Annotated in this window: 53 protein-coding genes; 25 read left to right on the top strand and 28 right to left on the bottom strand. The window is 67.7% G+C overall.

Features of this window, described 5'->3' with window-relative positions; translation table 11 throughout:
• Positions 1 to 36: 36 nt before the first annotated feature.
• From NP4_RS25385 to NP4_RS25370, 4 genes are read right to left on the bottom strand one after another with little or no spacing between them, the layout of a single operon-like run.
• Positions 37 to 1,029: an oxidoreductase gene (locus tag NP4_RS25385; protein ID WP_245998415.1), complete on the bottom strand. Its 993-nt coding sequence runs from the start codon at positions 1,027 to 1,029 to the stop codon at positions 37 to 39.
• 38 nt (positions 1,030 to 1,067) lie between these two features.
• A complete protein-coding gene (locus NP4_RS25380) occupies positions 1,068 to 2,975 on the bottom strand; it encodes a hypothetical protein (RefSeq protein WP_068002696.1) in 1,908 nt (635 codons plus the stop codon).
• Positions 2,976 to 2,990: 15 nt separating this feature from the next.
• Positions 2,991 to 3,776, bottom strand: a complete 786-nt coding sequence (locus NP4_RS25375) for an enoyl-CoA hydratase/isomerase family protein (RefSeq protein ID WP_068002693.1) — start codon at positions 3,774 to 3,776, stop codon at positions 2,991 to 2,993.
• Between the two features lie 60 nt (positions 3,777 to 3,836).
• Complete coding sequence (locus NP4_RS25370) at positions 3,837 to 4,907, bottom strand: DNA polymerase IV (protein WP_068002690.1); 1,071 nt, start codon at positions 4,905 to 4,907, stop codon at positions 3,837 to 3,839.
• A 58-nt stretch (positions 4,908 to 4,965) separates the two neighbouring features.
• Between NP4_RS25370 and NP4_RS25365 the strand changes: the two genes are divergently transcribed.
• On the top strand, positions 4,966 to 5,547 hold the full coding sequence (locus NP4_RS25365; RefSeq protein WP_068002902.1) for a TetR/AcrR family transcriptional regulator: 582 nt from the start codon (positions 4,966 to 4,968) through the stop codon (positions 5,545 to 5,547).
• Positions 5,544 to 5,984, top strand: coding sequence for a PaaI family thioesterase (locus NP4_RS25360; RefSeq protein WP_068002685.1), 441 nt, complete (start codon positions 5,544 to 5,546; stop codon positions 5,982 to 5,984). The genes NP4_RS25365 and NP4_RS25360 overlap by 4 nt, the downstream gene beginning before the upstream one ends.
• On the opposite strand, the gene NP4_RS25355 is transcribed toward NP4_RS25360, so the two are convergent.
• The gene (locus NP4_RS25355) at positions 5,933 to 7,549 is read right to left on the bottom strand and encodes an FAD-dependent monooxygenase (protein ID WP_068002683.1); all 1,617 of its coding nucleotides are present in this window, start codon (positions 7,547 to 7,549) and stop codon (positions 5,933 to 5,935) included. The genes NP4_RS25360 and NP4_RS25355 overlap by 52 nt on opposite strands.
• Before the next feature lie 116 nt (positions 7,550 to 7,665).
• Entirely contained in the window at positions 7,666 to 10,005 is a 2,340-nt protein-coding gene (lon, locus tag NP4_RS25350; RefSeq protein ID WP_068002681.1) for an endopeptidase La, read from the bottom strand.
• Between the two features lie 162 nt (positions 10,006 to 10,167).
• Here lon and NP4_RS25345 point away from each other — a divergent pair, with 162 nt between their 5' ends.
• Both NP4_RS25345 and NP4_RS25340 read left to right on the top strand, forming a co-directional pair.
• Positions 10,168 to 10,701 carry a DUF3558 domain-containing protein gene (locus NP4_RS25345; RefSeq protein ID WP_169813807.1) on the top strand — a complete coding sequence of 178 codons (534 nt, stop codon included), beginning with the start codon at positions 10,168 to 10,170 and terminating at the stop codon, positions 10,699 to 10,701.
• An 81-nt stretch (positions 10,702 to 10,782) separates the two neighbouring features.
• Positions 10,783 to 11,787, top strand: coding sequence for a zinc-binding dehydrogenase (locus NP4_RS25340; protein ID WP_068002675.1), 1,005 nt, complete (start codon positions 10,783 to 10,785; stop codon positions 11,785 to 11,787).
• A gap of 4 nt (positions 11,788 to 11,791) precedes the next feature.
• Here NP4_RS25340 and NP4_RS25335 read toward each other — a convergent pair whose 3' ends face one another.
• Positions 11,792 to 12,856, bottom strand: coding sequence for a metallophosphoesterase (locus NP4_RS25335; RefSeq protein ID WP_068002673.1), 1,065 nt, complete (start codon positions 12,854 to 12,856; stop codon positions 11,792 to 11,794).
• Positions 12,857 to 13,062: 206 nt separating this feature from the next.
• Between NP4_RS25335 and NP4_RS25330 the strand changes: the two genes are divergently transcribed.
• The 6 genes from NP4_RS25330 (at position 13,063) to NP4_RS25305 (ending at position 18,768) form a co-directional block, all read left to right on the top strand.
• The gene (locus tag NP4_RS25330) at positions 13,063 to 14,418 is read left to right on the top strand and encodes a DUF445 domain-containing protein (RefSeq protein ID WP_068002669.1); all 1,356 of its coding nucleotides are present in this window, start codon (positions 13,063 to 13,065) and stop codon (positions 14,416 to 14,418) included.
• Positions 14,419 to 14,470: 52 nt separating this feature from the next.
• Positions 14,471 to 15,262, top strand: a complete 792-nt coding sequence (locus NP4_RS25325; protein WP_068002666.1) for a TIGR03084 family metal-binding protein — start codon at positions 14,471 to 14,473, stop codon at positions 15,260 to 15,262.
• 415 nt (positions 15,263 to 15,677) lie between these two features.
• On the top strand, positions 15,678 to 16,316 hold the full coding sequence (locus tag NP4_RS25320) for a hypothetical protein (protein ID WP_114755843.1): 639 nt from the start codon (positions 15,678 to 15,680) through the stop codon (positions 16,314 to 16,316).
• Positions 16,317 to 16,326: 10 nt separating this feature from the next.
• The gene (lhgD, locus tag NP4_RS25315) at positions 16,327 to 17,511 is read left to right on the top strand and encodes an L-2-hydroxyglutarate dehydrogenase (RefSeq protein WP_068002659.1); all 1,185 of its coding nucleotides are present in this window, start codon (positions 16,327 to 16,329) and stop codon (positions 17,509 to 17,511) included.
• Positions 17,512 to 17,641: 130 nt separating this feature from the next.
• Complete coding sequence (locus NP4_RS25310; RefSeq protein WP_068002656.1) at positions 17,642 to 18,157, top strand: SRPBCC family protein; 516 nt, start codon at positions 17,642 to 17,644, stop codon at positions 18,155 to 18,157.
• A gap of 11 nt (positions 18,158 to 18,168) precedes the next feature.
• The gene (locus NP4_RS25305; RefSeq protein WP_068002653.1) at positions 18,169 to 18,768 is read left to right on the top strand and encodes a ribonuclease H family protein; all 600 of its coding nucleotides are present in this window, start codon (positions 18,169 to 18,171) and stop codon (positions 18,766 to 18,768) included.
• Positions 18,769 to 18,845: 77 nt separating this feature from the next.
• Here NP4_RS25305 and NP4_RS25300 read toward each other — a convergent pair whose 3' ends face one another.
• The 9 genes from NP4_RS25300 to NP4_RS25260 form a co-directional block, all read right to left on the bottom strand.
• On the bottom strand, positions 18,846 to 19,595 hold the full coding sequence (locus NP4_RS25300) for a hypothetical protein (RefSeq protein WP_147288065.1): 750 nt from the start codon (positions 19,593 to 19,595) through the stop codon (positions 18,846 to 18,848).
• A 134-nt stretch (positions 19,596 to 19,729) separates the two neighbouring features.
• Positions 19,730 to 20,899, bottom strand: a complete 1,170-nt coding sequence (locus tag NP4_RS25295; RefSeq protein ID WP_068002648.1) for an MlaD family protein — start codon at positions 20,897 to 20,899, stop codon at positions 19,730 to 19,732.
• The gene (locus NP4_RS25290; RefSeq protein WP_068002645.1) at positions 20,896 to 21,987 is read right to left on the bottom strand and encodes an MCE family protein; all 1,092 of its coding nucleotides are present in this window, start codon (positions 21,985 to 21,987) and stop codon (positions 20,896 to 20,898) included. Before NP4_RS25290 ends, NP4_RS25295 begins: the two co-directional genes overlap by 4 nt.
• On the bottom strand, positions 21,984 to 23,087 hold the full coding sequence (locus NP4_RS25285) for an MCE family protein (RefSeq protein ID WP_068002642.1): 1,104 nt from the start codon (positions 23,085 to 23,087) through the stop codon (positions 21,984 to 21,986). Before NP4_RS25285 ends, NP4_RS25290 begins: the two co-directional genes overlap by 4 nt.
• Positions 23,084 to 24,079, bottom strand: coding sequence for an MCE family protein (locus tag NP4_RS25280; RefSeq protein ID WP_068002899.1), 996 nt, complete (start codon positions 24,077 to 24,079; stop codon positions 23,084 to 23,086). The genes NP4_RS25285 and NP4_RS25280 overlap by 4 nt, the downstream gene beginning before the upstream one ends.
• On the bottom strand, positions 24,076 to 25,104 hold the full coding sequence (locus tag NP4_RS25275; RefSeq protein WP_068002639.1) for an MCE family protein: 1,029 nt from the start codon (positions 25,102 to 25,104) through the stop codon (positions 24,076 to 24,078). The genes NP4_RS25280 and NP4_RS25275 overlap by 4 nt, the downstream gene beginning before the upstream one ends.
• On the bottom strand, positions 25,101 to 26,591 hold the full coding sequence (locus NP4_RS25270) for an MlaD family protein (protein ID WP_068002636.1): 1,491 nt from the start codon (positions 26,589 to 26,591) through the stop codon (positions 25,101 to 25,103). The genes NP4_RS25275 and NP4_RS25270 overlap by 4 nt, the downstream gene beginning before the upstream one ends.
• Positions 26,592 to 26,601: 10 nt before the next feature.
• The gene (locus NP4_RS25265) at positions 26,602 to 27,465 is read right to left on the bottom strand and encodes an MlaE family ABC transporter permease (protein ID WP_062502917.1); all 864 of its coding nucleotides are present in this window, start codon (positions 27,463 to 27,465) and stop codon (positions 26,602 to 26,604) included.
• Positions 27,466 to 27,469: 4 nt separating this feature from the next.
• Positions 27,470 to 28,288 carry an MlaE family ABC transporter permease gene (locus tag NP4_RS25260; protein WP_068002634.1) on the bottom strand — a complete coding sequence of 273 codons (819 nt, stop codon included), beginning with the start codon at positions 28,286 to 28,288 and terminating at the stop codon, positions 27,470 to 27,472.
• A gap of 548 nt (positions 28,289 to 28,836) precedes the next feature.
• On the opposite strand from NP4_RS25260, the gene NP4_RS25255 reads away from it, so the two are divergent.
• The gene (locus NP4_RS25255) at positions 28,837 to 29,508 is read left to right on the top strand and encodes a S1 family peptidase (protein ID WP_068002630.1); all 672 of its coding nucleotides are present in this window, start codon (positions 28,837 to 28,839) and stop codon (positions 29,506 to 29,508) included.
• A gap of 43 nt (positions 29,509 to 29,551) precedes the next feature.
• Here the strand turns inward: NP4_RS25255 and NP4_RS25250 are convergent, their stop codons facing one another.
• Positions 29,552 to 31,087, bottom strand: coding sequence for an MFS transporter (locus NP4_RS25250; RefSeq protein WP_068002627.1), 1,536 nt, complete (start codon positions 31,085 to 31,087; stop codon positions 29,552 to 29,554).
• Positions 31,088 to 31,208: 121 nt separating this feature from the next.
• Here NP4_RS25250 and NP4_RS25245 point away from each other — a divergent pair, with 121 nt between their 5' ends.
• From NP4_RS25245 to NP4_RS25210, 8 genes are all read left to right on the top strand, one after another.
• Positions 31,209 to 31,724, top strand: coding sequence for a DUF6764 family protein (locus NP4_RS25245; protein WP_068002622.1), 516 nt, complete (start codon positions 31,209 to 31,211; stop codon positions 31,722 to 31,724).
• Between the two features lie 23 nt (positions 31,725 to 31,747).
• A complete protein-coding gene (locus NP4_RS25240; RefSeq protein WP_068002619.1) occupies positions 31,748 to 32,941 on the top strand; it encodes a serine hydrolase domain-containing protein in 1,194 nt (397 codons plus the stop codon).
• A gap of 39 nt (positions 32,942 to 32,980) precedes the next feature.
• A complete protein-coding gene (locus NP4_RS25235; RefSeq protein ID WP_068002616.1) occupies positions 32,981 to 34,360 on the top strand; it encodes a cytochrome P450 in 1,380 nt (459 codons plus the stop codon).
• A gap of 381 nt (positions 34,361 to 34,741) precedes the next feature.
• The gene (locus tag NP4_RS25230; RefSeq protein ID WP_307597781.1) at positions 34,742 to 35,608 is read left to right on the top strand and encodes a L,D-transpeptidase; all 867 of its coding nucleotides are present in this window, start codon (positions 34,742 to 34,744) and stop codon (positions 35,606 to 35,608) included.
• A 167-nt stretch (positions 35,609 to 35,775) separates the two neighbouring features.
• Entirely contained in the window at positions 35,776 to 36,705 is a 930-nt protein-coding gene (locus tag NP4_RS25225) for a carbohydrate ABC transporter permease (RefSeq protein WP_068002894.1), read from the top strand.
• A complete protein-coding gene (locus tag NP4_RS25220; protein ID WP_068002613.1) occupies positions 36,702 to 37,568 on the top strand; it encodes a carbohydrate ABC transporter permease in 867 nt (288 codons plus the stop codon). The genes NP4_RS25225 and NP4_RS25220 overlap by 4 nt, the downstream gene beginning before the upstream one ends.
• A gap of 19 nt (positions 37,569 to 37,587) precedes the next feature.
• The gene (locus NP4_RS25215; protein WP_068002610.1) at positions 37,588 to 38,916 is read left to right on the top strand and encodes an ABC transporter substrate-binding protein; all 1,329 of its coding nucleotides are present in this window, start codon (positions 37,588 to 37,590) and stop codon (positions 38,914 to 38,916) included.
• Positions 38,917 to 38,940: 24 nt separating this feature from the next.
• The gene (locus NP4_RS25210) at positions 38,941 to 40,020 is read left to right on the top strand and encodes an ABC transporter ATP-binding protein (RefSeq protein WP_068002609.1); all 1,080 of its coding nucleotides are present in this window, start codon (positions 38,941 to 38,943) and stop codon (positions 40,018 to 40,020) included.
• 4 nt (positions 40,021 to 40,024) lie between these two features.
• On the opposite strand, the gene NP4_RS25205 is transcribed toward NP4_RS25210, so the two are convergent.
• From NP4_RS25205 to NP4_RS25195, 3 genes are read right to left on the bottom strand one after another with little or no spacing between them, the layout of a single operon-like run.
• Entirely contained in the window at positions 40,025 to 41,995 is a 1,971-nt protein-coding gene (locus NP4_RS25205) for a M13 family metallopeptidase (protein WP_068002890.1), read from the bottom strand.
• Between the two features lie 8 nt (positions 41,996 to 42,003).
• Positions 42,004 to 42,396, bottom strand: a complete 393-nt coding sequence (locus tag NP4_RS25200; protein WP_068002606.1) for a DUF397 domain-containing protein — start codon at positions 42,394 to 42,396, stop codon at positions 42,004 to 42,006.
• A 9-nt stretch (positions 42,397 to 42,405) separates the two neighbouring features.
• Positions 42,406 to 43,257, bottom strand: coding sequence for a helix-turn-helix domain-containing protein (locus tag NP4_RS25195; protein WP_068002603.1), 852 nt, complete (start codon positions 43,255 to 43,257; stop codon positions 42,406 to 42,408).
• Positions 43,258 to 43,395: 138 nt separating this feature from the next.
• Here NP4_RS25195 and NP4_RS25190 point away from each other — a divergent pair, with 138 nt between their 5' ends.
• Complete coding sequence (locus NP4_RS25190; RefSeq protein ID WP_068002599.1) at positions 43,396 to 43,845, top strand: hypothetical protein; 450 nt, start codon at positions 43,396 to 43,398, stop codon at positions 43,843 to 43,845.
• Here the strand turns inward: NP4_RS25190 and NP4_RS25185 are convergent.
• The gene (locus NP4_RS25185; protein WP_068002597.1) at positions 43,842 to 44,384 is read right to left on the bottom strand and encodes a DUF4190 domain-containing protein; all 543 of its coding nucleotides are present in this window, start codon (positions 44,382 to 44,384) and stop codon (positions 43,842 to 43,844) included. The genes NP4_RS25190 and NP4_RS25185 overlap by 4 nt on opposite strands.
• Positions 44,385 to 44,438: 54 nt before the next feature.
• Positions 44,439 to 45,227 (bottom strand): pirin family protein, encoded by a 789-nt coding sequence (locus tag NP4_RS25180; protein WP_114755882.1) that lies wholly within the window; start codon positions 45,225 to 45,227, stop codon positions 44,439 to 44,441.
• Between the two features lie 266 nt (positions 45,228 to 45,493).
• On the opposite strand from NP4_RS25180, the gene NP4_RS25175 reads away from it, so the two are divergent.
• Together NP4_RS25175 and NP4_RS25170 are read left to right on the top strand one after the other, a co-directional pair.
• Positions 45,494 to 45,964: an NUDIX hydrolase gene (locus NP4_RS25175; RefSeq protein WP_068002592.1), complete on the top strand. Its 471-nt coding sequence runs from the start codon at positions 45,494 to 45,496 to the stop codon at positions 45,962 to 45,964.
• A 1-nt stretch (position 45,965) separates the two neighbouring features.
• The gene (locus tag NP4_RS25170; protein WP_068002589.1) at positions 45,966 to 47,294 is read left to right on the top strand and encodes an MFS transporter; all 1,329 of its coding nucleotides are present in this window, start codon (positions 45,966 to 45,968) and stop codon (positions 47,292 to 47,294) included.
• Here NP4_RS25170 and NP4_RS25165 read toward each other — a convergent pair.
• The 5 genes from NP4_RS25165 to NP4_RS25145 form a co-directional block, all read right to left on the bottom strand.
• A complete protein-coding gene (locus tag NP4_RS25165; RefSeq protein WP_068002586.1) occupies positions 47,284 to 47,565 on the bottom strand; it encodes a hypothetical protein in 282 nt (93 codons plus the stop codon). The genes NP4_RS25170 and NP4_RS25165 overlap by 11 nt on opposite strands.
• A gap of 88 nt (positions 47,566 to 47,653) precedes the next feature.
• Positions 47,654 to 48,766 (bottom strand): sulfate/molybdate ABC transporter ATP-binding protein, encoded by a 1,113-nt coding sequence (locus tag NP4_RS25160; RefSeq protein WP_068002886.1) that lies wholly within the window; start codon positions 48,764 to 48,766, stop codon positions 47,654 to 47,656.
• Positions 48,763 to 49,608 carry an ABC transporter permease gene (locus NP4_RS25155; RefSeq protein ID WP_373863866.1) on the bottom strand — a complete coding sequence of 282 codons (846 nt, stop codon included), beginning with the start codon at positions 49,606 to 49,608 and terminating at the stop codon, positions 48,763 to 48,765. Before NP4_RS25155 ends, NP4_RS25160 begins: the two co-directional genes overlap by 4 nt.
• Before the next feature lie 13 nt (positions 49,609 to 49,621).
• Positions 49,622 to 50,383 (bottom strand): molybdate ABC transporter substrate-binding protein, encoded by a 762-nt coding sequence (modA, locus tag NP4_RS25150; protein WP_068002580.1) that lies wholly within the window; start codon positions 50,381 to 50,383, stop codon positions 49,622 to 49,624.
• On the bottom strand, positions 50,380 to 50,778 hold the full coding sequence (locus tag NP4_RS25145; RefSeq protein ID WP_068002883.1) for a TOBE domain-containing protein: 399 nt from the start codon (positions 50,776 to 50,778) through the stop codon (positions 50,380 to 50,382). The genes modA and NP4_RS25145 overlap by 4 nt, the downstream gene beginning before the upstream one ends.
• Positions 50,779 to 50,917: 139 nt before the next feature.
• Between NP4_RS25145 and NP4_RS25140 the strand changes: the two genes are divergently transcribed.
• Entirely contained in the window at positions 50,918 to 51,658 is a 741-nt protein-coding gene (locus NP4_RS25140; protein ID WP_068002577.1) for a hypothetical protein, read from the top strand.
• A gap of 3 nt (positions 51,659 to 51,661) precedes the next feature.
• On the opposite strand, the gene NP4_RS25135 is transcribed toward NP4_RS25140, so the two are convergent.
• A complete protein-coding gene (locus NP4_RS25135) occupies positions 51,662 to 53,122 on the bottom strand; it encodes a CCA tRNA nucleotidyltransferase (RefSeq protein WP_068002574.1) in 1,461 nt (486 codons plus the stop codon).
• 235 nt (positions 53,123 to 53,357) lie between these two features.
• Here NP4_RS25135 and NP4_RS25130 point away from each other — a divergent pair, with 235 nt between their 5' ends.
• A complete protein-coding gene (locus NP4_RS25130) occupies positions 53,358 to 53,915 on the top strand; it encodes an NUDIX hydrolase (RefSeq protein WP_068002571.1) in 558 nt (185 codons plus the stop codon).
• Complete coding sequence (locus NP4_RS25125) at positions 53,912 to 56,452, top strand: DUF6049 family protein (protein WP_068002568.1); 2,541 nt, start codon at positions 53,912 to 53,914, stop codon at positions 56,450 to 56,452. Before NP4_RS25130 ends, NP4_RS25125 begins: the two co-directional genes overlap by 4 nt.
• Positions 56,453 to 57,506 lie beyond the last annotated feature (1,054 nt).

The following is a 57,506-nucleotide window of genomic DNA, read 5'->3' as shown; positions in this document are numbered from 1 at the left end:
ACCCTAGCATGTTTTGAATCGATCAGTCCAAAACCGTCAGAACTCGCCCGCCACGCCCAGGACCGTGCGGCCGGAGTGGCGTCCGTCGCGAATGGCGTGCAGGACCTCTTCCACGCGGGTGATAGGCGCGTAGTTCTCGAGCGTCGACAGGTGCTGGGGTTTGAGGTCCTTGCCCAGCCGGGCCCACAGGTCGCGTCGCCGATCGATGGGGAACTGGGCCGAGTCGATGCCGAGCAGGGCGACCCCGCGCAGGATGAACGGCATGACGGTGGTGGGCAGCTCCGCGCCGCCGGTGAGACCGCTGATCGCGGCCGCGCCGCCGTATTTGATCGTGCTGAGGATGTGGGCCAGCGATTTACCGCCGACGCTGTCGACCACGCCCGCCCACTGGGCCTTGCCGAGCGCGCGCGGCTTGGCGTCGGGATCCTCGGGCAGCCGCCCGATCACCGATTTCGCGCCGAGGGCCGACAGCAGTTCGCCCGCGTCGGTCTTACCGGTCGAGGCGACCACCTCGAAGCCGAGGCCCGCCAGAATATCCACGGCCACACTGCCGACCCCGCCGGTCGCGCCGGTCACCAGGACCGGGCCGGAATCGGGGGTCACACCGTGGTCGAGCAGGGCCTGCACGCTCATGGCCGCGGTGTATCCGGCCGTGCCGAGCGCGGCGGCCTCACGCATGGTCAACCCGTCCAGCGGCACCACCCATTCGGCGGGCACCCGGGCGTATTCGGCGAAACCGCCGTTGTGCGCGACGCCGATGTCGTAGCCGTGCGCGATCACCTGATCGCCGGGCGCGAATCGCGGATCCGACGATTCGCTGACCTCGCCGACGATATCGATGCCCGGAATGATCGGATACTGCCGCACCACGCCGCCGCCACGGGTGATCGCCAACCCGTCCTTGAAGTTGGCACTGGAAAAGTGCACCTTGATCGTCACCGTGCCCGCACCGAGGAAATCGAAGTCGACCTCCTCGCGCGCCAACGTCACGCCATTGTCCGTCTCGTGCGCCACCATCGCCCAGAACATGAGTCCGAGCATAGGTCGGCCGGGGGCGGGTGTCCCGGTCAGCGATCGTAGTGGGCGATTCCGACCGGGCCGACGCCCAGGCAGAGGTCCAATCCCGGGGTGTGCGAACCGATTCGCAGGGCCGCGCCGTTACCCACGACCCGGACGTAGACGGTGTGCAGCCCCGCGCGGACCGGGACCACGACCGTGCGCCCGTGCTCGAGCGCGACCGTGATCCGGCCGTCGCGATCGGCGAGGTAGTTGAGCTGAGTGGTCCAGCCGTTGTCGAGCAGGGGCCCGTCGAGCGGAATATCCACGGGCTGCTCGGTGGCGATGTGATGACCGCACTCCGGTGCGGGCCCGGGCACGATGGCCCGATTCCACCACACCTCGGCATCGACCAACGTCCCGGAATCGGTGAACATACGCAGCCTGGGCGTCGAATCGGCGAAGGCTCCCCGCGGCGCGACGGCGGCCAGCACATGGCTCGCGAGATTGCGCGGATAGGTCAGCGGACTCAGGACGTCCCAGGGCACCTCCTGGTCGAGTACGGGATCGCCGGACCGGATGGCCGCGGTGGCATTGGTCAGATAGGTCCGAGTGGGGCTGACCGACCAGGAGCGAGTGAACGCGACCGTCGACCACACACTGCTCGCGACGAACGCCGCCGCCAGGACGAGCGCCAGCGACCCGCGGATCCGGCCCACCTCGCGAGCATGCGGTGCCACCCGCCCGGCCTCGATCCGCGCACGCTCGGACAGCGCGAACGAGGTCGATGCGCGGTCGGGGACACCCCCGTCGGGAATGCCGCTGCGCCGCAGGGGTACTCGCTCGCGTGCACGCGATACCGCGGTCGGTGCGTGGCCGTCCGGGAGATCCCGTGCGCGCAGTAGTAACGCACCCGCGGCGGACAGGACGACCGCCACGTCGGCGAGGTAGCGCAGGGACTGCATCAGTTCGGCCGCGGTGTTCGGGCCGCTGCGGATCAGTAGCACGGGGATCTGTGCGAGCAGGACGTATGTCACCGCGGCCAGCCATACCGGCAGTACTCGACGGCGGGACCGGATCGTCAGGGCCGCAACCGTTCCCAGCGCGAGCCAGGACAGCACGACCGCCCAGGTCGGCGGCGTCGCCCAGGGGGTGGAGGGTAGCCAGCGGGCCCAGCTCCAGGGTCCGCCGAGCAGGGTGGGAACGATGCCGAGGGAGGTGGCGCTGTGCAGCAGGCCGCGTATACCGGCGGCGTCGCTGCGATCGGGGGAGACCTCGGCGATGGCGAAATACAGTGCGAGCCAGGCCGATAGGACCAGGGCCGAACCTGTCCACAGCAGCAGGCCGCGGCGGGCCACCGTGCGGATCACCCGCTCGCCGCCGTCGAGGTACCGCACGAGCGCCGCCGCGCCGAACGCGACGAACGGCACGACGGCGGCCTTCTCGAAGAACAGCAGTGCCAGGGCCAGCACCACGAGCGCGGAGATCGCATACCGCCGCCGACCGGTGCGGATCAGCAGAACCGCGTCCGCGATCACCCAGGCCAGCGCGAACTGCAGCGGCAGCGCGTTCAATGCCGCGGCCCACCACGCGAAGGCGGGAATCGTCAACGGGCAGAACAGGTAGAAGATCAGCGGACCGAGCGCCGCCCAGCGAAAACCGGTGAGCACCAATGCCATTCGCGCCACGGCCACCGAGGCCGCCGCCTGCAGCGCCAGCATCGAGATCACCGGTCCGGCCCAGGCCAGCGGGGCCGCGGCCGTCACAACCCAGGCCGTCGCGAAGGCCAGCGGCATGACGTGCCCGTCGTGGTTGTAGAGCAGTAGATCCGACGACAGCAGCGGATGGCTACCGGCGCGCCCGACCAATATCAGGTCGTCCCAATAGAAGTAGCCGCGCGCGGCCACCCAGCCGCGCAGCAGCAGCGCCACCGCGATCAGGCAGGTCGCGACGGTCGCGACCGGACGCGCGCGCACCATCCGACGAGCGGGCGATCAGTGGAAGCTGGGCGCGCGCTTGGCCAGGAAGGCGGAAATGCCCTCGCGGCCGTCCTCGGAATCGGCGAGACCGGTGATGAACGCGGCCTCGCGGGCGAGCTGTTCCTCGAGGGTGTGATCCGACGACACCAGCAGCAGCTTCTTGACATTCGCATTGGCGTGCCGGGGCCCGGCGGCGAAGCGGGCGGCCAGGCCGTCGATCGTGGCGGCCAGTTCGGCATCAGGGACCACGCGGTGCAGCAGCCCCCATTCCAGGGCGTCGGCGGCCGAGAGCGTGCGATTGGTCAGCATGAGTTCCTGCGCGCGGCGCAGGCCGATCAGGCGCGGCAGATAGTAGGACGCGCCGCCGTCGGGGCTGAGCCCGGCGCGGGTGTAGGCCATGGTGAACGAGGCGGATTCGGCCGCGACCACCAGATCGGCCGCGATCGCGAGGCTGAAGCCCGCGCCCGCGGCGATCCCGTTCACCGCGACCAGCAGCAGCGCGTCCATCCGCGCGAACGACGACAGCGCGCTGTGCAGATCGTCGGCCAGATGTTTGACGTACTCCCCGGCCCCGTTCGGCGCGGCGGCCATCCCCTTGAGATCGCCGCCCGCGGAGAAGAACTTTCCGGCGCCGGTGAGGGTGACCACCTTGAGCGACGGATCGTCGGCGCACAGTCCGGCGATCTCGGCCAGCTCCCGGCCCATGGTCGCGTCGAGCCCATTGGCGGCCGTCGGACGGTCGAGGGTGAGCCGGGCCACCGCGCCCGTCCGCTCGAACCGGATCGTCTCGTAGTCGGTCATGCCGTTCCTTGCCTTCCCGTCGAGTCTGCCCCCAGCATGTCAAATACCCGATTCGGGCGATCATCGCGGGACCAGTTCCAGGCGTACGCCGAGCAGCCGGACCGGACGATCGAGCTCGAAGCGGTCCAGGATCTGCAGGGCGGTGCGCACGATCTCCTCGACATCGGTGGTCGGCGCGGGAAGTTTGCGCTGTTTGGTGCGGGTGTAAAAAGTCTTGGTGCGCACGGTGACCCCGACGCGCAGGGTGGTCCGGCCCGCCGCGATCATCTCCTCGGCCACCTCGGCCGCCAGCCGGGCGACCTGGCGTTCGATCTCGGCGCGATCGGTGAGGTCCTCTGGGAAGGTCTCGGATTTGCTGCGCCCCACCGGAATCCGGGGTTCGGTGACCACATCGGTATCGGCGATACCGTGTCCGAGGATCCACAGATACGGTCCGGTATTGGGCCCGAATTCCGCGGCCAGCGCCGCGCGGTCGGCCGCGGCGAGCTGGGCCACCGTCTCGATGCCCAGATCGGCCAGCCGTTTGGCGATACGCGCGCCGACGCCCCACAGCGCACTGGTCGGCCGGTGGTCCATCAGTTCGGACCAGTTGTCGGCGGTGAGGCGGAACAGGCCGCTGCCGTCGCCCGCGGGCGCGCCGCCCTCGCCCTTGCCCTTGCCGACGGATTTGGCGAAGCCGGTGGCCAGTTTGGCGCGAAGTTTGTTGTCACCGATGCCGATCGAGCAGGTGAGCTCCAATTCGGCGATGGCCGCGCGGATCTCGCGGGCCAGACCTTCCGGATCGTCGGTGTCGGCGGCGAGGAAGGCCTCGTCCCAGCCGAGCACCTCCACCCGCACCGGGAATCCGCGCAGCAGCTCCATGACCTCTTCGGACGCCTCCTCGTAGGTCGCCATGTCCAGGGGCAGGAAGACCGCCTCCGGACATTTGCGGGCCGCGGTGCGCAGCGGCATCCCGGCCCGCACGCCGAAACCGCGGGCCGGATAGGACGCGCAGGTCACCACCTTGCGCGGCTCGTCCGGATCGCCGTTGCCGCCGACGATGACCGGACGGCCCCGCAGTTCCGGGTGTCGGCGGAATTCCACCGCCGCCTGGAACTGGTCGAGATCCACGTGCAACAGCCACCGGGGCACCCTCTCGTCTTACCGCACGCCGGTGACATTCGAGTGGAACCAGAATAATATTCTGGTTGTGAAGATTCGGGATCGGTTGCTACTCGCCGCCGAACGGCAGTTCGCCGAGTTCGGGGCGGTGGAGACCACGCTCGGGCAGATCCGCGACGCGGCCGGGGCCAGCGTGGGCGCGCTCTACCACCACTTCCCGGACAAGGCCGAGCTGTACCGGCAGGTGTGGGCGAACGCGCTGGCGGATTATCAGCGGGGGTTGTGGCAGGTCGTGGGCGAGGCCGCCGACGCGCGCTCTGGCGTCACCGGCGGCGTGCTCGAACATCTGCGCTGGGTCGCCGAGAACCAGTACCGGGCCAAGGTGCTCACTTCGGCGCGACCGCCGGGTATTCGGGAAAGCGAGGCCAATCGCGAAGCGCTGCGCAATATCTGGCGCTGGTGGCGCACCCACGCCAGCTACGGCGTCGTGCGCGATCTCGAATTCGACCTGGTGTACGCGCTGTGGTTCGGACCCGCGCAGGAGTACACGCGGCAGTGGCTGAGCGGTGAGATGGTCACCGCTCCAACGGATATCGCGCACGTCCTGGCCGATGCGGCCTGGCGCGCTCTGCGTGCACCCCGTACCGACGACCCGGAGGCAGACCTGTGACCGCCACCATCGATCTGAACCTCGCCCGCGAAATCCTCGCGGCCCAGCCCTTCAGCGTCCTGATCGGCGCCCAGATCGCCGCCTACGGCGACGGCGCGGCCACCCTGGTGATCCCGATCCGGCCCGAACTGGGCCAGCAGTTCGGCTATGTGCACGGCGGCGTGCTGGCCTACGCCGCCGACAACGCGCTCACCTACGCGGCCGGATCGATCCTCGGACCGAATGTGCTCACCGGCGGATTCTCCATCACCTATCTGCGCCCGGCCGCCGGTGCGCGGCTGCGCGCCGAGGCCCATGTCACCGGTGCGACGCGCCGACAAGCGGTGTGCCAGTGCGAGATCTATGCCGAGGACGAGGACGGGTCGGCGGTACTGGTCGCCGTCGCTCAGGGCACCACGCGGGCGGTCGAGCGCGAATTGCCCTCGAACGCGGGCTGATTCGCCGCGCCGAGCAGCTCACGCAGCACGTCGGTGAGTATGGCCGGGGACAGACCCGCATCCGATCGAGCGGCCACATGCGCATCCGGGCGGACCAGCAGCGCACCGCGTTGCGGCAGTCCGGTGCATTCGGCCCACTCGACGCCGGGCAGGGCGTGCAGCGCGAGATCGATACCGGTCGCCCGCTGCGCCCGCGCCGCCGCGTCGCGCCACTGCCCGGCGGATCCGGCGACGAGCAGCGCGAAGCCCGGGCCGCACAGATCCAATGTCGAGGTCGTCTCGTCGGCGTCGATCCACAGGTGCGGCAATCGAGTTCCGATCTGACCGGTCAGCTCTGTGACATGATCCGGCACGCCGGTGGCGTCGTAGCGGTAGCGACCCATGACCGCGCCGGTGGACAGCTGCCGGGCTACCTCCTCGGCATTGTTGCCGGTGAGCACGCCGTAACGAGTGCGTAAGTCCTTGTCGCCCAGGCGGGACTGTTCGACGGCGACCTCGGCGCGCGGGCGTCGCTCGGTGCGATAGGAGTCCAGCAGTGCCGGATCGGCCGTACCCGCGAGGACCGCGGCCAGCTTCCACACCAGGTTGTGCGCGTCGGAGACCCCGGTATTGCCGCCGTAGCCGCCCCAAGGCGCGTGCCGGTGCGCGGCGTCACCGGCCAGGAACACCCGGCCGCGGTGATAGTCGTCGGCCACGAATGTGCCGGTGTCCCAGGCACTTCGGGCCAGTATCCGCACCTCGACCTCCGGCAGGCCGACCATGGCGCGCACCAGTTCCACGCAGCGCTCGTCCGGATAGTCGCCGGGCGATTCGGCGGCCGGGTCGTATTCGATGTGGAACGACCATTCGTCGGTGTTGTTCTTGGTCAGCACCAGCCCGCGCACCCGATCGTTGTCGACCGCGCACTGGCTGAAACCGCGGCCGTCGAGCAGTTCGGTCAGATCGACCCGCGCGAAGACGTTGACATAGTGGTGGTTGGGCGGCAGCTCCCTGCCACCGATGCCGAGCGCGCGGCGAATCGGGCTGTTCGCGCCGTCGGCGGCGATCACATAGTCCGCACGCAGTCGCGACAGCGCCTCACCCTCGCGCAGGGTTGCGGTCACGCCGTCGGAATCGACTGCCAGATCGACACATTCGACGCCGAGCCGCAGCTGCCCGCCGTGCTCGCGAATCCGTTCGGTCAACAGCGGTTCGAGGACGACCTGGGGCAGGAAGGCGAATCGTGAGGGTGAGGCGTCGGGGGTGAGATGTCCGGCCACGAAGCCCGAACCGGTCAGATCGAGTGGTTCGGCCGTACGCACCGAAGCGCCCTGCCAGGCGCCGCCGAAGGCGCCCGCCTTCAGCACGGTCGCGGCGGCCCGCTGGATCTCCGATTCCAGACCGAGCTGCCGGTAGATCTCCATGGTGCGGGTGTGGATTCCGCGGGAACGCGGCAGCGGCGAGGGGCTCACGCGCCGCTCGACGAGAACATAAGGTACGCCGTGATATTCGAGCAGCAGCGCGGCGGACAGCCCGACCATACCGCCGCCGACCACCAGGACCGGAATGCGTTCGACAGATGTCATGGACTCAGATTCCCGGCTGCCGCTTGCGCGCCGCTTTCATCGAGCATGCGCGCAATGTCGCATGCGAAACGGCCGCACCCCGCCGGAAAGGCCGGGGTGCGGCCGCATTCGGTCGCTCAGGACGCCAATACCGCGCTACCGTAGGCGGGTTCGGCGACCGGCTCGATGGCGTAGGCCAGGATCTCGGCCACATCGCCGACCGGACGCACATCCAGCGCGGCGAGCACATCGGCCGGGACGTCGTCCAGATCCGGCTCGTTGCGGGCCGGGATGAACACCGTCTTCAGGCCCGCTCGCTGGGCGGCCAGTAGCTTCTGCTTGACGCCGCCGATGGGCAGCACCCGGCCGTTCAGCGTGACCTCACCGGTCATGCCGACATCCGAGCGCACCTGCCGATCCAGCGCCAGCGACACCAGGGCGGTGACCATGGTGACGCCCGCCGACGGACCGTCCTTGGGGACGGCTCCCGCGGGGAAGTGGATGTGGATATTGCGATCCAGCACCTTCGGCTCGATGCCGATCTCCTCCAGATGCGAGCGCACGTAGGTGAGCGCGATCTGGGCGGACTCCTTCATCACATCGCCCAGCTGACCGGTCAGGGTCAGTGAGCGTTCGCCCTCGGCGGCATTGGCCTCGATGTAGAGGACGTCGCCGCCCGCACCGGTCACCGCGAGTCCGGTCGCCACACCGGGAACCGCGGTGCGCTCCACCGAATCCGGGGTGAACCGGGGCCTGCCCAGGTAGTCCTTCAAATTCGACAGCTCGACCGTGATCTCGGTATCCGCGCCGTCCTCCGACAGCCGGGTCGCGGCCTTGCGCAGCGCCTTCGCGATGAGCCGTTCCATCTGACGCACGCCCGCCTCGCGGGTGTAGTTCGCCGCGACCTCGCGCAGCGCCTCCTCGGTGATGCGCACCTCGTCGGCGGTCAGCGCGTTGCGTTCGAGCTGGCGCGGGACCAGGAAGTCGCGGGCGATGGCCACCTTGTCGTCCTCGGTGTAACCGTCGACCGTGATCAACTCCATGCGGTCCAGCAGCGGGCCGGGAATCGTCTCCATGACGTTCGCGGTCGCGATGAACAGCACATCGGACAGATCCAGATCCAGATCCAGATAGTGGTCGCGGAAGGTGTGGTTCTGCGCCGGATCCAGGACCTCGAGCAGTGCGGCCGCGGGGTCGCCGCGGAAGTCCGAGCCGACCTTGTCGATCTCGTCCAGCAGCACGACGGGATTCATCGAACCCGCCTCCTTGACCGCGCGCACGATGCGACCGGGCAGCGCGCCGACATAGGTGCGCCGGTGGCCGCGGATCTCCGCCTCGTCGCGCACGCCGCCCAGGGCGACGCGAACGAACTTGCGGCCCAACGCCCGCGCCACGCTCTCACCGAGCGAGGTCTTGCCGACACCGGGCGGACCGACCAGCACCAGTACCGCGCCGGAACCGCGGCCGCCGACCACCTCGAGTCCACGCGACGCGCGCCGGGCGCGCACCGCCAGATACTCGACCATGCGGTCCTTGACCTCGTCCAGGCCGTGGTGGTCGGCGTCGAGTACCGCGCGGGCGGCCGAAACATCGGTGGAGTCGGTGGTTTTCACCGTCCACGGCAGATCCAGCACGGTATCGAGCCAGGTGCGGATCCAGCCCGCCTCCGGGCTCTGATCACTGCCGCGCTCGAGCCGGTCGACCTCGCGCAGCGCGGCCTCGCGGACATTGTCGGGCAGGTCGGCGTTCTCGACGCGGGTGCGGTAGTCCTCCGCGCCGTCGGGCTCGTTCTCGCCCAGTTCCTTGCGAATCGCGTTGAGCTGCTGGCGCAGCAGGAATTCGCGCTGGGACTTCTCCATCCCCTCGCGGACGTCCTCGCTGATCTTCTCGGTGACCTCCATCTCGGCGATGTGGTCGCGCACCCAGGCGATCAGTTTGGTCAAACGCGCTGCGACATCCGGGGTTTCGAGGAGTTCACGCTTCTGCTCGTCGGTCAGATAGGGCGCGTAGCCCGCCACATCCGCCAGCGCCGACGGATCCTTCATCTGCTCGACCATATCGATGACCTGCCACGCCTCGCGACGCTGCAGCACCGAGACGACCAACTTCTTGTATTCGGCCGCAAGCTCTTTGGTGCGCCCGTCCGGTTCGGGGGTCTCGACCGGCTCGGCCTCGACCCACAGCGCCGCGCCCGGACCGGTCACGCCGTGGCCGATCTTCGCACGCCGCTCGGCGCGCAGCACGGCCGCCTTCGCGCCGCCGCGCATCCGCCCGACCTGTTCGATCGTCGCGACCACGCCGTAGGCGGCGTAGCCCTCGGTCAGCCGGGGCGCGAGCAGTACGGTCTCCAGATTCGCCGCCCGCGCCGCATCGATCGCGGCCTGGGCCGCCTCGTCGAGTTCGATCGGCACAACCATGCCCGGCAACACGATCGGCTCGGTCAGGAAAAGCACCGGTAGACGTTGTGGAGTACTCATAGTGTCCAGCCCCTTCCAAGGTTGAGCGTTACCTACTCAACCCCAACCCCCACCCGAATGTTCCGAACGGATGTTCACCGGCAGCGAACGCCACCCCACCCGGGCGCTGTTAAGATCGCCGCGCGACCAACGCCCTGGTCACGAGGGGGAACGGGGGGACGAATGAGACGATTGCTGTGCTGCCTCGCGCTGGTGGTGGCCGGGGTGAGCGGATGCGGGGAGCCAGACCCCGACCCACGACACGAAACCACCGGCCCGACATCGTCCGCGCCGAGCGTGGCCCCGATTCGGCTGGATCCTTGCGATGCCGTCTCGCGGGACGGCCTGGCGGAGATGGGACTCGAGTTACAGAAGCCGAACACCTATGTGTCGCTGTTCGGCGGCATCGGGTTGCGTTTCCGGGGATGCCTGATCGGAGTCGCCGCTGACCCCCTCTCGGAGTTCTATCTGCAGGCGACGAATATGACCATGTCGTATCTGGAACAGGATCGGGCGCAGAACTATTCGTTCGAGCATCCGACGATCGGCGGCCGCCCGGCGGCCTTGGCGAAAAACAAGGAGTACTCCGGGACCTGCCTGCTGCTCGTCGAGATGAACGACTACGGCCTGCTCATCGACGGCAGGGCGCGGGGCGACTCGTGCGAATGGGCGGTCGACGCCGCGAACCGAATCGTGCCTGCGCTACAAGGGAAATGACCCGTCGCGCGAACCGAACCGTGGCCGAGGCGGTGACATACTCGGGAACGTCGCACGGAAATCGACTCGCGAAGGAGCATCATGCTGGCCGCACGTCTTCACCTGGGTAAGGAGCGTCGTCTCGAGGTCGAGGAGGTGCCGACTCCCGAGCCGGGGTCCGGGCAGGTGCTGATCAAGGTGGAGGCGGCGGGGGTGTGTCTGTCGGATGTGCATCTGATCGATGGGACTTTGACTCCGCTGTATCTGCGGGGGGATGTGGTCACGCTCGGGCATGAGGTGGCGGGGACCGTGCACGCGTTGGGGCCCGGGGTGACGCAGGCGAAGGTGGGGGATCGGGTCGTGTTGCAGGCGGGGGAGCAGCGCGATGGGGCCGTGTTCACACGGGGGGTGGATTACGACGGGGGATGGGCGGAGTATTCGCTGGCTCGGGTGGACACGTTGGTGCCGCTGCCGGATGATCTGCCGTTCGAGCAGGCCTGTTTCATTCCCGACGCGGTGTCCACGCCGTGGGCCGCGATCACGGTGACCGCCAAGGTGCGACCGGCCGAGGCCGTGGGCGTATGGGGCGTCGGCGGACTGGGAGCGCACGGGGTGCAACTGCTGCGGTTGGTCGGCGCGGCGCCGATCATCGCGATCGATCCGCTGCCCGCGGCGCGGCAGCGCGCACTGGATTTCGGGGCCGACTACGCCTTCGATCCGAGCGAAACCGATTTGCGCAAGCGCGTTTTCGAGGCGACGGGCGGGACGGGCCTGGCCGCGGCCTTCGATTTCGCGGGTGTGGCGGCCGTGCGCGAGCAGGCCGCGGTATGCCTGGGCCCGGGCGGACGGTTGGTTCTGGTGGGGCTGACCGACAAGCCGATCACCCTGACCCACGGCACCATGTTCAGCTTCTTCCAGCAGCAGCTGCGCGGGCACTACGGTTCGCAGCCCGAGCATGTGAATCAGCTGGTGCAGTTGCAGCGGCTGCACCGGGTCGACTTCGCCCGCTCGGTCAGCGCGGTGCTGCCGCTGACCGACGCGCCCAAGGCCGTGCACGCACTGGAGGCCAAGGAGGGCAATCCGATTCGGCTGGTGCTGAAGCCGTAGGCGGTTACAGGCGGCGATCGAACGCGACGGTCGCCGCCCCCGAACCCGGATCGACAGTGACCGCCCGCAGCCGCACGGCGTCGCGGCTCAGATCCAGCACCATGAACCCCAGATCGGTGAACGTCTGGAACAGGTTGGGGTGCTGCGGTTTCGGATTGCCGAGCGGTTCGTCGTGCACGGATTTGGCGGCCGCGCCGCTGATGATCTGCCGGGTGCTCCTGGTCTGGCCGCTCGGCTCGAGCACCTGCAGCGAATGGTCGTGCCCGGACAGCAGGAACTGGCAGCGGCCCAGTACGTGCCGATCGAGGAAGGCCTTCACATGCCGCCCGTCGAGCGGTTCCACCGTCACACCCTCGTAGTTCCCGGCATCGCCGTGCGGTCCGTTGTTGAGATACGGATGGTGGGTGCAGACGATCTTCCACGTCGCCTGCGATTCGGCGAGCGCGCGATCCAGCCACGCCGCCTGCTCGGTCATGAACGGGCCCTGCGGCGCCCAGTACGGATCGAGCACCTGCGGAATATAGGAGGCGGCAGGATTCAGGTCGAGGACGAAGAATTCCACCACCGGTCGCTGCTGCGGAATCCGCACCGAGTAATAGCGAGCGGGCATATACCAGCGCGCCGACCGCCGGTGATAGGCCACCTCGTGATCGCCGCGCCGCAGCCAGCCCGCGTCGCCGGGCAGCACCGAACTGTTGTCGTGATTGCCCAGCACCATCAGCCACGGGAAATCCAGGTCGTGGTTGGGCTTTTCGAATTTGTCGGCGAACTGGGCGTCGTCGTCGGTCCACGGCCCGTTCTCGTAGATGTTGTCGCCGAGGCCGAGCGCGAGCGAAAACGGTTCGCGCCGATGCATATCCCGGATCGCGTCGGCCACCAGCCATTGTGGTCGCGCGCCCGTACCGGCGTCTCCGGTCAGCAATATCCGCGGGTTCTCGCCGGTGGGCAGCGGTAGTTTGGCCGGTCCGGCGGGCTCGGCCGTCGCGATGCCACCGACCGCCGCGACGCCCGCGACCGCCGCCGCACCCGCGAGGAACCCCCGTCGACCCACATTCCAGCTGTCGTCCATATCCGTGCTCCCTACTCGCGCCGAACCAGATTGGTCGATCGACCAGTATTCTCGGATGCGCGAGCCGTGCGCCGAATCCGATTTGCCGAACGGCGAACGGCCGGTGAAAACGGCGCTACCCACTCGATTGACACTCGATCCGGACCGATGAGAATGTTGGCATCCGACATCTCATGTCCCGGTTCGGAGCAAGGGGGAATCCCACGATGACGACTCTCGCCGGCGGGGTGTTCGTCGACTGGGAACACCTCACCGGCCAGCCGAAAATCGTCGTCGATCTGATCACCTTCCCGATCTTCAGCGCCCTGGCCGGCTGGCTGACGAACTGGACCGGCGTGCTGATGCTGTTCTGGCCGATCTACTTCCGCGGCATCCGGATTCCGGGCCTGCAGGTGCTATACCCCTACTTCCCCCGGCGCGTACAGGTGTTGCCGACCTTCTCCGGGGATGGTAAGCGGATCGGCTTCCAGGGTTTCATCCCCGCCCGCGCCGAGAAGATGGCCAGTATCTGCGTGGATATGGCCATCATGCGGATCGGCGGTCCCAAGGATTTCATCCACGAACTCGATCTCGAGGGCGTCGCGGACTACATCGCCGAACTCGCCCGCCCGCAGGTGCAGCCGATCGTCGACGAGATCATGATGCGCGAGAATCCGGAGCTGTGGCGGGCGGTGCCGCGCCCGGCGCGGGTGCTGCTCTATCAGCGCGTCGAGCGCGAATTACCCGCGCTGACCCGGCGAGCGTTCGAGCGCCTCGGCGACAATGTCGATCAGCTCATCGATATCAAGAGCTTCGTCATCCGGTATCTGCGCGCCAATCCGGAGATCCTCAAGGATCTGACCACCACGATCGCCGCGCCGGAGCTGCGTTTCATGGTCCGCATCGGTCTGCTGGGCGCGCCGTTCGGACTGTTGCTCGCGCTGTATATGCAGGTGCACCACGACATTCCGGTGCTGGGCTGGATTCCGGGCTGGGCGGTCGTGCTGACCGCGGCGGCCGCGATCGGCGTCATCGTGAACGTCATCGCCATCAAGATGGTGTTCGAACCCGGCGATCCGCAACCGCGCTACCGATATCTGTGGCGGCAGGCCCTGCTGGCCAAGCGTCAGCCGCAGGCCGCGGCCGATCTGGGCCGCATCCTGGCCTATCAGGTGCTCACGCTGCCCAATCTGGCCACCGAACTGCTCGACGGGCCCAATGGGGACAAGACCCGCCAGCTCGTCGAACATCTGATCTCCGAGGAGATCCACCGCCAGCTCGGCCCGACCACCTCGATGGTGCGAATGGCCTTCGGCCGCCGCCAATTCGAGAATCTCAAGATCGGAGCGGCCGGCGCGGCGGTCGGATTGGCCCCGAGCCTGGTCTCCGATGAGGAGTTCGCCTTCGAACAGGCCGGGCAGATAGACGATTTCGCGACCCGTAAGCTGCGCCAGCTCACGCCGGGCGAGTTCATGGAGATGTTCTACGCCTCGGTCGAACAGGACGCGTGGCTGCTCTACCTGCACGGCGCGGTACTGGGCCTGGTGGTCGGCGGCGTACATCTGGCGCTGTTCGGCTGGTAATAACAAGCACGCATGCTTGCATTTTTTCGGGGGAGCCTGCGATGCTGATCGCGTGGTTGATCTGCAGGCGTTGCTCGCCGACCTCGATGCCGAAGGCACGGATCTGGATGCGCTGGTCGCGGGGCTGCCGGCGTCCGAATGGGCCCGGGCCACACCCGCCGAGGGCTGGACGATCGCCCATCAGATCGCCCATCTGGCCTGGACCGACGAGGTCGCGGCGCTGTCGGCCACCGATGCCGAGACCTTCGGCGAATTGGTCCGCGAGGCCCTGCCGCGGGCGCTGACCTTCGTCGACGAGGCCGCCGAACAGCTCGCGGCCACACCCCCGCCCGAACTGCTGAGCCGGTGGCGTCGCGGCCGCGCGGCGCTCGGGGCGGCCCTGCTCGAGGTGCCGTCCGGTGCGAAATTGCCGTGGTTCGGACCACCGATGAGTCCGGCCTCGATGGTCAGCGCGCGACTCATGGAGACCTGGGCGCACGGTCAGGACGTGGCCGATGCGCTCGGCGTCGTCCGAACCCCCACCGTGCGGCTGCGCAATATCGCCCATCTGGGCATCCGGACCAGGAATTTCGCCTATCAGGTGCACGGACGCACGCCGCCCGCGGCGGAATTCCGAATCGAACTGCACGCACCGGCCGGGGAGATCTGGACCTGGGGGCCGGAGGATGCGGACCAGCGCGTCGAGGGGTCCGCACTGGATTTCTGCCTGCTGGTCACTCAGCGTCGCCACCCGGGCGATCTGGCGATCGTCGCGGACGGGCCCGATGCGGCCGAATGGCTCACCATCGCACAGGCGTTCGCGGGACCGGCCGGAACGGGACGTACCGCAGGACAATTCGCCTGAATGCCGACGGTCGCCCCGCGCATGCGCGAAGCGACCTCGCCACGGCGTCCGGCCATAGATCGAGAGCGGGCGAGCGCCAACTTTGGGTGCGCCGTGCCTGTTGCCGACCGGACGCCGTTGGCCGGAGGTTTGGAAGTGGCAGTCGAAGCGGACGCTCGCCAGCTAGATAATTGTTTACCCACCCGTTCCACACCGGAAACACCTGACGCGCAAAGAAATTCGCGTACCCGAGGGTGTGACAATTGTCTTCTAGAGCGCGCTGTCGATAGCGCGTACGACCACCCCCTATTGTGATCTTGATCGCAGCGTTCCGCTGCCGTACTTCGCGACACAGTAATCTGAACGCGCGTATGACTTTCAACGGTGCGAGTCCGCGTTGCAGGGGGCCCCAGGGGAGAGGGAAAGGAACGCACCGATGTCGCGAGGACGACCCGCCTCCATCCTCCAGCACACCGCCGTTGTCGCCGCCGGCATGGCCAGTATCGGATTGACCGTCGCCGCGGGCACCTACGTCGTGAACCAGATCGCCGAGACCGGCCGCATGCCCGGCACCCAGATCGCGCTGCCCGGTACGGGTCTCACCGACGAGACGCCCGCCCACGAGTCGAACGCCCATGAAACCACCACCGCACCAAGGTTTTCCGGCGAGATCGGCCTGGTGGCGGAGAGTGAGTGGCTCCCGACGGCCCATTTCGACCGGCCGACCGCGAGCACACCGTCCGGACATCCCGTCCCCGCCACCGCGTCGACGGCGACCGCACCGCAGACCGCCCCGCCCGCCATGCGGGTCCATCTGCCCGGCGACACCTATGTGGGCGCGAATGTCACTCGGCCGCAACCGGATTCGCTGACCATGACCATCGACACCAATGTGTTGTCGGCCGTGACCGCCATGCTGGCGGCGCGACTCGGCGAGCAGCCGGGCGCGATCGATCCGGCCGGTGTCACCCGGATCAGCACCGCGGTGGACACCCGCCGCGGCGAGCTGACCGTGGCCTTCTCCGATCCGATACTGGGCGGGCAATCGGTGCGGTTGTCGCGTCGCGGTATGTGAGACTGCCTGGGTGTACGACTACTGCGTGATCGGTGGCGGCATCGTCGGTGTCGCCACCGCCCACCGGATCCTGACGACCCGGCCCGGGGCGAGCGTGCTGCTGCTCGAGAAGGCCGATCGGCTCGCCGTCCATCAGACCGGGCACAACAGTGGGGTCATCCACTCCGGCATCTACTACGCGCCCGGCAGCCTCAAGGCGCGCATGTGCCGCCGGGGCGCGCAGTGGACCAAGGAATTCGCGGCGGCCCAGGGCATTCCGTACGAGGTGTGCGGGAAGCTGCTGGTCGCCACCGATTCGGTCGAGCACGATCGGATGCTCGCGCTGTACGAGCGGTCGGTCGCCAACGACGTCGAGGTCGAACTGCTCGACGCCGCCGAACTGATCCGCCGGGAACCGCACGTCACCGGCGTGGGCGCGCTGTTCGTGCCGAGCACCGGCATCATCGACTACGCCCGCGTCACGGCCGCGCTGGCCGAGCGGGTGCGCGCGGCCGGAGGAGAGATCGTGCTCGGGGCCGAGATCACCGCCATCGCCGAGACTTCCGATGCGATCACCGTCTCCGGCCCCGCGGGCTCGTGGCGGGCGCGACGGCTGGTGGCCTGCGCCGGGCTGCAGGCCGATCGGGTGGCACGGCTGGCGGGATTGCGAATCTCGTTGCGTATTGTCCCCTTTCGCGGAGAGTATTACCGGCTGCCGCCCGAGCGCAAAGGGTTGGTGAACACCCTCATCTATCCCATCCCGGATCCGGAGCTGCCGTTCCTGGGCGTACATCTGAGTCCGACCATCGATGGTGAGCTGACCGTCGGACCCAATGCCGTCCTCGGTCTGGCGCGTGAGGGTTATCGCAAGGGCAGTATCGACGCGCGCGACGCGCGGGAGGTGCTGGGCTATCGCGGATTTCACCGAGTCGCGGCGGCCAATGTCCGAACCGGACTGCGGGAACTGCGCAATTCACTGTTCAAACGGGGTTATCTGGCCGAATGCCGAAGGTACTGCCCGGAATTGACACTGGCCGATCTACGCCCGCGCGAGGCCGGGATCCGCGCGCAGGCCGTGGCGCGCGACGGAACACTGGTGCACGACTTCCTGATCGAGCGCACCGACCGCTCGGTCCACGTCCTCAACGCACCCTCACCGGCGGCCACCTCGGCGCTGCCGATCGCCGAACATATCGTAGACCAACTGGACGATTGACCCGATAGACCCCTGTTCGCCCGTTATATGCCGGACACGCCGGAATCCTCGAGTTATTCACCGGTAACCGTTCAATAAAGAGGATTTCTGTAGTACTTTTGTCCGCAGCCGTGGAACAGGAAACAAGCCAATGGGCCACATCAGGTACGCGAGCGACGTCGGGGCTCCGGTGGAGGTCGCGTTCACGTACACGGACAACCACCTGTTCGTGCCGGACTGGATGTTCGGCGTCACCGCATTCGAACCGGTCGGCGACTCCGGCCACGGGCCGGGTGCCGTGTATGCCGCCGCCGTTCGGATCGGGTTGTGGCGCACCACGGTCGAATGTGAGATTTCCGAGTACCGCCGCAACGTGGTGATCGGATACACACTGCGCAGGCGCCGGCCGGGGAAGGTGGCGCCTGCGCGGTCCGATGGGCCGGTCGCGGCGCTCGGCACGCTCACCCTGCGGTTCGACCCGCTCGGCCCCGGTCGGTCGGTCCTCGCCTGCGAGGTCGACTACCGGCCCCCGCGCGGGCTGGTGGCCAGGATGTGCACCGGGATGATCGATGCGGCCGTCACCTCCGTCGTCCGGCGGAGTGAGGCGCAATTGCGGAGAGAGATCGAGGAATTTCACGGGACCGACCTTGTCGGTCGGATTGCGTAGGGTAGGCCACCATGATCATCGTGAGCACCGACGGTTCCTGCCTCCGCAATCCCGGTGGCGCCATCGGCTGGGCGTGGGTCAACCATGAGGGCGGCGCGTCGGGCAGCGGCGGAGCGGCCGCGGGCACCAATCAGATCGCCGAATTGCGCGCGGTACTGGAGGCCATCGTCGCCCATCCCGGATCCGAACCCCTGCTCATCGAGAGCGATTCGCTCTACGCGATCAAATGCGCCTCCGAATGGCTGTCGAGCTGGCGGCTCAACGGCTGGCGCACCGCCGCGGGCGGCCCGGTGAAGAACGCCGAATTGGTCCAGCACATCGATCATTCCATCGCCACCCGCCCCGGCCCGGTCCGATTCCGCTGGGTGCGTGGCCATGTCGGCAACTACTTCAACGAACAGGCCGACAAGCTTGCCGGTACGGCCGCCCGCGCCGCCGCGGCGGATCCGGCCGCCCTGCCCACCGGCACGAGCGATCTGCCGCCGTTATCGATCGTCGACACCGCCGCGCCGACCGCGCTGGAGATGGTCACCCCGGCTCCGAAGGCGAAAAAGGTTGCGCCCGTGACCGAGACGATTCCGGCCCCGGCCGAAACCCTCACGCTGTTCTGATCCGACTCCGGTCCACCCCGAGAGCCTCCGGCTGTGGTGTCACCCGCCCACAGCCGGAGGCGTTCGGTGGTACGGAACTACTGCCCGGGCTTCGGAGAGCCGCTCGGCGCCGGGGCCGGATTGCCCTGCGGGGTGGCGGGCTGACCGTCACCGGGCGCGCCCGGAGCCGCCGGAGCGCCCGGGGCCGCCTGGCCGCCGCCCATACCCTTGGTCACCGGCGAGTCGAACTTGGCGACCAGCCACTTGCCGTCCTTGTACTGCATATGGGCAACGCCCGGCAGGGTGATCTTGTCCGGTTGCGGAACAGCGGCGTTGGTCTGCTCCTGCGTGATCATCACGACCACATTCGCCTCGCTGTCGTTACCCGACTCCCAGGCGCAATGGATCTCGTCGATCTTGGAACGCGCCTGCACACTGACCATCGCCTGTTTGAGGGCGTCGGTCGCACCGCTGAAGAACTGCGCCCACTCACCGGTCGACATGTCGTTGACCGTTTTGAAGTACGAGTCGAGATTCTTCGCGTCGTAACTGCCCACGGCCTTGCCGAAATCACAGGCGGCCCGTGTCGCCGAATCACGGGTGTCCAGCTCGTTTCCGCGATCGTCGGCCTGCTTCCAGAACACCACGATCGCGGTGACCGCGGCGACCAGCAGCACCCCCGCGGTGAAGGCCCCCGCGATGGGCAGCAGCGAACCCGACCGTTTGCCGTCGGACGGCTCGGCTTCGGATTTCGCCTCGGCCTGGGTCGAGGGAGCGGTCTCGACCTTCACCGTCGGCTCCTCGGCTTCGGTCTTCGGTTTTTCCTTGGCAGCGTCGTCATCGGACATGAACTGATCTGTCACCTTCCCGGCGCGCCGCGTGGCACACCGTGTAGCCGGATCAACCCGGAAGGATCCGGGCCGACGGGTTCACTCGGCGAGTATGCCCGCCCCGGCGTTGTTTCCGCCGCGGGGGCACACACTCACCGCACCGGGGGCAGGGTCCGCTCGTTCGGATCGGCACCTGCCGGCATCTGGGCGCCGTTGTTGGGCACATCGGGCCGCGGCGCATTCGACGAACCGCGGATCTGCTGGTCCGGCGGCGGATTCGTGCAGTAGTTCCAGCGCGGCATCGTGCCGTCCTGAACCACATAGGGCGGATTGTGTTTGGTGGCGTAATCGCAGAACGGCCGGGGCCAGATATCGGTGATCGTATAGAACTCGCCGTCGTGCGCGGGCACGCCGGCCGCCGAACTGCCCACCACCAGCGCCGGGAACAGCGCGCGCAGCGCGGGCAGGCGCAGCTGCGCCGCGCGGGTCATGGCCACGAAGTTGTTGGCCAGACCCGTGATCGGATCATTGGTCTTGTCCAGTACCGCGCCGAGCTGCTGCATCTGCGCGGGCGCGCGGTCGAGCACCGTCTTCAGTTCGTCGTTGGCATTGTTGAACTGATTGAGCAGCATCCCCGAATTACGGGTCAGCGTGGCGAGATCGGGCTGCGCGTTCGACGTGGTCGCCGCGATGGTGCGCAGATTCGCCAACAGGTTGGCGGTCTGCGGCAGCAGATTGTCCAGACCCGCGGTCACCAGGCTCAGCGCATCGATCATGTGCCGCAACTGATCCGGACCACCGCTGAGCGCGGTATCCAGATTGGTGAGGATGACGTTGAACCGCTCCGGATCGATCTGGGTGAAGAACGCGCTCGAATTGTCGAGCACCGACCACACCGGCGTGGGCGTATGCACCTTCTGCGGATCGAAGGTGACCACCGCGCCGTTGGCCAGATAGGGACCGCTGTCGGTCTCGGGCCGGAAGTCGATGTACTGCTCACCGGCGCCGGACAGCGCCTGCACGGCGACCGTGGTGTCGCTGGGAATCCGGTAGCGGCTGTCGATTTCGGCCTCGGCCGCGATCGCGGCGCCCCGATCGACGAGTTTGATCGAATTGACCTTACCCACCCGGTACCCGCGCAGGGTCACGTCGTTACCCGGCTGCAGACCGCCGGACCGGTCGAGATTCACCGTGACGGTATAGGTCTGGCGCAGCGGATTGACGCGCATCACGCTCACCGCGAGATAGGTCGCGCCGATGACGAGGGCGAGGACCAGACCCAGATTCGACAGCAGCATCTTGTGCCGTCCGAACCAGCTCATCGGTGGCCTCCCGTCACGCGGCTGTAGACGATCTGCAACACCTGGATGAGGCTGCCGTTCAAATCCTGCACATCGCGCAGGTCGAAGAACTTGCCGTGAGCCGGATCGGTGAGCGCGCTGATGTCGAGCTGGGTCAGCGTCGCCGCGACGGCGAGGGTGCTGCCCTTGGTCGAGGCGTCGACGCCGGGCCGGATCTCGTGGATCGCGTCCAGTGCCGGGCCGAGCGTGTCCTGCGTGCGCGCCAACGCGTCCATCAGCTTGTGCAGATTGTCGAGTAGTCCGGCAAGCTGCGATCCAGTGGTCTCGGAGTAGTCGCCCAGGGCATTGCTCGCGGTGGACACCTTGGTCAGCAGATCGCCGATCTGCTTGTTGTTCTCCGAGATCGCGCCGATCATGCCGGGCAGCGTGTCGGCCACCTGGCCGAGCTCCCTGTGCCTGGACTCGATGGTGTCGGCCAGTGCGCTGAATCCGGTGAGCGTGCTGTCGATGCGATCGCTGTTGGCGTGCAGGGTTCCGGTGACGCTGGTCATCTGCTTGATCAGATCGGCCAGCTGATCGGGCCGCCCGCCGACCACCGCGTCCAGTTCCGAGGTCAGCTTGCCCAGCGCCGCGACGCCGCCGCCGTTGAACAGCATCGAGATCGACAGCAGCAGTTCCTCGACCGTGGCGCCGGCCGATGTCTTGTCGATCGCGATGGTGTCGCCGGTCCTCAGCAGCGGCGCACCCGGTTCGGATTTGGGTTTGGACACCGCGACGAAGACGTCGCCGAGCGGGGTCGCCTGGCGCAGCTCGGCGGTCGCGTCCTTGGGCAGTTCGATGTCCTTGCGGATGGTCAGATCGACGATCGCCTGGAAGTTCTTGGTCTCGATGTGACTGACCACGCCGACATCCGAACCGCCGATCTTGACCTTGGCCTGATCGGGCAGATTCAGCGCATTGGCGAATACCGCGTGCACCGTGTAGGTATCGCCGCTCACGCCCGGCTTGGGCAGCGGCAGTTTCTCCACGGTCAGCCCGCAGCCGGAGGCCAGCAGCACCGCGGCCGAGGCGGCCAGCGCCACCATCGCGCGCCGGGTCCGGGCCGTCATTTGGTCAGTCCCAACAGCGCGGCGGTCAAACCGAGATCGGGCCCGAAATCCTCGATCCTGCCGGTTCGGCAGCCATCCGACTTCATCTGAATCCGTTCGCAGAAGACGCTGACGATCTCACCGGACAGCGTCGTACCCAGCAGGGCGTGCAGCCGGATGTAGCGACCCTCGCGGTTGACCGAGCGGTCCAGGTTCTGCAGGAACAGCGGGGCGATATCGACCACCTCGGTCACATTCGCCGCATTGCGGCGCAGCTGCTCGGTCACCGCGGTCAGGCCGGTGAGGCTCTGGGCCAACTGATCCTGATACTGGCCGAAGCCGCCGCTGGTATTGGCCAGAAAGCCGTTGATCTGTTCCAGCGTGGCCTGCAGACCGGGCGCCTGCTCGGCGAGCAGCTGGGTCAGCTGCGTGGTGCGGTTGCTGAAATCGCGCACGGACTGGTCGTTTTCGGCGAGCATCGTGGTCAACTCGTTGAGTTTGACGATGATGGTCGCGACCGCGTCCTTGTTGTCGACGCCGACCTTCAGCGCGCCGGACAGCGCGTTGAGGGTGTCGCGGATCTTCTCGCCCTGACCGTTGACCATGTCGTAGAGCAGCGTTCCCGACAGCGGCCCGACATTGCTGCCCGGCGCGGGCTTGAGCGCGGCGGCGAACTGATCGATGGTCTTGATCATCGTGTCCAGTTCGACCGGCGTGCGAGTCTGTTCGACGGTCAGATGCGCGTTCTCCGGCAGCGTCGCCCCGCCGGTGTAGACCGGGGTGAGCTCGATATGCCGGTCGGTGACGATCGAGGGCGAGATCAGCGCCGCCACCACGTCTTTCGGGATCTTCACATCACCCTTGACGGTCATGTGGACCTCGGCGTATTGACCCTTGGGCACGATCTTGTCGACCTTGCCGACCTCGAGGCCGAGCACGGTGATCGGATTGCCCTCGAACATGCCCGCGATATTGCGGAAGTCGGCGGTGAGGTGATGGGTATTGCCCACGGCGTCCTGCACCGAGACCGGCAGCACCGAGCAGCCGCCCGCCGCCAGCGCGGCCAGACCGACCACGAAAGCCTTTGCGGCGTACTTCATCTCACGGATGGTCGGTTTCATCCCTGGCACCCCTCGTTCACTCGGGCGAAGCACAACCAGTTGTCCGGGAACAGCCAGGGCAGCGCGACCTCACCGTAGGGACCGTTGCCGAAGGAGTTGTTGAAGTAGCGCAGCGACACCGGCATGATCGACAGCAGTCGATCCAGATTGTCCCTGTTCTTCTGCAGACCCTCGGCAATGGTGTTGAGCTGCACGATGGTCGGGCCGAACTGGTCGTTGTTCTCCGAGCCGATCTGCTGCAGCTGCTTGGTCAGCGCCGCGACATTGTCGAGCAGTTGACGCAGCAGCGCCTGACGTTCCATCACCCGGTTCGCGATCGCCTCGCCCTGGGTGATCACCAGCAACACGCTGTTGCGGTTGTCGCCCAGGATCTTGGTGACCCGATCCAGATCCTTCAGCAGCGAATCGACCTGCTGCTGACGATCGTTGATCGTCTTGGCGAGCGCGCCGACGCTGTCGAGGGCTTGGGCGGTCAGCTGCGGCGAACCGTCGATCTGATCGCCGAGCACCTTCAACGATTCGGTCAGCTTCTTGGTGTCGAGCGCCTCGAACTTCGGGGTACCGATCTGCACCACATCGGCCAGGTTGTACGGAACCACGGTGTTGTTCTTGGGGATTCGCTTACCCTTCAACCCCTTGCCGTCGCCCGGATCCAAATCCACGTACCGCGCGCCGAGCAGCGTCGCCATCTTGATCGAGGCCTTGGCGTCGGGGCCGAGTTTCACATCGTTGTCGATCTGCAGGGTGAGCAGGACGTGATCGCCCTCGAGTTCGGCGCCGGACACAGTGCCGACCGGAACGCCCGCGACGTCGACCTTGTCCCCGACCCGGACCCCGGCCGTCTGCACGAATTCGGCCTTGATGTCCTGGGTTCCGACGCCGAGCTTCTTGTAGGTGCTCGACACGACCAGCAGCAGCACGATCACCAGCACGCCGATGATGCCGAGCCAGAAGAAGCGGTTCGCGTTGAAGCGGTTCCTGAGTGTCGTCATGGCCGGCACACCGCCGAGTGGGACTGGCCGCCGATCTGGGTGAGCAGACCGCGGGGGAGCAGGATGCCGTACAGCGAGACGTCCAGGCTGCAGACGTATGCGTTGGCGTAGGCGCCCTCGGAGTTGAAGTGCCCCAGATCCTCCAGCACCACCGGCAGGTCGACCGCGGCGCGGTCGAGCTTGTCGCCATTGGCGATGAGCAGGGTCAGCGCGTCGCGGGTGGAGTTCTGCGCGGCGCTGATCTTGGGTTGGACCTGGCCGATCATATTCACCAGTGAGGTTGTGGCGGTGGCGATCTGGACGGTCGAGGACTGCAGCGACCGGCCCTGTTCGTACAGGCCGCCGATCAGCGCCCGGGTCTGGGTCACCAGGGTCTCCAATTCGTCACCGCGCTTGGCCAGGCCCTGCATGACCGCCGAGAGGTTGGTGATCACATCGGAGAGGATGGCGTCGCGGCGCTGGAAGTCACCGGCCACCGCGGCGGCCTGGGTGATGAAGGCGCTGAGGGAGACTCCGTCGCCCTGCAGGGCCTGGATGAAGGTATTGGACAGGTTGTTGACCTGTTCGGGCTGCAGCACCTGGAACAGCGGCTGGAAGCCGTTGAGCAGGCCGGAGATATCGAACGACGGTTCCGTGCGCTCCAGCGGGATCGTGCCGTTGTTGCGCAGCGCCGTATTGTCGCCCTTACCGCCCGGCGCGAGCGCGACGTAGCGCTGGCCGATCAGATTCTGATAGCGGACAAGGGCTTTGGTGGTGCCGTAGAGGGTCTGGGTGCGCTGCACCTCGAAGGTGACCTTGGCGTGGTGCGCGGAATCCAACTCGATCTTCTCGACCTTGCCCACCCGGACGCCCGCCATGCGCACATCGTCGCCCTCGCGCAGGCCGAGCACATCGGTGAAGGTCGCGCTGTAGTTGTTGGTCGGCCCGGCGACCGTGCGCGCCAGGGTGTTCCACACGACGACGGTCACCAGAATCGACACCAGGGCGAAGATGGTGAACCCGATCAGGGGTTTGCGAATACTCATCGACCGGCACCGCCATCGGTGACTTGCAAGGTTCCACCCCTCAGGATCGAGCTCAACAGCAGATATTCGGCAGTGGTGGGCTGGCGACCGAGCAACGCCGCGATGGCGGAGTCACCGGAGTAGGCGATCGGCTTGGCGGCGGGATGCTGTCCCGGCGGCGCGGGCTGCGGGGCGGCCGGAGCCGGGGCGGGCTGTGCGGGGGCGGACAGTCCGAGCATCGGGAACAGGCCCTCCAGCGGAGTTCCCGCGAGCGGATTGGCGGGCTTGGTCGGATCCGCGGGATCCCCGGCCCGGGTGTCCGGGGCGGTGAAGCCCGGAATCATCGGCAGGCCCGGCATCGGCACGGCCGGGGGCAGACCCTTGGCCGAATCCAGCGCGCGCGGCTTCAGCGAATCCGGCAGCGGCGGCAGCGTCGCCTCCAGCGGTGCGGTGGCACAGCTCGGGGCGGGCAGGTCGCCGTAGCGCGGACAGTCCGAACGGTCGTAGGGCCGGAACGGCGTGAGGGTCAGGCCGAGGTTCCAGATCATCTGACGCTGCGGACCCCAGTGGAAGGTCGTATTCAGCTGTCGCAGCGACTGATTCAGGTTGGCGATCGCCTGCGGGATGGCATCCGGATTGTCCGAGAGCGCGCCGAACATGTCGGCGGTGCCGCTGGTGAGCTGCTTGCCCACATCCGGATTGCGAGCGAACAGCGCGTTGACCTTGTCGACCGTGCCGGAGGTGCCGGTGAGCAATCCGGCCAGTTCACCGCGCTTATCGGAGATGGTCTGCGCGGTCTGCACCGAATCGGCCAGCACCTGCATCAGATCCGGCGCCGAGGCGTTGAGCGCGTGGAAGGAGGCGGAGAAATTGTCCAGGGTCTGATCGACATTCGGCACCGCGGCGCGGACCTGGGTCAGCCAGTTGTCCAGCCGCTCCACCGTGGAGCCCGGCACCCGGCCGCTGCCGTCGAGGGCGTAGGACAGCGTGCTCAGCACGCGGCCCAGCTGCACCGGATCGATCTTGTCGAGAATGCCGCGCACCGCGGTCAGGGTGTCCTGCAGGGCGATCGTGCCCTCGCTGCGATCCTCGGGGATCTTCGAACCGGCGCGCAGCGCGGTCGAATCCGGTCCGTTGTAGACCAATTCGACGGAGGTGACGGCGAACAGGTTGGAGGGCACCACGCGGGCGGTGACATTGGCCGGAATGTCGTTGATGTACTCCGGCTTCATCTCGATGTGCACTTCCTGCAGCTCGCCCTTGGCGGCCACCGACACATCCTTGACGGTGCCGACCAGCACGCCGCGAAACTTCACATCCGCCTCGGAGGGCAGACCGTCGCCGGTCGTGGTCATATTCGCGGTGACGTCGACCTTGGGTCGCAGGATGGCGCCCTTGTACCGGGCCATCAGGAAGGTCAGCAGGAGCGCGAAGACGACCAGCCCGCACACCCCGGCGATGAGCAACTGCCGCATCGTCGGTCCGCGGCCACTCGGATCGATGATCATGTCCGCGCCCCTACCCCGAGATCCTGATACCGGGATTGATGCCCCACACCGCCATGGTCAGCGCCAGGTCGGCGAATACGACCGCGATGATGCACACCTTGATCGCCCTACCGGCGGCCACACCCACTCCTTCCGGCCCGCCCGAGGCGAAGAATCCGTAGTAGCACTGGATGAAGGTCGTGATCGCCACGAACACGATCACTTTCAGCAACGACCACAACACGTCGTGCGGAATCAGGAATTGATAGAAGTAGTGCTGGAATGTGCCGGTCGCGGTGCCGCCGATCAGCTGCACGGTGGTCGCGCAGGCGATGTAGGCGAACGGCAGCGCCAGGCAGTACAGCGGCACGATGGCGATCATCGCCGCGATCATCCGGGTGCTGACCAGATACGGCAGCGGCCGGATGGCCTGGGCCTCCAGCGCGTCGATCTCCTCGGAGATGCGCATGGCGCCCAGCTGCGCGGTGAACCGGCAGCCGGCCTGCGCGGCGAAGGCCACCGTGGCGAGCAGCGGGCCCAGTTCGCGAGTGGTCGCGAACGCGGACACCGCGCCGGTGATCGGGCCCAGGCCGAGGATGTTCAGCGAGTTGTAGCCCTGCAGTCCGACGGTGATACCGGCGAACGCGCTGAGGATCAGCACGATGCCGATGGTTCCGCCGCCGACGACCAGATTGCCGTTGCCCCAGGTGACATCCGAGAGCAGTCGCCAGACTTCCTTCGGATAGTGCTTGAACGCCAACGGCATCGAGCCGATCGACCGCAGGAAGAAGAAGACCTGATGGCCGATGCGGGCGAGCCAGTCGCGGGGCGCGGTCGCCGAGCTGCGGATCCGCTGCAGGGGCCGCAGTAGCGGCGGCACATAAGTTGACGACACCGGCTCAGACCACCTGGGGAGGGAACAGGGTGGTGTAGATCTGCGTGATGATCAGATTCACGCCGAACAGCATCACCGCGGACAACACCACCGCGGTGTTCACCGAATTGGCGACGCCACCCGGGCCACCGCGGGTGTTCAATCCGGAGTCGCAGGCGATGATCGCGGCGAGCAGGCCGTAGATCAGCGACTTCAGCAGGGCGACGAACAAATCGGTGGTCACCGCGAACGAGGAGAACGTGCCCACATAGGAACCGGGGGTGCCGTTCTGCGCGAACACATTGAAAACGTAGCCGGTCAGGAAGCCGACGAAAACCACGAAACCGCAGAGCAATACGGAGACCAGCATGGCCGCGCCGAGCCGGGGGGCGACCAGCCGGCGCAGCGGATCCACGCCCATCACCTTCATGGCGTCGATCTCCTCGCGAATGGTGCGCGAGCCCAGATCGGCGCAGATGGCCGAGCCGACCGCACCGGCGATCATGAGCGCGGTGACCAGGGGCGCGCCCTGCTGGATGATGCCCAGGCCGTTGGCCGCGCCGATGAACGAGGTCGCGCCGACCTGTTCGGTGACCGAGCCGACCTGGATGGAGACGATGACGCCGATCGGAATGGCGACCAGCAGCGTGGGCGCGGCCGCGACGCTCGCCATGAATCCGCATTGCCGCACGAACTCACCGAAGGGGAAGCGACGGCGGAAGATGGCGACGAATAGTTCGGCCACCGCGGCCACACCCATCGTCATCTGACGCCCGAGGGTTTCCAACGACCGTTTGGGATGGTCCTGCCAGTACGACCTCGTCCAATCGACCGCCCCGTTCATTCGGGATCGCGTTGGTGGACTGTTGGTGAACTGCACTGGCTAACCCCTCTCGACGCCGGTTGCCCGCCCCGACGACTGTTTGCTTGACGCACCTTACTACGGAGTTAGGAAAAACACACCACAAAGTGTGCTTCCGGTCATAGACCCAGATCACGTCCTGTCATCTGCTGTGATCCACGACATCAGGTTGGTATGTGCCACAAAGATCGCGGCGAAAATCTAGAACTAGTTCCACCATTGAGAACAAATGTCCAACCGTTCGGTCGGGCCGGGATAATTTCTCGGATCGAATTTATACAAATTGAGCGACTCGTGCGGAATGTCCGTTCGAGCCTATCGAGTGTGCGGCCGAACTCGGCGCTGCCGAACCGGCGACGCGCCGGTCATCGTGACGAATCGGACGCGTCGCGCCCCGCCCGTAACGTCTCGATCGTCTGCATCGATCCAGCAAACATTGCGCTGGTAGAGGACGCGTCCGCGTCCGAATCCTGACAGGATGTAGTAACTACATGGCTTGATATCGTGCGACTTCCGACGTCTGGAGGGACATGTTCATACAACTCGCCAAGGCGGCCCGCGCCGTCTTTGCCGTCGCCCTCGGCGCGGCGCTGCTGGGGACGGGTGCGGGAGTCGCGCACGCCGATCCCGCCCCGCCCGTGATCGGCGGCGGTTCGGGCATCATCGTCAACAACGAGTACGAATGCACGGTCACCACCGTGGGCCGCGACGCCGCCGGTCGGCTGGTCGGTCTGACCGCCGGACACTGCGGCGAGGCCGGGGCGCAGGTGTGGGCCGAGCAGGCCCGCGGCGCCGGGGTGATCGGCCGCTTCGCCTACTCCAACCACGATCTGGACTATGCGGTCATCCAGTTCGACGAGGGTCGCATCATCCCGGTCAATCGGGTCGGCAATGTGACCATCACCGGTCTCGGCGCACCCGCGGGCTTCCCGTCGATCGTCTGCAAGGAGGGCCGGACCACCGGCAACACCTGCGGCATCGCCTGGGGCGACATCTTCCAGACCAATGAGACCTGGAGTCAGATGTGCGTCGTCGAGGGCGACTCCGGCGCACCGGTCGTGGTCGGTACGACGCTGGTCGGCATGGTCAACGCCTATCTGGCGGTGGCCTGCTTCGGCCCGGAGGTCGGCACAAATATGGACATCATCACCGCCGATATGAATGCGCGTGGCGATGCGGGAGCCGGATTCCGGCCCATCTGAGGTCCGCACGAAACATGTAGCGCGGGGCGGTGACTCGACGAAGTCACCGCCCCGCGGTCTGTTCGGGGTGCTGCGGTTGCACGGCCGGACCGGTCATCCCGCACTGCGGCAGGCAGTCCACGGTCGGCTCGGTAGGGGGTTGCGCGGACCGATCCCGCCGCGGCGTGCCGAGCAGCGCACCCGCCAGCAACGCCCCGGCCACCAGCAGGCCCGCGCAGATCTCCATGGCGGTCGTGAAGCCGTGGTCGATGGTCGCGGCGTCCTGGATCGAACCCGAGATTCCGGCCAGTCCCGGCAGCGCGGCCACGGCCAGCAGCTGGGCCGTGCGGGCCACGGCATTGTTCACCCCCGAGGCGATACCGGATTCGCCCGCGGGCACCGCGCCGAGCACCGCACCGGTCAGGGGCGCGACCAGGGTGCTGAGTCCGAGGCCGAAGACCACCACGCCGGGCAGCACATCGACCAGATAGCCGTGTACGCCGCCTGATCCGGGTCCGATCCGCAACAGCAGCAGCGTCGCGGCCGCGGCCAGCAGCGGACCGACCGTCATGGGCAGTCTCGCACCGTGCTGCTGCGCCCAGCGCCCCGCGGGTGCGGACAGCACCAGCATGATCAGCGTGATGGGCAGGGTCGCGATACCGGAGGTCAGCGGTGAATATCCCGCGACCTGCTGCAGTTGCAGCACCAGGAGGAAGAACACGCCGCCGAGGGCGGCGTAGACCGCGAAGGTCACCAGATTGGCGGCGGTGAATACGCGCGGACGGGCATGGGCCGCATCGACTCTCGCCCCGCCGCGACGGCGGCCGGTGAACAGCGCGGGCGGCACCAGCGGATGATCGCTGCGCACCTCGATCACCACGAAGGCGATCAGCAGCGCCACACCGGCCAGCGCGGGCGCCGCCATCGACTCGATCAGGCCGAAGGTGAGCGCGCCCAATCCCAGCGCGACCACCACCGCACCCGGCACGTCCAGCCGCTGCGCCGCATGCGGATCGCGGCTTTCCGGCACATGCCGCACCGCGACCGCGACCACGATCGCGGCCAAGGGCAGATTGATCAGAAAGATCGAGCGCCAGCCCGCCACCTCGATCAGCCAGCCGCCCAGAAACGGCCCGATCGCCCCGGCGATACCGCCGAAGCCGGACCACAGGCCGATGGCCGCGCCCTGATCGCGCTCATCGATCGAGGCGGAGATGAGCGCGAGACTGCCGGGGGTGAGCATCGCACCGGCCAGACCCTGCACGATCCTGGCCGCGACCAGCATCTCGATATTCACCGCCGCCCCGCACAGCGCCGAGGCGATCGCGAAGCCCACTGTGCCCCAGACGAATACCCGCCGCCGCCCGAGCCGATCGCCGAGCGAGCCGCCGAGCAGGATGAACGACGCCAGGGTCAGGGTGTAACCGGACAGCGTCCACTGCAGTCCGGCCATACCGGTGTGCAGCGATTCGCCGATGCGGGGCAGGGCGATATTGACGACCGTCGCGTCCAGCATGGCCACCGACGAGCCGAGCACGGTGGCAAGCACGATCCACCGTCCGGTGGCCGACCGCAGCCGCGGCAACTCCTGGGTACTCACGCCTGTCACGCTACGACCAGTGGGTGCGATTCGCGCGGATTCGACGCGGCCGAGCGCGGATTCGACGTTCCGGCAACCGATCTGGGTATGGTGAAACACCGGCGTCCGGAAGGAGTGGATCGTGAAGGTGATCGGCGCGATTCTCTGTTCGGCCGCCACGATGGGCATCTGTTTCGCCGCCGCGGGCACCGCCTCGGCAACCGGTGTGCACTGCGATTCCGATGCCGAGCGCGATGTGACCATCGTCGCCGGTCACACCGCCTGCCGGGCCGTCGCGACGGGTACCGGCCACGCCCGCGCCCTGAGTCTGGACGGAATCGGCTACGCCAGTGCCAGCACGGGCGCCGTGGCCGTGGCATTGGGCGCGTCGGGCGGAACCGGAGCCAGCGAGGGCGCGGCCGGACTGCCCGTGGCGATCGGCCTGGGTCCCGGCGCGCTGGCGCACACCTCGCTGAACGAGACCGGCCGCATCGGGGTCACGATCGCGTTGAACGGCTCTCGGGCACAGGTGGTTTCGGCCGATCGCGCCCCGGTCTGCCTGGGCACGGCCGCCTTCGCCTGGGATTCGCGCAGCGGCGGCGCCTGCCTGGCCAGTCCGGTCGGGCTCTGGCACGCCGCGGCCGTCGCGTTACCCTGAGCCTCGGACGCTAGGAGGTGGGCATGGTTGCGGCATCCGCATCGACCGCCGAACCGCAGATGACGATCGATCCGCGCTTCGTGCCACTGGTACATCGGTTCTTCCGGATGTTCGAACGACCCGCGCGCGGCGGCGGCGCACTCGCGATCTACCTGCACGGCCGCCCGGTGGTCGATGTCTGGGCGGGCTGGGCGGCACCCGATCGACGCTGGCGTTCCGATACCGTCGCCCTGGCCTTCTCGACCGGTAAGGGCGTGGCCTCGACAGTGCTGCACCGGCTGGCCGAACGCGGGTTGATCGACTACGACGCGCCGGTGGCGACGTACTGGCCGGAATTCGCCGCACACGGCAAGGGCGAGATCACCGTGCGCGATGTGCTCGCGCACCGGGCCGGACTGCATCGGGTGCGCGGCCTCGCCGAGACCCCCGACGGCCTGCTCGATTTCGACGCGATGGTCCGGGCGCTGGCCGATGCCGAACCGGATCCGCGCCGGCTGCAGTCCTCCGGATATCACGCGGTGACCTTCGGCTGGCTGGTCGCCGAGATCGTGCAGCGGGTGACCGGCGACGAGTTCACCGAGGTGCTGCGCCGCGAGATCGCCGAACCGCTGGGCGCGCCGGAATTCTGGTTCCGGGTGCCCGAGGATCAGCGCCATCGCATCGCGCGGACCTTCCCCCGGCTGCGGGTGCCGGTGCTGCGCTGGGATACCGCCGCGTCGGTACTGGCCCGCAGTCGCCGCCTCGCGGGTATCGCCGAGGCCGGTATGCCGCTGGGTTTCGATCTGCTGGTGGACGATCCGCGCGTGCACGATTCGGTGATGCCCGGTTTCAACGGTGTATTCGCCGCGCGGGCGCTGGCCCGGATGTACGGGGCGCTGGCCAATGACGGCCGCGTCGACGACACGCGGTTGCTGCGGCCGGAGACCATCGCGCAGATCAGCCGGGTGCAGAGTCGCGGGCGCGATTACGTCATCGGGCTCCCGCTGGGGTTCACTCTCGGCTATCACCGTCCGCCCATCGCCTCGCGTCACCCGATCCGCCGCGGTTTCGGGCACTACGGCGTCGGCGGTTCGGGCGCCTACGCCGATCCGGAGCTGGGGATGTCGGTGGCCTTCGTGACCAATCGCCTGGGCAATTCGCTGAACACGATCGGCGACGGGCGATTGGCCCGATTGGGCGCGCAGGCGCGCGCGACCGTACTGCGCCGGCCGCAATAGGCGTCGAACCGATCGGTCCGCTGAAACGTATCCGAGGGTATGAACAGCCCGTCGACCGTTTCGGCGCGGCCGCGGGTACCGCGGGCGGCGGTACTGCACGCGCTGTGGGCCGGAATGGATTTCGATCGGTATTTCCGATGGCGTCGCGCACACGACGGAGATCCGTTCTTCGTTCGATTTCCGGGATTCGGCGCCGCACTGTTCACCGGAACATGTTCGGGCGCAAAGGAATTGTTTCGGGCCCCCGTGGAGATATTGGAACCGCCCCATCCGAATCCCATTGAGCCACTGGTCGGTTCGGCCTCGTTGATTCTCGCCCGATCGGATCGGCATAGGCCGATGCGATCGCTTTTGGCGCCCGCATTTCATCGCGATCGAATTCGCAACTACGGCATGATCATTCGCGATTCCGTCGAGGCGGAGCTGGCGGGTTGCGGGCGTGGGCCCGCATGGCGCACGGGTGCGCGAATCGACGCTCGCGCCGCGGCGCGGGCGATTACGCTGCGGGTCATTCTGCGCGCGGTCTTCGGCCTCGCCGACGATCGGCGGCGCGCCGAATACACCGCGGCCGTTGCAGAATTCCTGACCGCGTTCAGCGGACCGCTCATGCTCGTACCGGCCTTGCGGCACAGCACGTTCGGGCACGGGCCGTGGGATCGGTTCCTGGCCGCACGCGCGCGGCTGGACGCCCTCATCGATGCCGATATCGCCGCCCGGCCGGCGAGCGGGGGCGACGGCGAGGACATGCTGACCCTGCTGCTCGACGCGCGGTACGAGGACGGCGGCGCGATCGGCGACGCGGAACTGCGCGAACAGCTGCGCACCCTGCTCGTGGCCGGACACGAGACCACCGCGACCAGCCTGGTCTGGGCGCTGTACCGGCTGCACCGGAATCCGGAGACGCTGGACCGGCTGCGGGGGGAACTCGCCGCGGCGGGCCCCGACTGTGAACCCGGTGAACTGGCCCGGCTGCCATATCTGGACGCCGTCTGCCAGGAGACGCTGCGGCTGCATCCGCCGGTGCCGATCGTGCTGCGGCGCTTGACCGGATCGTTGCGCCTCGGAGGGGTCGCGCTGGTTGCCGGTGACACCGTGGGTCTGGCCACGCCGCTGCTGCACTCCGATCCCGAGATCTGGTCCGCCCCCGAACGCTTCGCGCCCGAACGCTTTCTCGAGCGCCGCTACGGCCCGTTCGAATTCGCGCCCTACGGCGGCGGGCATCGACGCTGTATCGGAGCGCCACTGGCGGATTACGAGTTGCGCATCGCGCTGGCGACGGTTTTGAACCGGGTCGAGCTGAATCTGTCCCCACGCTATGCCCGCGGCCGAATTCCGCTGGCGGTGCCGCACAACATCGCCACCGGACCACATGCCGGAATCACCTTCGATGTCCTGTTCGCCCGAACCGATTGCGAGTGATTTGCCTCACAATAAGGTTTCGGGACGCATCGTCGCCGTTTGCGAGCGGTCGCACCCGCGACGCGACCGACTCGCCGATGCGAACGGCGCATTCCCGGTCCGGCGCGTACAGCGCGTCGCGCCTGTGACGTATCGCACACCGGGGAGTCGGTCTTCATAACTGCGAGAAGGCAATTGGCTGCGGCACGCACGAGATGTAGTAATGGATTCCGGGTCGGGGCCGATATAACGCCCGGCGCTCGTATCGCGCGAGACCTTCCCGCACGCCGCCTGCGTGCGAAAGAGGATGGAGAGGACGAAACGGCTGTGCGCACCACCACCTGGAAACCCGCTCGGAACTCGACGAGCCGACCCGCTCGGATCGGCGTCCTATCCCTGGCGGTGACCTCACTGGCGGTGGCCACCGCCGCGGCGATCTCCGTCGCGCCGGCATCGGCCGCCCCGCTGTGGCCCGGCGGCCCGGATGTGCCGGGCGCTCCGGCCGTCGTGCAGGCCCCGCAGCCCGCACCCGGCGCGGCTCCCATGAAGAATCCGCCGCCGCTGCCCCAGGCCAATTTCGCCCCGCCGAGCGTGAGCCCGAGCGACGGCGATGTGGTCGGCGTGGCGCAGCCGATCATCATCAACTTCAAGGAGCCGGTCGCCGATCACGACGCGGCCGAGAAGGCCATTCGGATCACCTCCAGCAATGCCACCAACGGCCACTTCTACTGGCGCGGCGACAAGCAGGTGCGCTGGCGGCCCGAGGAGCTGTGGCCCGCGAACTCCGATATCACCGTCGAGGCGGGCGGCACCAAGGTCGCCTACAAGATCGGCGACGAGATCAAGTCCGTCGCCGACGACGCCACCCACACGGTGACCGTCACCCGCAACGGCGAGGTCATCAAGACCATGCCCACCTCGATGGGCAAGGCCAAGCACGAGACGCCCAATGGCACCTACTACGTGGGCGAGAAGAACCGGAAGATGATCATGGACTCCTCCACCTACGGGGTCCCGACCACCGATCCGGAGGGTTACAAGCTCGAGGTCGAGTGGGCCACCCGCCTGTCCAACAGCGGCATCTTCGTGCACTCGGCCCCGTGGTCGGTTGCGCAGCAGGGCGTTTCGGACACCAGCCACGGCTGCCTGAACGTCAGCCCGGCCGATGCCCAGTGGTTCTTCGAGAACTCGCAGAAGGGCGATCCGGTCATCGTCCAGAATTCGACCGGCACCTTCAGCACCAGCGACGGCATGGGCGACTGGAACTGAGATAGGTAAGGCCCCGAGGCCCGCTCCGCATCGCGCGGAGCGGGCTTCGCTCATTTCACCGTCCGAAAGCGGTTTGCCGCCCTAATATTCCGCCCATGTCCGATTTGTTCAACGGACGGGCGTCAGCGGTTAACCGCAAATTTGCCCGAACCGGACACACTGCCGCGGTGCGATCCCGGCCCGAACGAGTACTGCCCCAACCCCCGGTTCGTGGTCTGAAGGGCCGACCCTGGCGAGACTACGCGCTGTTTCTGGTGCTGGTGCTGCCGAATCTGATCCTGTTGGGGCTGTTCGTGTATCGGCCGCTGCTGGACAACATACGACTGTCTTTTACCGATTGGAATATTTCCGATCCGGTAGCGAACTATATCGGCGTCGCGAACTACACGGAGTGGTTCGGGCGGACCGATTCCTGGGACATCGTCGCCAATACCGTGATCTTCACCGTCGCGGCCGTGGCGGGCAGTATGGCGCTCGGGCTGGCGCTGGCGCTGCTGCTGGATCGGAAGCTGTTCGGCCGCAATGTGGTCCGCTCGGCGATCTTCGCCCCGTTCGTGATCTCCGGCGCGGCGATCGGCGTGGCCTTCCAGTTCATCTTCGATCCCAGCTTCGGCCTGGTCCAGGATCTGCTGCACCGGCTCGGCGTGACGAATGTGCCGGACTTCTACCAGAATCCGCACTGGGCGCTGTTCATGGTGACGATCACCTACATCTGGAAGAACCTCGGCTACACCTTCGTCATCTATCTGGCCGCCCTGCAGGGCCAGCGCCAGGAGTTGCTGGAGGCCGCGGAGATCGACGGCGCGAGCCGGTGGACCACCTTCACCCGGGTGTTGCTGCCGCAGCTGCGCCCGACCACATTCTTCCTGTCGATCACGGTCATGCTGAACTCGCTGCAGGTCTTCGACATCATCAATGTGATGACCCGCGGCGGACCGCTCGGCACCGGCACGACGACCATGGTCTACCAGGTCTACCTGGAGTCCTTCCGCAACTTCCGCGCGGGCTACGGCGCGACGGTGGCCACCATCATGTTCGTGGTGCTGCTGATCGTCACGCTGGTGCAGGTGCGCGTCATGGATCGAGGCGACCGATGACCACAGCCATGATGCACAGCGCGAACTACCGCCGCCGCCAGCTGGCCGCGACCCTGCTCGGCTATGCCGCCATGGCGTGTGTCCTGGTGATCGTCGGCGTACCGCTGTTCTGGATCATCATCACCGCGTTCAAGGCGCGTCCGGACATCTACACCCAGCCCGCGGTCTACTGGCCGCACAGCTGGCATCCGGAGAACTTCCACGAGGCGACGACCGCGCTGCCGTTCTGGCACTTCCTGCGCAATTCGCTGATCATCACCGCGATCATCGCCGCGGTGAAATTCGTCCTCGGCGTGCTCAGCGCCTATGGCCTGGTGTTTCTGCGATTCCCGGGTAAGACGATCGTATTCCTGGTGATCATCGCGGCGCTCATGGTGCCCAATCAGATCACGGTCATCTCCAACTACGCGCTGATCTCCCAGCTGGGCTGGCGAAATACCTTCCAGGGCATCATCGTTCCGCTGTGCGGCGTCGCCTTCGGCACCTTCCTGATGCGCAATCACTTCCTGTCGCTGCCGGCCGAGGTCATCGAGGCCGCGCGGATGGACGGCGCGAACTGGTGGCGGTTGCTCACCCGGGTGGTGCTGCCGATGTCCGGGCCGACCATGGTCGCGTTCGCGGTGGTCACGCTCGTCAACGAGTGGAACGAATATCTGTGGCCGTTCCTGATGGCCGACGATTCGCGCGTCGCGCCGCTGCCGGTGGGCCTGACGCTGCTGCAGAACACCGAGAACCCCAGTGTCACCAATTGGGGTCCGGTGATGGCCGGCACCCTGCTCACCATGCTGCCGATTCTGCTGGTCTTCTTGATCCTGCAGCGGCACATGATCAAGGGCCTCACCTCCGGTGCGGTCAAAGGTTAACCCCCACAAGGAGATTCCTGTGCCCGATGTTCGATTCCCGTCGCTGTCGCGACGCGGGTTTCTCGGCGCGTCCGCGGCCGCGGCGACCGGACTGGCCCTGACCGCCTGCGCCGGAACCGGCGGCGGCAGCAAGCAGTCCGGCAACTCCAACACCATCACCTTCTGGTCCAACCACCCCGGCACCTCCAAGGACCAGGAGGCCGAGATCATCAACCGCTTCCAGGCGCAGAATCCGGATCTGAAGGTCAACCTCATCGATGCGGGCCGCAACTACGAGGAGGTGGCGCAGAAGTTCAACGCCGCGCTGTCCGGTGGTGAACTGCCCGATGTGGTTGTGCTGTCGGATGTCTGGTGGTTCAACTACGCCCTCAACGGCACGATCGAACCGCTGGACGGTCACTTCGCCGCCGCGGGGGTGAAGGTGGACGACTACGTCGACACCTTCCTCAACGACTACAAGTTCAACGGCAAGACCTGGGCGCTGCCGTATTCGCGCTCGACGCCGCTGTTCTACTACAACAAGGACGTCTGGTCGAAGGCCGGTCTGCCCGACCGCGGTCCGGAGAGCTGGCAGGAATTCGACGAGTGGGGCCCCAAGATCCAGGGCGTCGTCGGCGACGGCAAGTGGGCGCACGGCTGGGGTGACGCCAAGAACTACCTGGCCTGGACCTTCCAGGGCCCGAACTGGACCTTCGGCGGCTCGTACTCGGATCAGTGGAAGCTGAAGTTCAGCGATCCGGCCACCATCGCGGCGGGCAACTACCTGCGCGAGTCGATCAACAACAAGAAGTATGCGAGTATCCGCCCGCAGATCGCGGTCGACTTCGGCACCGGCGTGGTCGCCTCGACGATCGCCTCCACCGGAGATCTCAAGGGCATCAAACAGAATGCCGCGGGCAAGCTGGAATTCGGCACCGCCTTCCTGCCGCATCCGCACGGCCCCGGCTGCACGACCGGCGGTGCGGGACTGGCGATTCCGGCGCGCATCTCCGATCAGCGCAAGGCCAATGCGCTCAAATTCATCGACTTCCTGACCAATTCGGCCAATACCGCATACTTCACGCAGGCCACCGGATACATCCCGGTCCGCAAGTCGGCGGTCGAGGACGCCAGCGAGAAGGACTTCCTGGCCAAGAACCCGAACTCCAAGACCGCGTTCGACCAACTGGCGCTGACGAAGTCGCAGGACTACGCGCGCGTATTCCTGCCCGGTGGCGACCAGATCATCGGCACCGGACTCGAACAGATCGGCCTGCAGAACAAGGATGTCGCCACGGTCTTCGCCGATGTGAGCAATCAGTTGCAGGCGATCTACGACCGTCAGATCGCCCCCAAGCTGCCCAAGTAGGAATGATTCAAGGAGGCCCGCCGCATGGCGACGGTGCAATTCGACAGTGTGACGCATCTGTACCCGGGTGCGCCCACACCCGCCGTCGACAGCCTGGACATCGATATCGCCGACGGGGAGTTCCTCGTCCTCGTCGGCCCGTCGGGCTGTGGCAAGTCGACCAGTCTGCGCATGCTGGCCGGCCTGGAATCGGTTGAGCAGGGCCGCATTCTGATCGGCGGCCGCGATGTCACGGGTCTGCCGCCGCGGGCCCGTGATGTCGCGATGGTGTTCCAGAGCTATGCGCTCTATCCGAATATGACCGTGGCGCAGAATATGGGCTTCGCACTGCGCAATGCGGGTATGAACAAGGCCGACACTCTGGCCCGGGTGCTCGAGGCCGCGCGCATGCTCGAACTCGAGCAGCTGCTCGACCGCAAACCCGCGAAACTGTCCGGCGGACAACGTCAGCGGGTGGCCATGGGTCGCGCGATCGTGCGCCGCCCGCAGGTGTTCTGTATGGACGAGCCGCTGTCGAATCTGGACGCCAAACTGCGCGTCAGCACCCGCGCCCAGATCGCGGCGCTGCAGAAACGCCTGGGCACCACCACGGTCTACGTCACCCACGACCAGGTCGAGGCGATGACCATGGGCGATCGGGTCGCGGTGCTGCGCGACGGGCAGTTGCAGCAGGTGGCCGCGCCGCGCGAGCTGTACGACGATCCGGTGAACACCTTCGTCGCGGGCTTCATCGGCTCACCGGCGATGAATCTGTTCACCGCGCCGGTGCGCGAGGGTGCGGCCGTGCTGAACGAGCTGCGGATTCCGATCCCGCGCAACGGATCCGATCGCGACCGGGTGGTCGTGGGCATCCGGCCCGAATCCTGGGAAACCACCACCGATGCGAGCAATGCGCTGGCCGTGGAGGTGGAACTGCTCGAGGAACTCGGTTCGGAATCGTTCGTCTACGCGCACGGCGTGAGCGACGAATGGTCCAGCCGCTCCGGCAAGATCGTCGCCCGGGTGGACCGCCGCTTCCAGGTCGGCCTCGGCGATCGCCTGCTGCTCGCGCCGAAGACAGATGAGGTGTACTTCTTCGACGCGAGCAGCGAACTCAGAATCTGACCGTCTACCAGATCCGTACGCGCTCAGCCGGATCCAGGTACAGCGCGTCGCCGGGCGTGACCTCGAAGGCCTCGTGGAAGCCGTCGAGGTTGCGCACGACGCCGTTGCAGCGGAACTCCGGCGGCGAATGCGGGTCGACGGCGAGGCGACGGATCGCCTCCTCCTTACGGGCCTTGGTGCGCCAGACCTGAGCCCAGCCGAAGAACACCCGCTGCAGGCCGGTGAGGCCGTCGATCACGGGCGGCTCCGTATCGCCGAGGGAGATTCGGTAGGCCTGCAGCGCGATCGACAGACCGCCGAGGTCGCCGATGTTCTCACCGATCGTGAATTCGCCGTTGACCGTGTGACTGTCGTCGAGATCCTTGGGCGAGAACCGGTTGTACTGATCGATCAGCGCCTTGGTGCGCTTACCGAATTCGGCGCGGTCGGCATCGGTCCACCAGTCGATCATATTGCCGTCGCCATCGTATTTCGCCCCCTGATCGTCGAAGCCGTGCCCGATCTCGTGGCCGATGACCGCACCGATACCGCCGTAGTTGGCCGCGTCGTCGGCGTTCATATCGAAGAACGGCGGCTGCAGGATCGCGGCGGGGAAGACGATCTCGTTCATGCCCGGGTTGTAGTAGGCGTTGACCGTCTGCGGGGTCATGAACCATTCGCCGCGATCGACCGGACCGCCCAGCTTGCGCAGATCGCGGTCGTGTTCGGCGGCATAGCCGCGGCGGTAGTTGCCCACCGGATCCGCGGGATCGATCTCCAGATCGGAATAGTCGCGCCAGGTGTCCGGGTAGCCGATCTTGGGCGTGAACCTGTCCAGTTTGGCCAGCGCGGCCTGCCTGGTCTCGGGGCTCATCCAGTCCAGATCGGTAATGTTGCGGCGGTAGGCCTCGGTCAGATTGGCCACCAGCTGCTGCATCCGCTCCTTGGCCGCGGGCGGGAAGTGTTCGGCCACATAGAGTTTGCCGACCGCCTCACCGAGGAGATCCTGTACCAGCGAGACGCCGCGCTTCCAGCGCTCGCGATTGGCCTGCGCGCCGGTCAGGGTGCGTCCGGCGAAATCGAAATGCTCCTCGACCAGGGCCGCGGTGAGATAGGGCGCCCGCGCGCGCAGCACCCGCCAGGTGGCCCACGCACGCCAGTCCGCCAGCGATTCGGCGGCCCACACCTGGGCGAAGGTGCGCACATAATCGGGCTGGCGCACCACGACCTCGGCGAACAGCTCACGTCCCGGACGGCCGGTATGCTCGGCCAGCGCGGAAGTCCAGGCGTCCCAGTCGAATTCCGGATTCTCGGCGGCCAGGGCCTCGAATGTGGTGAGGTTGTAGCTCAATTCGGCGTCGCGGCGGCGCACCACATCCCAGTGTCCGGCGGCGAGTTTGCGCTCGATTTCGAATACCCGCCGGGGATCGTCCTCGATGCCGGCCAGGGTGAACATGCGGCCGATGTGCTCGACGTATTTGGTACGGATCTCGGCGTAATCGTCGCCGCGGTAATAGGATTCGTCGGGCAGCCCGATACCCGCCTGGGTGGCGTGCACCAGATAGCGCTGGGAATTCTTGTCGTCGGTGTCGACGTAGTAGCTCAGCGGGCCGCCGATGCCGGTGCGCTGCAACCGGCCCAGCAGGGCGGCGAATTCGGCGCGATCGGCGACCCCGCGCACCGCGGCCAGCTCATCGGCGATCGGGGTCAGCCCCGCGGCCTCGACCGCCTCGGCGGCCATGAAGCTGGAGTACAGATCGCCGATCTTGCGCTCGTCGCTGCCCGGGGCGGCATCCGAGGCGGCCGCGCGCTGGATGATCGTCTGGACGTCCAGCTCGGCTCGGTCGTACAGCTTCCGGAACGCGCCGTCGACCGCCCGGTCGGCCGGTATCTCGTATTCGTCCAGCCACTTACCGTTGACGTGCGCGAACAGATCGTCCTGCACCCGCACGGCGTCGTCGCGGTAGGTCAGATCGAGGCCGGAGGGAGTCGTCACATCGGAAGTCACGCTGTCCAGTATGCCGACGGTCGGACTCGATCGAATTCCCCGTCGTGGGCGCCGGCCACGAAGGCCGCCCATTCGTCGGGGGTGTAGGTGAGCATCACATCGTTGTGGCGCAGGGTGGTGTGGCCGTCGGTGGCGGTGTGGGCGGTGAGCTCACCGGCGGTGGCGAGGCGGTCGCGGACCGTGGCGAGGAAGGACATCCATTCGGAGGCGGTGACGGTGATGACGGGCTCGTCCTCTTGGCGGTGAGCCGGGTTGCGACGAAACTTGCTGTCACGGATGAGCACCGCGTCACCGTCGAACCGGACCTCGACGCATTGATTGCCGTTGTTGGTGCGAGACGACGTGAACCAGCCCGTGGCATCCGGCCGGTATCCAGCGGTGGTTGGCATGGGCAGATTTTACACGCGTGCGTACTTGCGAATCATCGCCAATGTCTCAGTGCGACTGAGGGATTGGTCCAACGCACGGACATATGCAAACGCCAGATCGCGGACCTGTTCGGGATTGTCGACCGCGCCGCCGAAAACCGCGCTCTCGGCCCAGCCGAAGGTCGGCAGGCTGTCGGCGGCGAAATCCAGCAGGTGGAAGCTGGATCCGCCCAGGATGGCGCCGGCGGGCGCGGTGAACGGAATGACCCGCAGCTCCACCGATTCGAGCTCCTCGAGCAGATCGGCCAGATATTCCAGCTGCCCGCGCAGCACCCGGGGTCCGCCGATCTGCTGCAACAGCGTCGCCTCGCCCACGACGGCCGTCAACTCCACTCGCTCACAACCGCGCAACCGCTCCTGACGCCGCATGCGCACGGCCACCAGCTGTTCCACCTGCACCGGGCGGATCATGACATCGGCGCTGATCAGCGCGCGGGCATAGGCCTCGGTCTGCAGCAGGCCGGGAATCACCAGGCTGTCGTAGCTGCGAATGCTCTCCGCGCCGTACTCCATGCCGTAGTAGCGCTGCAATTCCGGGCCGATCAGCGCCGAGGACTTGGTCCACCAGCCGCGATCCTTGCTGGCCGCGAGCAGGGCGAGCAGTTCGTCGCGCTCCTCGTCGGGCACGTCGAGCAGGGCCAGCACCGGACCGATCGTGTTGACGGTGAGAACCCGTCGCCCCTTCTCGACATGCGACCAGTTGGCCGGGGTGAAACCCACGCGTTTGGCGAAGGTCGCCGAATCGAATCCCCGTTGCTCACGCAATTCACGCAGGCGCAGAACCAATTCCCACCGGGCGACCGTTGGCGAGAGAGGTGCCATGCAGGGTCATGCTACGCCCTGAGAATCTCCGGCGTGTGACTATTGTCATCCGCATTACCCGACGATACGGTCTGTGCATAACCGCTTCACGCCGTCCCTACTCCGGATGAGGTTCGCCGTGAACATGCTGAGCCCGCATTGAGCACCGCGTCGTACGCCGCCGTACAGGAGGCGCTCGAACGCTGTCGTCGCTATCGCAAGGAGAACGCCCTCTACGGCGTGGTCGAACCCGCGCTGGGCCGAATCATGTTGGAGGTAGGCCCCGTCGGGGCCGTCACCATGCCCGCGGTACTCGGTCATCGGGTCCGCGAGCGACTGCCCGAACTCGGGCCGATCGTCGGACATCCGCGCTCGTCACGCTGGACCTTTCTGACCGGGCACGTCGACGAATCGGGTCAGGATTTGAGCGTGGCCGCCGAGCTCATACATCTCGGCGCGGCGCTGGCGCTGCCCGGCACCCGCATCGTGCTGCCGTCACCGGCCGATGAGCGCACGGGCTATCGGGTGTGGATCGATGCGCCCGCGGGTGATTTCCGGCCGGATTTCGGCGCGGTCCTGACCGTCACCCGCGGGTGCCGGGTGCGTTAGCTCGTCGGTGGCGGGCTCAGCGTGACGCTGTACTTGTTCTCCAGCGTCTGATTCCAATCCCGCTGACACTGATCGAGCTTCGACTGATCGCTGCCCGCCTTGTTCACGCAGTCGAGGAAATCCTTGCCACCGTTGTTGACGAAGATGTTGACCCCGATCGCCGTGATCACGATCGCGGCGATCAGGCCGAGCAGGCTCAGCACCAGACCGGCCACGGCCATACCGCCGCCCGCCGCGGTGCCCCTGCGGGACTTGACCAGCGCGATGATGCCGAAGATGACACCGACCAGGCCGAACAGGATGCCGCCGACAATGGTCCAGCAGCTCAGCAGCGCGATGATGCCCAGCACCAGCGCGGTGATCGCGAGGCCGCGGCCCTTCTGCTCCTGCCAGGGCTGACCCGGTGGCGGTGGATACGAACCCGGGGGCGGGGGCGGATACTGACCGCCCGGCGGAGGCGTCTGGCCGTACGGATACTGACCGGGCGGGGGCGTCTGACCGGGCGGCGGGTACTCGCCGGGAGGCGGATTCTCCGTCATGGCTGTCCTCTCGTTGGCCCCGGGTGATATGCCGGGTTCGGTGCGCCTGAGATGTTATTGCGCGCCGAGCCGGGCGTGCATCTCCCACACCAGGATTTCCGAGGGCAGATTCGCGGCGATCCGCTGACCGCCGCTGCGCGTAAGCCGCACCGCGTCGCCCTCGTACAGGGTGCCGACCCCTTCCATATCTATCTCGCCGCGCGCGACGAACAGATGTAGATAGGGCGCCTCGGGCAATTCCACCGGCGGACCCGCTTCGCCGGGCATACGCGCCACATGCAGGGCGGAGTGACTGCTGTTGATCATGATCGCGGTCCGGTCGCGATAGCGCGACAGGCCCGAGGCCACCGTCACCAGATCGCCCGCGGCCAATTCGTCGTCGACCTCGAGCTGCTGATACCCGGGGGAGAGGCCGGGCTCGTCGGGGACCACCCACATCTGAACGAAGTGCACCGGGTCGCTGTGTTCGGTCGTGCCGCCCTGGGCGGGGGCCAAACGCCACGAATCGTTCTTCTCCGAGTGCAGGATGCCCGTGCCCGCGCTCATGCGCTGGGCCAGGCCGGGATAGATGATCCCGCTGTGCCCGAGCGAATCCTGATGAACCAGCGATCCGCTCAGCACCCAGGTCACGATCTCCATATCGCGATGGGGATGGGTGTCGAAACCCTGGCCCGGAACGACGATGTCCTCGTTGTTCACCAGCAGCAGGCCGTGATGGGTGTTGTCGGGATCGTAGTGCTCGCCGAACGAGAAAGAATGCTTCGAATCCAGCCACGCCACACGGGTTTTCATGCGGTCGCCGCCACGATGGACATCGATGTGTGGTGTCGTGAGTGTGGACACCGTGGTCCTCCTCTCGGGCCGAGCACCGATCATCCTTCAGGGTAGGAGCACCTCCCGCGCCGAGCCCTGAATTCCTAGTAAATTCTAGCCTGTAGCGCCACATACCCAGGATGCGGCGATCGCGCGGACCCGCAGCCCGGATTCGAACCCGGTCGCCCGCCGGTGGCGAACACCCGGCGCACCGGCCCCGCGCCCGCGCACCGAGCCCCGTCGGCGCACCGCCCGTATCATGATGTGCCGCAACCCGAACCGGAGGTGAATCGCTGATGCGACCCGAAGCACTCGCGGGCATCGAGCGCACCCTCCGGCAACAGGCCAGCAGCGCGGGCATCGATCACTTCGTGGTCGGCGTGGCCGTGTTCCGGGAACGTAAACTGCTGGTGGTACGGCGTGTCGCCGATGACTGGCACGGCGGTATGTACGAGCTGCCGGGTGGTGGGGTGGAGCCCGGGGAATCATTCGCCGACTGTGTGGCGCGAGAGTTGTTCGAGGAGACCGGTTTGCGGGTGCGCCACATCGTCGACGTGGTCGGCGGCTTCGACTACGCGACCCGCACCAAGGCCAAGGTGCGTAAGTACAGCTTCGTGGTCGAGGTGGAACCGGGCGAGGTGTCGCTGGCGCCGGGCGAACACGACGCGTTCCGCTGGATCGACGCCGCGGCGCTGGCCGAACTGCCGATGGCGCCCGATATGCGCGAGACGGTCTCCGCGCTGGTGACCGCGAAATCCGAGCACTGAGATGATCGATCAACAGCCCGCCACCCGGCGGGCGGCCGTGACGGCCGTACTGCGCGGTCCGGGGATGGCGCGACTGGCGCTGGTGCGGTTTTCGGGGCAGTTCGGCGACGGCATGTTCCAAGCCGCGCTGTCGGGGGCGATTCTGTTCAATCCGGAGCGCGCGACCGATCCGCTGGCGATCGCGGGCGGTTTCACCGTGCTGCTGCTGCCGTATTCGGTGATCGGTCCGTATGCCGGGGCGCTGCTGGACCGCTGGGATCGGCGGACCGTGCTGCTGGTGGCGAATGCGCTGCGGGCGCTGCTGATCGCGATCGCCGCCGCGGGGCTGCTCGGTGGCATCGGCGATACGCCGCTGCTGCTGCTGGCGCTGTCCGTGGTCGGGATCAGCCGCTTCGTCCTGTCCGGGGTGTCGGCGGCACTGCCGCGGGTGCTGGACCAGCGCTGGCTGGTGCCGATGAATTCGGTACTGGCGACCACGGCTTCGGCCTGTGCCGGACTGGGCGCGGCGGCCGCGGTCGCGATCATCGGCGCGATCGGATCCGGCGATCTCGCCTCGGCGGTGGCCGTCGCGGTCAGCGCGTCGGGTTCGGTGATCGGCGCGGTGGTCGCGGCCGGATTCAGCGCCCGCATCCTCGGTCCGGAACCCGGGGAGAGCGCGCCGACCAGTTCGGTGCGCGCGATCCTGATCGGGCTGCGCACCGGCGCCCGCGCGGTATGGGATTCGCGCGAATGTACGACCGCGATGCTCGGCATCGGCGTACATCGAATCGTCTTCGGCGCCAACACCCTGCTGATGGTGCTGGTCCTGCGGCGGACCCAGGGACCCGGAGTGTCGCTGAGCAGCGGTCTGGTCGGATTCGGGGTGGCGATCACCGCGGTCGCCTCGGGCATGCTGACCGCGGCCGTGGTCGCGCCGCTGCTGATTCCGCGGCTGGGCCGCCCGCGCACGGTGGTGGCCGGACTGCTGACCGCGCTCGTGGTGCAGCTGGCGCTGGTCACCCCGATCACCGTCGCGCACGGCGAGGCCGAGGGGCGGGCCCATCATCTGCTGCTGGCGGGCGCGTTCCTGCTCGGCCTGGCCGGGCAGACGATCAAACTGACCGGCGACGCCACCATGCAGATCGATATCGACGACTCCCGGCGCGGGCAGGTCTTCGCGCTGCAGGACACCGTTTTCAACATCACCTTCGTCCTGGCCATCGCGGTGACCGCACTGGTGATCCCGACCGACGGCCGCTCGCTGGGCGTGGTGCTCGCGGGTGCGGTGATCTACGGCCTCGGCATCGCGGCCGTGGCGGCGAATTCCCGGCGGCGGACCGTCACTCGCTGACCGGCCACAGCGGATCGGCCCAGGTGCCGCCGCCCTCGGGATCGGTGAAGAAGTGGTCGAGCAGACCGTCGTCGTCCAGATCCAGGGCGGCGATATCGGCGCGGCCGTCACCGTCGCTGTCCCAGAGCGCGTCGTCGTATCGGCCGTCACCGTCGAAATCGAGTAGTACCGCGTCGTAGCCGCCGGTCGCGGTCAGCTCCAGATCGGCCGGGGAGGACCAGTTCCGGCCGGGACCGTCGCCGCAGCCGAAGACGTACTCGATGTCGGTCATATCGGTTCGACGCGATCGACGGCCGCGGGGTTCCCGATCGGCCTGGTCGAGATACCGCGGGTTCGATTGTGCTTGCTCGGTTGCCACATCAGCAGGAATAGACCTGGACCTCGGTCGCCTTCACGGCGAAGTGGACCGGAAGTCCCGGTGCCAGTGCGAGTTCGGCGACCGCGCCGGGGGTCAGATCCGCGGCGATTCCGGGGCCGCCGTCGGCCCGATCCGTCGCGTGCACGCGAATGATGCCGCCGCGGTCGGTGAGTTCGGCGATCTCGACGCGAAAGATATTGCGCGGACTGCCGGTCGGACGATCGCGATATACGGCAACCGCGGCAGGGGAGAAGACGGCGGCCGCCCGGGTTCCGTTCGCCCAATCGCCCACGCGCTGCCCGTACACGATGTCCGCACCGCAGCGCACCGCGCCGATATCGGTCGATCCACCGGGCTCGGCCGCGCCGACCAGCAGATTCACTCCGGCGATCCGGGCCGCGAACGCGCTGCGCGGCCGGGACAGGACCTCGGCCACCGGACCCTGTTCGACAACGCGGCCCGCCTCCAGAACCACCACCCGATCGGCCAGGGTCAGCGCGTCGACGATGTCGTGGGTCACCAGAATCGCGCTGCGGCCCACACCGTTTCGCTCGGCGGCGCGCACCACCCGGCGCAGCAGGGTGCGCATGGCCGGGGCGGTGGCCACATCCAGGGCGGCCATGGGCTCGTCCAGCAGGATCAGATCGGGATCGACGGCGAGCGCCCGGGCCAGGGCCACGCGCTGGGCCTGGCCGCCGGACAGTTCGCCGGGGCGGCGTCGGCTCAATTCGGTCGCGTCCACGGCCCGCAGCCAATCGGCCGCGAGCGCATCCGCCGCGCGCCTGCCCATACCTCGACTGCGCGGACCGAAGGCCACATTGGCGGCCGCCGAAAGATGCGGGAACAGCAGGGCGTCCTGGGCCAGCATCGAGATGCCGCGGCGATGCGGTGGCGCCTCGCGGCCGTCGACGGTATCCAAGAGCACTCTGCCGCCCAGCCGGATTCGGCCCGCGTCCGGGCGGAGCAGACCCGCGATCAACTCCAGCATCGTCGACTTACCCGCGCCGTTGGGCCCGAGCAGGGCGAGCACCTCACCGGGCGCCACCGTCAGATCGACCTCGACGCCGCGCTCGGCCAGGCGTACCGAAACCTCCAGTCCCGCCGAATCGTTCACGCCGCCCCCCGCCGTCCCGAACCGCCCCGGCGCCACAGCCCGCCCGCCCAGTCGCGACCCTCGGCCACCCCGACGCGACGATAGGCGATCAGCACGATGAGCACCGCGAACACCACCAGCAGCAGCGACAGCGCCACGGCCGCATCGGGATCGTTCTCGCGCTGCAGATAGATCTCGAGCGGCAGGGTACGGGTCCGGCCCTGCAGGCTGCCCGCGAAGGTGAGGGTCGCGCCGAATTCGCCGAGCGAGCGGGCGAAGGTCAGCACCGCGCCCGAGATCAGCGCGGGACGCAACAGCGGCAGGGTGATTCGCCACCAGACCATGGTCGGTCCCGCGCCCAGGGTGGCCGCGATGCGTTCGTAGCGATCACCCGCAGTACGCATCGCGCCCTCGAGGGTGATCACCAGGAACGGCAGGGCGACGAAGGCCTCGGCGAGTACGACGGCGGTGGTGCTGAACGCGATTCGCGCCCCGAGCGCCTCCAGATGACGGCCGATAAGACCATAGCGCCCGAACAGATACAACAGCGCCATGCCGCCCACCACAGGCGGTAACACCAACGGCAGCAACACCAACGCGCGCAACGTCGGCAGGATTCGCCACCGCAACCGGGCCAGCGCGACCGCCATCGGCACGCCGACCAGTACGCACAGCCCGGTGCTCACCGCGGCGGTTTCGAGGCTGAGCCACAGGGCGTCCCGCGAGGCGGGAGTGGTCACCAGCGTGAGGTAGTGCGACCAATCCACCGCGCCGGTCAGCGCGAGCAGCGGTCCGATGACGAAGGCAAAGCCGAGCGCCGCGGGCAGCAGGATCCAGCGCGGCACACCCGGTTTCACGTGAATCATCTACCGCGGCTCACGGCGCTCCGAAGCCCGCGGCGGCCAGTGCGGCGCGACCGTCCGGACCGGCGATCAGGGCTTCGAAGTCGTGCGCGAGTTGGGCGTGCTTCGAATCGGCCACGGTCGCGATCGGATACGTATTCACCGCACCGGAGGATTCCGGGAAGGCCACGGTGCCGACCTTCGCGCCCGCGCCCGCCGCATCGGTGACATAGACCAGTCCCGCATCGGCCTCGCCGGAGGTGACCTTGGCCAGTACGTCGGTGACCGCGGACTCCTCGCTCACCGGCTTCAGCGCGACATTCGCGGCGGCGCTGACCTTCTTGGTCGCCGAACCGCACGGCACCTGCGGGGCGCACACCACCAGCCGCAGGCCGGGCTGGGTCAGATCGGACAGGGCCGCGATATGTTTCGGATTGCCGGGCGGGGTGACGATGGTGAGGACGTTGGTCGCGAAATTCTCCGGCTTCTCGGTGATGCGTCCGCCGTTGACCGCCTTATCCATATTCGCGGTGTCGGCGGAGGCGAAGACATCGGCGGGCGCGCCCTGATTCAGCTGGGCGGCCAGATCCGACGAACCCGCGAAGGAGAAGGTCACCTTCGTATTCGGGTGCGCCGCCTCGAATTTCGTGCCGAGGTCGGTGAAGACCTTGTTCAGTGAGGCCGCGGCGAAGACGGTGAGGGTGGTCCGGTCGGAGCCGCCGGAATCCTGGGAACCGCAGCCCGCCAGCGCGGCCGTGACGGCCGCGGCGGTGAGGACGATCGCGAATCGCCTCATGCCGACGGCGTTTCCACGACCACGGTCGTCGCCTTGACGCTGGCCACCGCGACGCTGCCCGGCTCCAGGCCGAGCGCGGCCACCGATTCGCTGCTCATCAACGACACGACTGTGAACGGACCGCATTGCATCTCCACCTGAGCCATCACCCCGTCGGCCACCACGCGAGTGACCAGTCCGGGGAACCGATTACGTGCCGAACTGGCACTACCCAGCCTGGTCTGCGGCGTCCGCGCGTTACCCGCCGCCAGGATGGCGAGTTCCTTGCCGTCGATCATCAGGCGGCCGGAGTCGTCCTTGTGCGCCGCGAGGGCGCCGGTATCGATCCAGCGCCGCACGGTGTCATCGCTGACGCCGAGGAGTTCGGCGGCGTCGCGGATCCGCAAGCTGGGCACGAGCAGCAGCATAGAACCGCATTCTCGGACGAACAACGTGCGAACATCCGAATCCGCGGCGCTTCGGTGCCCCGATTCCGGAGAAGTCACCAACCGTCCACCCGGATGTCGCGCCCCGGCCAGTACGCTCGAACCAATCATGGCCACCTATTTCGATCCGAAATCCTGGTTCGCCTGGCTGGACCCGGTAGCGGACCTGGGCGCGGGTACCGTCACCGCGCTGGTGCCGGATGTGCTGATGACGCTGCTCAGCGAGGGGATTCTGAGTCAGTTCGGCGGGCGCGAGGTGAGCGCGACCCTGCTCGGCCACGAAATGACGGCCACACTGACGACCCTGAAGGCGCGCCGCCGCGGCGCGCATTTCCAGACCAAGACGGTGCTCACGGATCTGCTGTGGAACGGACATCCGATCGAGGCGATGACCGTGATCGCGCACGGTGTCCGGCTGATTCCGGGGGTGCCGACCAGGGTCCGGACCACCACGCTCGACATCACCGGCACGGTCACGACAACCGCCGTGGCGAATTGGCTCAATGCCTGGCAGCTGGACTGGGAGATCGGGGTCGAGACCGACGGCCTGCTCATCGCCCGGCATCGCCGCCGAAGACTCCGCGCCCTGGTGGACGCGAGCGTCGGCGACAATCTGCTGTCGGTGGCGATCCACCGGGCCTACTGGTGGGGCCTTCGAGTCCCGCGCCGCTGGGTGCGCCCGGCGCCGATACCGCTCACCGATCTACCCGACAACATCCGCATCGTCCGGGCCGACCGTCACGACGATCGCATTCACTTCCGCATCGAGATCGCCGATATGGCAGGCTCGTTCGACCTCGCGCAGATCCGCTCCGCCATTGTCGCGGGGACCACGCTCATCATCTTCTGAGTGCTAGGGCGCGCCCTGCTCCCACCACTGTCGCAGCGCCGCTTCGGCCTCGTCGCGATCCATCGGCCCGCGATCGAGGCGCAGTTCCTTGAGATAGCGCCAAGCGCGGCCCACCTCGGGACCCGGCGGCAGGCCGAGCAGTTCCATGATGGCGTTGCCGTCGAGGTCGGGGCGGACCCGCGCGAGATCCTCCTGTTCCTGGATGCGGGCGATGCGAATCTCGAGGTCGTCGTAGGTGGACTGCAATTGGGCGGCGCGGCGCTTGTTGCGGGTGGTGCAGTCGGCGCGGACCAGTTTGTGCAGGCGGGGGAGCAGATCACCGGCATCGGTGACGTAGCGGCGCACCGCCGAGTCGGTCCACTGGCCCTTGCCGTAGCCGTGGAAGCGCAGATGCAGGTAGACCAGGCGGGCGACGTCCTCGGTGAACTGCTTCGAATATTTCAAGGCGCGCATCCGCTTTCGCACCATCTTCGCGCCGACCACCTCGTGGTGGTGGAAGCTCACGCCGCCGCCCGGCTCGTTGCGCTTGGTCGGCGGCTTGCCGATGTCGTGCAGCAGCGCCGCCCAGCGCAGCACCAGATCCGGATCGCCCTCCTCCTGATCGATGGCCTGGCGCAGCACGGTCAGCGAATGCTGGTAGACGTCCTTGTGCTGATGGTGTTCGTCGATCTCGAGCTGCATGGCGGGCACCTCCGGCAGCACCCGCGCGGCCAGGCCGGTCTCGCACATGACATCGATGCCCTCGGTCGGATACTGTCCGCCGATCAGTTTGTCCAGCTCGGCGTGCACCCGCTCGGCGGTGATCCGCTCGATCTCCCCGGCCATCTCGACGATCGCCGCGCGTACCCGCGGGGCCAGCCGGAAGCCGAGCTGTGCGACGAACCGCGCACCGCGCAACATGCGCAGCGGATCGTCGCTGAACGAATCCTCCGGCGCCGCAGGCGTATCCAGGACGCCGTCGAGCAGTGCGGACATACCGTCGAGCGGATCGACGAATTCGAGCTCACCCAGTCCGCCGATGCGCACGGCCATGGCATTGGCGGTGAAATCGCGGCGCACCAGATCGCCGGCGAGGGTGTCGCCGAAGGAAACCTCCGGATTGCGTGAGACCCGATCGTAGGTATCGCTGCGGAAGGTCGTGATCTCCAGCTGCCAGCCGGATTTGGCGGCGCTGACCGTCCCGAACGCCAGCCCCCCGGTATCCCAGATGTTGTCGGCCCACCCGCGCACGATCTCGAGCACCTGCTCCGGCCGAGCATCGGTGGTGAAGTCCAGATCGGTGCCCAACCGCCCGAGCACCGCGTCCCGCACACTGCCGCCCACGAGATAGAGCTCATGGCCGCGAGCGGCGAACATCTCGCCCAGCGGGGTCAGCACATCCGACAACCGACCCAGTGTGATCGCCGCCGCGGCGAGCAATCGGGTACGACGGTCGTTCTCGGACTCGGACTTCGGCGAAACCACGGAGATGCAGCTTAGTGGGTCCCGAACCCGCAGTTGACTCCGCATAGAAGCCCCCTCTGACATCCCACAACGACACGCCCGGCCCAACCTGAGAGGGTTTGCGGCCGGCTCGTCGTTTCGGGGTCATCGCGTCCGCGACGAAGGAGCCAGCGATGGCCCCGAAACGACGAGCCTCAGGGCCGCAAACCCCGCCGCGACGAAGGAGCGGCCAAATGAACACAGCTAAACTGGCGCAGTGTCTCCGGCCGATCGCGCGAACAGTCGACGCCGCCAGCCCCGGCGCCGCAGTTCGGCCGGGAGCTCCGCGGAGAGTCAGAAGAACAAGAGCAAACCGCGCATGCGCACGGTCCGCGAGACCTCCGCGGGTGGTCTCGTGGTCGACGGCCTCGACGGCCCGCGCGACAAGCGCTGCGCGGCCCTGATCGGGCGCACCGATCGGCGCGGCCGCCTGCTGTGGTCGCTGCCCAAGGGACATATCGAGGCGGGCGAGACCGCCGAGCAGACCGCCGTGCGCGAGGTCGCCGAGGAGACCGGGATCAACGGCACGGTCGTGGCCGAACTCGGCAGCATCGACTACTGGTTCGTGACCGACGGACGCCGGGTACACAAAACCGTGCATCACTATCTGATGCGCTCGCTGGGCGGGGAACTCTCCGATGCCGATGTCGAGGTCACCAAGGTGGCCTGGGTGCCGCTCACCGAGCTCGACTCGCGCCTGGCCTATGCCGACGAACGACGCCTCGCCGAGGTCGCGAACCGCCTGATCGACCGGATGGAGAACGGCAGACAATGACGCGTGCGGGGCGCCCTCTGCGCCGCTGGGTGCCGATGTTCGTCGCGTTGGCGCTCGCGGTGCTGTCCGGACCGGCGGCGACACTCGCCGGACCGGCCGCCGCCCAGTCGCCCGGCGCGAATTCGTCGGGCCCACAGTTCCTCAAGCTCACGCTGGATTCGGTCGGGCCGGAAACGGTGACGACGACCAGCGATTCGGTGCTGACCGTCTCGGGGACCGTGACCAATGTCGGTGACCGGCCGGTCTCCGATGTCAGCGTGCGTATTCAGCGGGCCGCACCCGTGGCCACGGGTATCGGGCTGCGCTCGTCGCTGCGCCTGGATCAGGTGAACTACGACGTCGTTGGTCCGTTCCAGGATCTCGCGGACCGACTCGAACCGGCCCAGCGCAAACAGTTCACGATCCGGGTGGGCGTGCGCGCCGGAACGCACGGGATCAGCGGCAGTTCGCCGGTCACCTCCTCGCTCGACATCACCGAGCCGGGCGTCTATCCGCTGCTGCTCAATGTCAACGGCCAGCCCGACTACGGCAGCCAGGCCCGGCTCGACGACGCCCGCTTCCTGCTGCCGGTCCTGGGCCTGCCCGCCGCGAGCGACGCGAAAGACGATGCGGGGCAGCCCGTTCCCGCACCCACCGAGGCGCCGATGGCGATCACCACGATCTGGCCGCTGGCCGATCGGCCCCGGCTGGTGGGCGGTATCACCGGACCGCTGCCGGGCAAGGCGCTGCTGACCGATGACGAATTGGCCGGCGAGCTGGCCACGGGCGGCCGGTTGGATCAGCTGGTCGCGGCCCTGGAATCGGTGCGGCGTCCGGAGTCCGGTCGTTCCGGGCCGAATCTGGCCTCCTCGATCTGTCTGGCGGTCGATCCGGATCTGCTGCTGACGGTTTCGGCGATGGCCCAGGGCTATCGGGTGCTGGCCAGTCCGTCCGATCCGGGCGGCCCCACCCGGGACGGCTCCGATCGCGGACCGGCCGCCGCCAAGGCCTGGCTGGACCGGGTGCGCGCGGTGGCCTCCGGAATGTGCACGATCGCGCTGCCGTTCGCGCAGGTCGACCTGCCCGCGCTGGCCGCCGTCCATGATGCCGATCTGAGTGCCCGCGCGATCGATGCGCCCGCCGATATCGTGGATTCCCAGCTGTCGGTGAAATCGGTGCGCGGCGTGGCCCTGCCCGATTCGGGCAGTATCGACTCCGAGGCGGGCACGCTGTTGGCCGGGCACGGCTTCCACACCGCGGTCCTCGCCGACACGGCCGTCTCCACCGCCGAATCCCGCAGCAACGCAACCGGGGTCGCGCGCACCGTGCGCAATACCGCGGTGATGGCGGCCGAGAGCGATTCGCCCGCACCCGACATGGTGCGCCTGCCCGCGATTCTGCCTCCCGCCCAGCCGAATACGCAGCCTCCTGCCGAGCCGGGTTTGAAGGCGGCCACCTTCGACATCTGGTCCGCGACGGCACTGGCCGCGGTGGGTTCCAATCCGCCGACGCCGCCGTTCACCCCGGAGCGGGTGCGCTACAAACTGGCCAACGACTCGCGCGCGGCCCGGCTGCAGGACGCGCTCGGCGCGGTGTCGTGGGCGGCGCTGAATCCGCAGGCCGGGGGGCCGCGTTCGCTGCTGCTGATGCCGCCGCAGCAGTGGAGCGCCAACAAGGACGAGGCGTCCGCCCTGCTCAATCAGCTCGAACTGCTGGTGCGCAACGGGCTGGCCACGCCACGCTCATTCGCCGATCTGCTTGCCACACCGCCGGATCCGCGCCCGTTCGACGTCGACTATCTGCGCGGTGTGGCCGAGCTGGCCGTGCCCGATCAGTTCATCGATCCGCTGCGCGCGCAGGACAAGAGGATCACCGATCTGTTCTCGGCGCTGGCGGAGGTTCCCCAGCAGGAGCCGTCGCCGCGGCAGTATCTGACGCCGCTGCGCGACGATCTGGTGCGCGTGCTGACGCTGTCGGATCGCAACAGTCCGGACGGACAGGCCGATACCGTGGCGCAGCGCAGGCTCGATCAGACCACCAGGACGCTGGACACGCTGTTCCGCGAGGTGACCGTGCTGCCGCCGGGCGGGGTGTACACCCTGGCCTCGGAGAAGAGTCCGCTGCTGCTGGTGGTGCGTAATCCGCTACCGGTGGCGATCCGGATCAAATTCCGGATCGATGCCCCTACCGAGACGAAGATCACCGATATCGGCGAGCAGATCCTGCCCGCCGAGGGCACCCGCTCATTCCAGATCCCGACCGAGGTGATCGATAGTCGCAATCTGACCATTCCGATCTCCATTACCACACCGGACGGTGTCGCGCTGGGGAACGGCGTATCCGTCTCGGTGCGGTCCAACGCCTATGGTCAGGCGTTGGCGATAATTACCGCATGTGCCGGTGCACTGCTGCTCCTGCTCGCCGGACGCCGACTGTGGCGTCGCTTCCGGGGGCAGCCGGATCCGGCCGACGAGGGGTTGGACACCGGGACGCGGCGCAGGGTCAATCGTTATCTGCGGGCGCGACTACGGGTCCTGCAGCGACAGGAGGAACCATGAGCGGCGATCACGGCGCGCGTTCGGCCGGGGCGGCGATTCGGGGCGACCTCCCGCCGCTGCGAGACCGGGAGGCGCGGTGAGTGATTACGACGCCTCCCGACCCCAAGGGCCGGGCGACGACCGTCCGGCACCGCGGCGTGCCCCGGCCGCACCGTGGGAGCGCGGACCGCGCCGACCGGCCCCGCCACAGGACGGCCCGCCGACCGATGAATCGGCGCCACCCCGCCCACCGCTGAGCGGTTCGATTCCCCGCGTTTCCCCCGGCAACCAGGTGCCGCCCGCCAGCCCGCCTCCGCGCCTGCCACCTACCCCCGGCCGCCCCGGCGACCCGATGCGCCCGCCCAACGGCGTCAATCAGATGCCCGGCGGCGTCATGCGACCGGCTGCGCCGAACCAGGGACCGCCCAGCGGCGCGATACGTCGGATCCCCCCGAACCCGGGCCCTGCCAGCGGCGCGATGCGGCAGGTCCCTCCGAACCAGGGCCCACCGAACGACGCGATGCGACAGGAGCCGCCCAACCAGGGGCCCGCAGGCGGCGCAATGCGACAGGTCCCCCCGAACCAGGGCCCACCGAACGGCACGATGCGGCAGGACCCGGCCAACCAGGGGCCCGCTGGCGGCGCGATACGACAGGATCCGCCGAGCCAGGGGCCGGCCAACGGCGCGATGCGGCAGACCCCGCCCCCGGGACCGCCCAGTGGCGCGATGCGACAGGTCCCGCCGCGGCCGATGCCTCCGGCCGGGCCGAATCAGGCTCCGCCGCAGGGATCTCGACGCCACGCGCCGCCCGGGGGGCCGGATGCGGTCGCGCCCGGAGATCCGACCCGGCAGGTCTCGATTCACGGGCCGCGCAATGCTCCGCCCAGTGAACCGATCCGCCGCGTTCCGGGCGGAGTGAATCAGGCTCCGCCCAGCGGGCCGATGCGTCGGGTGCCGCCCGGGCCGCCGCGACAGGCCGCGCCGGATGGCTGGTCCGACGATCCGCAGTCCGTTCCGAGCCGACCGCAGCCGCCGCGCGGACCGCGCGAACGCTCGTATCCGCCCGGCCCGCCC

The sequence above is a fragment of the Nocardia pseudobrasiliensis NBRC 108224 genome, from assembly GCF_001613105.1.
In the GTDB taxonomy this organism is placed as follows: Bacteria; Actinomycetota; Actinomycetes; order Mycobacteriales; family Mycobacteriaceae; genus Nocardia; species Nocardia pseudobrasiliensis.
The sequence above is the reverse complement of the archived record's forward strand: the minus strand, read 5'-3'. Positions and strand labels throughout refer to the sequence as shown.

Bases quoted from the DNA above. Each gene is read 5' to 3' on its own strand.
- NP4_RS25385 (WP_245998415.1), bottom strand. From the start codon at position 1,029: ATGTTCTGGGCGATGGTGGCGCACGAGACGGACAATGGCGTGACGTTG.
- NP4_RS25380 (WP_068002696.1), bottom strand. From the start codon at position 2,975: ATGGTGCGCGCGCGTCCGGTCGCGACCGTCGCGACCTGCCTGATCGCG.
- NP4_RS25375 (WP_068002693.1), bottom strand. From the start codon at position 3,776: ATGACCGACTACGAGACGATCCGGTTCGAGCGGACGGGCGCGGTGGCC.
- NP4_RS25355 (WP_068002683.1), bottom strand. From the start codon at position 7,549: ATGACATCTGTCGAACGCATTCCGGTCCTGGTGGTCGGCGGCGGTATG.
- lon (WP_068002681.1), bottom strand. From the start codon at position 10,005: ATGAGTACTCCACAACGTCTACCGGTGCTTTTCCTGACCGAGCCGATC.
- NP4_RS25345 (WP_169813807.1), top strand. From the start codon at position 10,168: ATGAGACGATTGCTGTGCTGCCTCGCGCTGGTGGTGGCCGGGGTGAGC.
- NP4_RS25340 (WP_068002675.1), top strand. From the start codon at position 10,783: ATGCTGGCCGCACGTCTTCACCTGGGTAAGGAGCGTCGTCTCGAGGTC.
- NP4_RS25335 (WP_068002673.1), bottom strand. From the start codon at position 12,856: ATGGACGACAGCTGGAATGTGGGTCGACGGGGGTTCCTCGCGGGTGCG.
- NP4_RS25330 (WP_068002669.1), top strand. From the start codon at position 13,063: ATGACGACTCTCGCCGGCGGGGTGTTCGTCGACTGGGAACACCTCACC.
- NP4_RS25320 (WP_114755843.1), top strand. From the start codon at position 15,678: ATGTCGCGAGGACGACCCGCCTCCATCCTCCAGCACACCGCCGTTGTC.
- NP4_RS25310 (WP_068002656.1), top strand. From the start codon at position 17,642: ATGGGCCACATCAGGTACGCGAGCGACGTCGGGGCTCCGGTGGAGGTC.
- NP4_RS25305 (WP_068002653.1), top strand. From the start codon at position 18,169: ATGATCATCGTGAGCACCGACGGTTCCTGCCTCCGCAATCCCGGTGGC.
- NP4_RS25300 (WP_147288065.1), bottom strand. From the start codon at position 19,595: ATGTCCGATGACGACGCTGCCAAGGAAAAACCGAAGACCGAAGCCGAG.
- NP4_RS25295 (WP_068002648.1), bottom strand. From the start codon at position 20,899: ATGAGCTGGTTCGGACGGCACAAGATGCTGCTGTCGAATCTGGGTCTG.
- NP4_RS25290 (WP_068002645.1), bottom strand. From the start codon at position 21,987: ATGACGGCCCGGACCCGGCGCGCGATGGTGGCGCTGGCCGCCTCGGCC.
- NP4_RS25285 (WP_068002642.1), bottom strand. From the start codon at position 23,087: ATGAAACCGACCATCCGTGAGATGAAGTACGCCGCAAAGGCTTTCGTG.
- NP4_RS25280 (WP_068002899.1), bottom strand. From the start codon at position 24,079: ATGACGACACTCAGGAACCGCTTCAACGCGAACCGCTTCTTCTGGCTC.
- NP4_RS25275 (WP_068002639.1), bottom strand. From the start codon at position 25,104: ATGAGTATTCGCAAACCCCTGATCGGGTTCACCATCTTCGCCCTGGTG.
- NP4_RS25270 (WP_068002636.1), bottom strand. From the start codon at position 26,591: ATGATCATCGATCCGAGTGGCCGCGGACCGACGATGCGGCAGTTGCTC.
- NP4_RS25260 (WP_068002634.1), bottom strand. From the start codon at position 28,288: ATGAACGGGGCGGTCGATTGGACGAGGTCGTACTGGCAGGACCATCCC.
- NP4_RS25255 (WP_068002630.1), top strand. From the start codon at position 28,837: ATGTTCATACAACTCGCCAAGGCGGCCCGCGCCGTCTTTGCCGTCGCC.
- NP4_RS25240 (WP_068002619.1), top strand. From the start codon at position 31,748: ATGGTTGCGGCATCCGCATCGACCGCCGAACCGCAGATGACGATCGAT.
- NP4_RS25235 (WP_068002616.1), top strand. From the start codon at position 32,981: ATGAACAGCCCGTCGACCGTTTCGGCGCGGCCGCGGGTACCGCGGGCG.
- NP4_RS25220 (WP_068002613.1), top strand. From the start codon at position 36,702: ATGACCACAGCCATGATGCACAGCGCGAACTACCGCCGCCGCCAGCTG.
- NP4_RS25210 (WP_068002609.1), top strand. From the start codon at position 38,941: ATGGCGACGGTGCAATTCGACAGTGTGACGCATCTGTACCCGGGTGCG.
- NP4_RS25200 (WP_068002606.1), bottom strand. From the start codon at position 42,396: ATGCCAACCACCGCTGGATACCGGCCGGATGCCACGGGCTGGTTCACG.
- NP4_RS25195 (WP_068002603.1), bottom strand. From the start codon at position 43,257: ATGGCACCTCTCTCGCCAACGGTCGCCCGGTGGGAATTGGTTCTGCGC.
- NP4_RS25185 (WP_068002597.1), bottom strand. From the start codon at position 44,384: ATGACGGAGAATCCGCCTCCCGGCGAGTACCCGCCGCCCGGTCAGACG.
- NP4_RS25175 (WP_068002592.1), top strand. From the start codon at position 45,494: ATGCGACCCGAAGCACTCGCGGGCATCGAGCGCACCCTCCGGCAACAG.
- NP4_RS25170 (WP_068002589.1), top strand. From the start codon at position 45,966: ATGATCGATCAACAGCCCGCCACCCGGCGGGCGGCCGTGACGGCCGTA.
- NP4_RS25165 (WP_068002586.1), bottom strand. From the start codon at position 47,565: ATGACCGACATCGAGTACGTCTTCGGCTGCGGCGACGGTCCCGGCCGG.
- modA (WP_068002580.1), bottom strand. From the start codon at position 50,383: ATGAGGCGATTCGCGATCGTCCTCACCGCCGCGGCCGTCACGGCCGCG.
- NP4_RS25140 (WP_068002577.1), top strand. From the start codon at position 50,918: ATGGCCACCTATTTCGATCCGAAATCCTGGTTCGCCTGGCTGGACCCG.
- NP4_RS25125 (WP_068002568.1), top strand. From the start codon at position 53,912: ATGACGCGTGCGGGGCGCCCTCTGCGCCGCTGGGTGCCGATGTTCGTC.